At 59.0% G+C, this 57,671-nt stretch carries 47 protein-coding genes and 1 tRNA gene (1 of these 48 running past the window's edge); 26 read left to right on the top strand and 22 right to left on the bottom strand.

The window, feature by feature from the left end; all coding sequences use genetic code 11:
• The first annotated feature begins 20 nt into the window (after positions 1 to 20).
• Positions 21 to 392, top strand: coding sequence for a hypothetical protein (locus tag KZ772_RS04940; RefSeq protein WP_290538733.1), 372 nt, complete (start codon positions 21 to 23; stop codon positions 390 to 392).
• A gap of 65 nt (positions 393 to 457) precedes the next feature.
• Here KZ772_RS04940 and KZ772_RS04935 read toward each other — a convergent pair whose 3' ends face one another.
• The 4 genes from KZ772_RS04935 to metG all read right to left on the bottom strand — a co-directional run bounded on the left by KZ772_RS04935 (position 458) and on the right by metG (position 5,996).
• Positions 458 to 1,216: a glucose 1-dehydrogenase gene (locus tag KZ772_RS04935; protein ID WP_290538732.1), complete on the bottom strand. Its 759-nt coding sequence runs from the start codon at positions 1,214 to 1,216 to the stop codon at positions 458 to 460.
• 188 nt (positions 1,217 to 1,404) lie between these two features.
• Complete coding sequence (locus KZ772_RS04930) at positions 1,405 to 2,748, bottom strand: oxygenase MpaB family protein (RefSeq protein WP_290538731.1); 1,344 nt, start codon at positions 2,746 to 2,748, stop codon at positions 1,405 to 1,407.
• Between the two features lie 267 nt (positions 2,749 to 3,015).
• Positions 3,016 to 3,801, bottom strand: a complete 786-nt coding sequence (locus tag KZ772_RS04925; RefSeq protein ID WP_290538730.1) for a class II aldolase/adducin family protein — start codon at positions 3,799 to 3,801, stop codon at positions 3,016 to 3,018.
• 161 nt (positions 3,802 to 3,962) lie between these two features.
• Positions 3,963 to 5,996, bottom strand: coding sequence for a methionine--tRNA ligase (gene metG, locus KZ772_RS04920; RefSeq protein WP_290538729.1), 2,034 nt, complete (start codon positions 5,994 to 5,996; stop codon positions 3,963 to 3,965).
• A 245-nt stretch (positions 5,997 to 6,241) separates the two neighbouring features.
• On the opposite strand from metG, the gene KZ772_RS04915 reads away from it, so the two are divergent.
• Positions 6,242 to 8,083: an ATP-binding protein gene (locus KZ772_RS04915; RefSeq protein WP_290538728.1), complete on the top strand. Its 1,842-nt coding sequence runs from the start codon at positions 6,242 to 6,244 to the stop codon at positions 8,081 to 8,083.
• Positions 7,977 to 8,330 carry a response regulator gene (locus tag KZ772_RS04910; protein ID WP_290538727.1) on the top strand — a complete coding sequence of 118 codons (354 nt, stop codon included), beginning with the start codon at positions 7,977 to 7,979 and terminating at the stop codon, positions 8,328 to 8,330. The genes KZ772_RS04915 and KZ772_RS04910 overlap by 107 nt, the downstream gene beginning before the upstream one ends.
• Here KZ772_RS04910 and KZ772_RS04905 read toward each other — a convergent pair.
• Positions 8,297 to 11,095 (bottom strand): hybrid sensor histidine kinase/response regulator, encoded by a 2,799-nt coding sequence (locus KZ772_RS04905; protein ID WP_290538726.1) that lies wholly within the window; start codon positions 11,093 to 11,095, stop codon positions 8,297 to 8,299. The genes KZ772_RS04910 and KZ772_RS04905 overlap by 34 nt on opposite strands.
• 129 nt (positions 11,096 to 11,224) lie before the next feature.
• Between KZ772_RS04905 and KZ772_RS04900 the strand changes: the two genes are divergently transcribed.
• The 8 genes from KZ772_RS04900 (at position 11,225) to KZ772_RS04865 (ending at position 23,413) form a co-directional block, all read left to right on the top strand.
• Positions 11,225 to 12,637, top strand: coding sequence for an alkaline phosphatase D family protein (locus KZ772_RS04900; RefSeq protein ID WP_290538725.1), 1,413 nt, complete (start codon positions 11,225 to 11,227; stop codon positions 12,635 to 12,637).
• 285 nt (positions 12,638 to 12,922) lie between these two features.
• Complete coding sequence (locus KZ772_RS04895) at positions 12,923 to 13,237, top strand: DUF2288 domain-containing protein (RefSeq protein ID WP_290538724.1); 315 nt, start codon at positions 12,923 to 12,925, stop codon at positions 13,235 to 13,237.
• 258 nt (positions 13,238 to 13,495) lie between these two features.
• Positions 13,496 to 18,298 carry an NAD-glutamate dehydrogenase gene (locus KZ772_RS04890; protein WP_290538723.1) on the top strand — a complete coding sequence of 1,601 codons (4,803 nt, stop codon included), beginning with the start codon at positions 13,496 to 13,498 and terminating at the stop codon, positions 18,296 to 18,298.
• A 205-nt stretch (positions 18,299 to 18,503) separates the two neighbouring features.
• Positions 18,504 to 19,559, top strand: a complete 1,056-nt coding sequence (locus KZ772_RS04885; protein WP_290538722.1) for a PA0069 family radical SAM protein — start codon at positions 18,504 to 18,506, stop codon at positions 19,557 to 19,559.
• A 167-nt stretch (positions 19,560 to 19,726) separates the two neighbouring features.
• Positions 19,727 to 20,488 (top strand): SDR family oxidoreductase, encoded by a 762-nt coding sequence (locus KZ772_RS04880; RefSeq protein WP_290538721.1) that lies wholly within the window; start codon positions 19,727 to 19,729, stop codon positions 20,486 to 20,488.
• Between the two features lie 244 nt (positions 20,489 to 20,732).
• Complete coding sequence (locus KZ772_RS04875; protein ID WP_290538720.1) at positions 20,733 to 21,350, top strand: TetR/AcrR family transcriptional regulator; 618 nt, start codon at positions 20,733 to 20,735, stop codon at positions 21,348 to 21,350.
• Positions 21,347 to 21,988 (top strand): alpha/beta fold hydrolase, encoded by a 642-nt coding sequence (locus KZ772_RS04870; protein ID WP_290538719.1) that lies wholly within the window; start codon positions 21,347 to 21,349, stop codon positions 21,986 to 21,988. The genes KZ772_RS04875 and KZ772_RS04870 overlap by 4 nt, the downstream gene beginning before the upstream one ends.
• A 315-nt stretch (positions 21,989 to 22,303) precedes the next feature.
• On the top strand, positions 22,304 to 23,413 hold the full coding sequence (locus KZ772_RS04865) for a hypothetical protein (RefSeq protein WP_290538718.1): 1,110 nt from the start codon (positions 22,304 to 22,306) through the stop codon (positions 23,411 to 23,413).
• On the opposite strand, the gene KZ772_RS04860 is transcribed toward KZ772_RS04865, so the two are convergent.
• Complete coding sequence (locus tag KZ772_RS04860) at positions 23,397 to 24,719, bottom strand: rhomboid family intramembrane serine protease (RefSeq protein ID WP_290538717.1); 1,323 nt, start codon at positions 24,717 to 24,719, stop codon at positions 23,397 to 23,399. The genes KZ772_RS04865 and KZ772_RS04860 overlap by 17 nt on opposite strands.
• Positions 24,720 to 24,888: 169 nt before the next feature.
• Positions 24,889 to 25,362, bottom strand: coding sequence for a hotdog fold domain-containing protein (locus KZ772_RS04855; RefSeq protein WP_290538716.1), 474 nt, complete (start codon positions 25,360 to 25,362; stop codon positions 24,889 to 24,891).
• A gap of 130 nt (positions 25,363 to 25,492) precedes the next feature.
• Between KZ772_RS04855 and KZ772_RS04850 the strand changes: the two genes are divergently transcribed.
• Together KZ772_RS04850 and KZ772_RS04845 are read left to right on the top strand one after the other, a co-directional pair.
• Entirely contained in the window at positions 25,493 to 28,432 is a 2,940-nt protein-coding gene (locus tag KZ772_RS04850; RefSeq protein WP_290538715.1) for a DUF748 domain-containing protein, read from the top strand.
• Positions 28,433 to 28,434: 2 nt separating this feature from the next.
• A complete protein-coding gene (locus KZ772_RS04845) occupies positions 28,435 to 29,181 on the top strand; it encodes a class I SAM-dependent methyltransferase (protein WP_290538714.1) in 747 nt (248 codons plus the stop codon).
• 94 nt (positions 29,182 to 29,275) lie between these two features.
• Here KZ772_RS04845 and KZ772_RS04840 read toward each other — a convergent pair whose 3' ends face one another.
• Entirely contained in the window at positions 29,276 to 31,216 is a 1,941-nt protein-coding gene (locus tag KZ772_RS04840; protein ID WP_290538713.1) for a transglycosylase SLT domain-containing protein, read from the bottom strand.
• A gap of 182 nt (positions 31,217 to 31,398) precedes the next feature.
• Between KZ772_RS04840 and KZ772_RS04835 the strand changes: the two genes are divergently transcribed.
• Positions 31,399 to 32,373 (top strand): methyltransferase, encoded by a 975-nt coding sequence (locus tag KZ772_RS04835; protein ID WP_290538712.1) that lies wholly within the window; start codon positions 31,399 to 31,401, stop codon positions 32,371 to 32,373.
• Between the two features lie 68 nt (positions 32,374 to 32,441).
• On the opposite strand, the gene KZ772_RS04830 is transcribed toward KZ772_RS04835, so the two are convergent.
• On the bottom strand, positions 32,442 to 33,422 hold the full coding sequence (locus tag KZ772_RS04830; RefSeq protein WP_290538711.1) for an NAD-dependent epimerase/dehydratase family protein: 981 nt from the start codon (positions 33,420 to 33,422) through the stop codon (positions 32,442 to 32,444).
• 177 nt (positions 33,423 to 33,599) lie between these two features.
• Between KZ772_RS04830 and KZ772_RS04825 the strand changes: the two genes are divergently transcribed.
• Positions 33,600 to 33,673, top strand: a tRNA-Gly gene (locus KZ772_RS04825).
• A gap of 233 nt (positions 33,674 to 33,906) precedes the next feature.
• On the opposite strand, the gene KZ772_RS04820 is transcribed toward KZ772_RS04825, so the two are convergent.
• Positions 33,907 to 34,188 (bottom strand): hypothetical protein, encoded by a 282-nt coding sequence (locus KZ772_RS04820; protein ID WP_290538710.1) that lies wholly within the window; start codon positions 34,186 to 34,188, stop codon positions 33,907 to 33,909.
• A gap of 202 nt (positions 34,189 to 34,390) precedes the next feature.
• Between KZ772_RS04820 and umuD the strand changes: the two genes are divergently transcribed.
• Both umuD and umuC read left to right on the top strand, forming a co-directional pair.
• Positions 34,391 to 34,795: a translesion error-prone DNA polymerase V autoproteolytic subunit gene (umuD, locus tag KZ772_RS04815; protein ID WP_365870842.1), complete on the top strand. Its 405-nt coding sequence runs from the start codon at positions 34,391 to 34,393 to the stop codon at positions 34,793 to 34,795.
• A 5-nt stretch (positions 34,796 to 34,800) separates the two neighbouring features.
• Positions 34,801 to 36,072 (top strand): translesion error-prone DNA polymerase V subunit UmuC, encoded by a 1,272-nt coding sequence (umuC, locus tag KZ772_RS04810; protein WP_290538709.1) that lies wholly within the window; start codon positions 34,801 to 34,803, stop codon positions 36,070 to 36,072.
• A 30-nt stretch (positions 36,073 to 36,102) separates the two neighbouring features.
• Here the strand turns inward: umuC and KZ772_RS04805 are convergent, their stop codons facing one another.
• The 4 genes from KZ772_RS04805 to KZ772_RS04790 all read right to left on the bottom strand — a co-directional run bounded on the left by KZ772_RS04805 (position 36,103) and on the right by KZ772_RS04790 (position 40,048).
• The gene (locus KZ772_RS04805) at positions 36,103 to 37,563 is read right to left on the bottom strand and encodes a DUF3336 domain-containing protein (protein WP_290538708.1); all 1,461 of its coding nucleotides are present in this window, start codon (positions 37,561 to 37,563) and stop codon (positions 36,103 to 36,105) included.
• A gap of 249 nt (positions 37,564 to 37,812) precedes the next feature.
• A complete protein-coding gene (locus KZ772_RS04800) occupies positions 37,813 to 38,121 on the bottom strand; it encodes a hypothetical protein (protein ID WP_290538707.1) in 309 nt (102 codons plus the stop codon).
• A gap of 197 nt (positions 38,122 to 38,318) precedes the next feature.
• Positions 38,319 to 39,347, bottom strand: a complete 1,029-nt coding sequence (locus KZ772_RS04795) for an AraC family transcriptional regulator (protein WP_290538706.1) — start codon at positions 39,345 to 39,347, stop codon at positions 38,319 to 38,321.
• On the bottom strand, positions 39,347 to 40,048 hold the full coding sequence (locus KZ772_RS04790; protein ID WP_290538705.1) for an SIMPL domain-containing protein: 702 nt from the start codon (positions 40,046 to 40,048) through the stop codon (positions 39,347 to 39,349). The genes KZ772_RS04795 and KZ772_RS04790 overlap by 1 nt, the downstream gene beginning before the upstream one ends.
• Before the next feature lie 190 nt (positions 40,049 to 40,238).
• On the opposite strand from KZ772_RS04790, the gene apbC reads away from it, so the two are divergent.
• Both apbC and dcd read left to right on the top strand, forming a co-directional pair.
• The gene (apbC, locus tag KZ772_RS04785; RefSeq protein WP_290538704.1) at positions 40,239 to 41,324 is read left to right on the top strand and encodes an iron-sulfur cluster carrier protein ApbC; all 1,086 of its coding nucleotides are present in this window, start codon (positions 40,239 to 40,241) and stop codon (positions 41,322 to 41,324) included.
• Positions 41,325 to 41,419: 95 nt separating this feature from the next.
• A complete protein-coding gene (dcd, locus tag KZ772_RS04780) occupies positions 41,420 to 41,989 on the top strand; it encodes a dCTP deaminase (RefSeq protein WP_290538703.1) in 570 nt (189 codons plus the stop codon).
• Between the two features lie 190 nt (positions 41,990 to 42,179).
• Here the strand turns inward: dcd and KZ772_RS04775 are convergent, their stop codons facing one another.
• Genes KZ772_RS04775 through purM form a run of 4 tightly spaced genes read right to left on the bottom strand, consistent with a single transcriptional unit; the run spans position 42,180 to position 45,259 of the window.
• Positions 42,180 to 42,893: a DUF3108 domain-containing protein gene (locus tag KZ772_RS04775; protein WP_290538702.1), complete on the bottom strand. Its 714-nt coding sequence runs from the start codon at positions 42,891 to 42,893 to the stop codon at positions 42,180 to 42,182.
• 2 nt (positions 42,894 to 42,895) lie between these two features.
• The gene (locus KZ772_RS04770) at positions 42,896 to 43,618 is read right to left on the bottom strand and encodes a DUF3108 domain-containing protein (RefSeq protein WP_290538701.1); all 723 of its coding nucleotides are present in this window, start codon (positions 43,616 to 43,618) and stop codon (positions 42,896 to 42,898) included.
• Positions 43,578 to 44,219 (bottom strand): phosphoribosylglycinamide formyltransferase, encoded by a 642-nt coding sequence (gene purN, locus KZ772_RS04765; RefSeq protein WP_290538700.1) that lies wholly within the window; start codon positions 44,217 to 44,219, stop codon positions 43,578 to 43,580. Before purN ends, KZ772_RS04770 begins: the two co-directional genes overlap by 41 nt.
• Positions 44,216 to 45,259, bottom strand: a complete 1,044-nt coding sequence (gene purM / locus KZ772_RS04760; protein ID WP_290538699.1) for a phosphoribosylformylglycinamidine cyclo-ligase — start codon at positions 45,257 to 45,259, stop codon at positions 44,216 to 44,218. The genes purN and purM overlap by 4 nt, the downstream gene beginning before the upstream one ends.
• A gap of 147 nt (positions 45,260 to 45,406) precedes the next feature.
• On the opposite strand from purM, the gene KZ772_RS04755 reads away from it, so the two are divergent.
• The 3 genes from KZ772_RS04755 to KZ772_RS04745 all read left to right on the top strand — a co-directional run bounded on the left by KZ772_RS04755 (position 45,407) and on the right by KZ772_RS04745 (position 51,681).
• The gene (locus tag KZ772_RS04755; RefSeq protein ID WP_290538698.1) at positions 45,407 to 46,405 is read left to right on the top strand and encodes a DUF2066 domain-containing protein; all 999 of its coding nucleotides are present in this window, start codon (positions 45,407 to 45,409) and stop codon (positions 46,403 to 46,405) included.
• Between the two features lie 3 nt (positions 46,406 to 46,408).
• Positions 46,409 to 47,098 (top strand): DnaA regulatory inactivator Hda, encoded by a 690-nt coding sequence (hda, locus tag KZ772_RS04750; protein WP_290538697.1) that lies wholly within the window; start codon positions 46,409 to 46,411, stop codon positions 47,096 to 47,098.
• Between the two features lie 161 nt (positions 47,099 to 47,259).
• The gene (locus tag KZ772_RS04745) at positions 47,260 to 51,681 is read left to right on the top strand and encodes an Ig-like domain-containing protein (RefSeq protein ID WP_290538696.1); all 4,422 of its coding nucleotides are present in this window, start codon (positions 47,260 to 47,262) and stop codon (positions 51,679 to 51,681) included.
• Here the strand turns inward: KZ772_RS04745 and KZ772_RS04740 are convergent.
• On the bottom strand, positions 51,643 to 51,939 hold the full coding sequence (locus KZ772_RS04740) for a hypothetical protein (protein ID WP_290538695.1): 297 nt from the start codon (positions 51,937 to 51,939) through the stop codon (positions 51,643 to 51,645). The genes KZ772_RS04745 and KZ772_RS04740 overlap by 39 nt on opposite strands.
• A gap of 148 nt (positions 51,940 to 52,087) precedes the next feature.
• Between KZ772_RS04740 and sthA the strand changes: the two genes are divergently transcribed.
• Entirely contained in the window at positions 52,088 to 53,485 is a 1,398-nt protein-coding gene (sthA, locus tag KZ772_RS04735; RefSeq protein ID WP_290538694.1) for a Si-specific NAD(P)(+) transhydrogenase, read from the top strand.
• 162 nt (positions 53,486 to 53,647) lie between these two features.
• On the opposite strand, the gene smrA is transcribed toward sthA, so the two are convergent.
• Positions 53,648 to 54,241 carry a DNA endonuclease SmrA gene (gene smrA, locus KZ772_RS04730; protein ID WP_290538693.1) on the bottom strand — a complete coding sequence of 198 codons (594 nt, stop codon included), beginning with the start codon at positions 54,239 to 54,241 and terminating at the stop codon, positions 53,648 to 53,650.
• A 90-nt stretch (positions 54,242 to 54,331) separates the two neighbouring features.
• Here smrA and KZ772_RS04725 point away from each other — a divergent pair, with 90 nt between their 5' ends.
• On the top strand, positions 54,332 to 54,655 hold the full coding sequence (locus KZ772_RS04725) for a hypothetical protein (RefSeq protein ID WP_290538692.1): 324 nt from the start codon (positions 54,332 to 54,334) through the stop codon (positions 54,653 to 54,655).
• 39 nt (positions 54,656 to 54,694) lie between these two features.
• Here KZ772_RS04725 and KZ772_RS04720 read toward each other — a convergent pair whose 3' ends face one another.
• Together KZ772_RS04720 and KZ772_RS04715 are read right to left on the bottom strand one after the other, a co-directional pair.
• Positions 54,695 to 54,841 carry a hypothetical protein gene (locus KZ772_RS04720; RefSeq protein ID WP_290538691.1) on the bottom strand — a complete coding sequence of 49 codons (147 nt, stop codon included), beginning with the start codon at positions 54,839 to 54,841 and terminating at the stop codon, positions 54,695 to 54,697.
• 161 nt (positions 54,842 to 55,002) lie between these two features.
• Positions 55,003 to 55,761, bottom strand: coding sequence for a glutathione S-transferase N-terminal domain-containing protein (locus tag KZ772_RS04715; protein WP_290538690.1), 759 nt, complete (start codon positions 55,759 to 55,761; stop codon positions 55,003 to 55,005).
• Between the two features lie 287 nt (positions 55,762 to 56,048).
• On the opposite strand from KZ772_RS04715, the gene KZ772_RS04710 reads away from it, so the two are divergent.
• Together KZ772_RS04710 and KZ772_RS04705 are read left to right on the top strand one after the other, a co-directional pair.
• On the top strand, positions 56,049 to 57,260 hold the full coding sequence (locus KZ772_RS04710) for an acetyl-CoA C-acetyltransferase (protein WP_290538689.1): 1,212 nt from the start codon (positions 56,049 to 56,051) through the stop codon (positions 57,258 to 57,260).
• 29 nt (positions 57,261 to 57,289) lie between these two features.
• Positions 57,290 to 57,671, top strand: the 5' portion of a protein-coding gene (locus KZ772_RS04705; protein WP_290538688.1) for a 3-hydroxyacyl-CoA dehydrogenase NAD-binding domain-containing protein. Its footprint extends 1,784 nt past the window's final position; 382 of the gene's 2,166 nt are visible here — the first part of the coding sequence; its start codon is at positions 57,290 to 57,292; its stop codon lies beyond the right edge, outside the window.

Genomic DNA, 57,671 nt, shown 5'->3' with positions numbered 1-57,671 from the left:
TCCCAACCCCGGACCCCGATATGCTCCTATACCTCCTCGTCGCCTCCGACCGCCTGGATGAAAAGCAGGAAAAGAAGCTCAAGCGCAACCTGCCTGACCTGCAAGCGGCGTTGCAGGCCTATGTGGATGAGAACGAAGCGGGCAAGGTCACCCTGATCAATGACTGCGACAGTGACGATTGTGAGGACTGGCGGTTGGGTATCAGCCAGCCGGTGAAGAAAAAAGCCCAGATCAAGGCGCCGGTGGCCCTGTTTAACGACCTTGCCAAGCAATTTGGCATTGATTGCGAAGTGGGCTCTATCGAGAACGGTGAGTATGACCCGGTCAGTTATTTCGGAAGCCGGGAAGGCCAGGGGGACGCGTTTCTGATCGGGGAGTATCTGGGGCTGTAGTGGGTCTGTGAGTTTTGCCAGGTCCGGAACCGCGATCCAGCGGTTCCGGACCTGGCGCTCTCTGGTCAGCGAGCGGTCATCCCGCCATCCACAGCCAGTGCCTGACCGGTGACAAAGCTTGCCAGTGGCGAAGCCAGCCAGATCACGGCGTTGGCTACTTCCTCAGGGGTGCCCATCCGGTTCATGGGGTGCAGGCCGGCAAACTGGCTTTCGGTTTCCGGTTCCTTGCCGGTAATCCGGTCGATCATTTCGGTTTTGATGGCCCCGGGGCAGACCGCATTCACGCGGATGTTGTGTTCTGCATATTCCAGTGAGGCGGTTCGGGTCAGTTGAACCACTCCTCCTTTCGAGGCGCAATACGCGGGGAGCCCTGCGAATCCTACCAGCCCTGCCACGGAGGCAATATTCACAATGGCGCCGTGGCCTTGCCGGGTCATCAGTCCCAGTTGGGTTTTCATGCACAGGAAAAGGCCGCGCAGGTTGGTGGCCAGGGTCGTGTCAAAGTTGTCCAGTGAGCACTCTGCAGTGGGGGCCATGAGGCCTTCAATGCCGGCATTGTTGCAAGCGGCATCCACGCGGCCGAAGTGGGCAACGCCGCGCCGATGCAGTTCATTCACGTCCTGGGGGTCGCTGATGTCGGCGCTGACAAACAGGATTTCCTTGCCGGTGGCCTCGCGAAGCGCATCGGCAGCGGCTTCGCCACGGCGGGCATCTCTGTCGGTGAGGATCAGATTGCAGCCGGAGCGGGCAAACCCTTCGGCAATGGCGTAGCCGATACCGGTTGCCGACCCGGTGACCAGTGCGACGGCAGATTCACTGAACATGAGGCTCTCCTGCATTCACGGGTGTCTTCCCTTTACTGTATGCCGGCGGGGTCGCTGTTCTTTGATCTGGGACAAGATTGCGGCACAAGCGCAGTGGTTATCCGGTGGGCAGCGAGGCATCTTTCAGCTTGGCGCTGGCACCCGCTTTACACAGATGCCAGGTGGGGGATTACCGGGTAATGCAGGGGTCAGGCGGTGCTTTCCCGGGTGGTCGGTGCGTACTGGCTGGCGTCGGTGGTGTACTCCGCGTGGCCATAGTCCACCAGCAACTCGTTGATGCGCCGGACCAGTATCTTGTCCGCGATCTTGTTGGCTACGGGGATGTCTTGCAGGGTCCGGTAGGCGATCAGGCGGGGCATGATGAACAGCGTACCGATGCTGGACAGCGCGTAGTCGAGCAGGTGCGGTTCCACGCCCATTTCTTTTGCTTTTGATTTGTCGTTTTTGCCGAGAAAGGCCTGGTTGAAGAACACCTTGGAGACGCTGCGTTCTACCAGGTTATGGACCTTGCTGGTCAGCTTGTTGTCTTTCGGGCGGTAGACGGACATGGTGGCGCGGGTGAGTTCGCCACAGGTGTCGTCGTCGTAGCCCTCGCGCAGGGTGCCGGAGTAGGTGAGCATGGTGTCGATAATGTCCGGCGCTTCGGCGGGCAGCAGTTCTTCGGGCAGCCCCAGCAGGAAACACTGGTAGCGGGACAGTTCGACGATGGCCCGCTCATTGCGGGTGAAGTGCTTGCGGCCCTTGCGCATGGCTTTGAAGGCGGCCAGGTAGGCGGGCATGGTGCCGGCGGGCATCTGGTCCACCTGGGGGATGGGGATGCCGTAGATGGCCGGGTCCCATTTTTTCACCCGCTTGAGGATATTGAAGCGGACCATGGAGTGCATCAGACGCACCATGGCGGCGGCCTTGAAGCCGGGGCCGAAGCGTTCCAGGGCGCCGGGCAGGGTGGCGGTGGTGAAGAAGCTGGCGGTTTCGTTGATGCGCCGGTTTACCGAGTCGTTGGCCAGGGTGCCAGTGATGGCCATGGGCAGGCCGGAGTACTTGTTCATGAAGGTGGCCACGAAGGCGCCACGGATCACGTAGGGGGCCAGGTTGGCCATCTGGTTGCGGCTCAGGCGGGCGCCTTCGCGCACCAGCTCCATGTCCACCCAGTCCGGGGTGGTTTCCATGGCGGTGATGAAGTCCACCAGTTCCTGGGGGGCATCGGGTACCGCGTCGAGCCCTTCGTCACAGGCTTTCTTCAGCATACCGATGAGATCGCGAAAGCTGTATGCCGGCATCAGGGCGGCGTAGGCATCGGCCACGGTGTCGCCCAGCAGGGTGTAGGCGCGGGCCCGTTCCACCTTTTCATGGTCGGCGAGGATTCTCTTGCGGTACTTCCTGGCGAAGTGGGCCGGCAATGTACTGCGGACATCCATGGAATCCGTGAATCGCTCCGGTGTGGCATCAAAGTCGATATCGCCATAGAGGGAGGGGATCAGGGTTTTCTGGGCACGGACTTTTTCCCAGAGAGCGTCCAGTGACTGTGTCATCGGTAACCTCGGCAGACGGTGTCTTTGGCCTACACATTGCGTATACCTTTCCGGCAAGACAATTAACGGAAGTCGCCTTTCTGTATAGGTTGGCCGGTTTTGGCCCGCTTTGACAGGGGAAGAGAGCGGAAGGAAACAGATTTCCGTGGGGTGTTGGGGGGCTGGGTTAGGCGTTGTAGGAGCTATGCTTGCATGGCGAACCATCCCACCCCTTTCGCCATGCAAGCATAGCTCCTACGAAGGCCGGCTTCCTCGGAGCGTGCGGGTTTAGGTGTCGTATCCCGGGTTCTGGCGATCCAGTTTGCGCAGCAGGCCGGGCCAGGCCAGGTTGCCGCCCATGCCCTTGGTGACCTGGGACGCCTGCTGTTTGATGGTGTTGACGATGCCATCGGGGATCGGGGTGAGCGGGCGATTGCCGGACAGGGCCTGGAGCTGGATTTCACAGGCGCGCTGAAGGATGAACATGCCCAGGAAGGCGTCGGCGATGGAGCTGCCCACGGTGAGCAGGCCATGGTTGCGCAGGATCATGAAGTTGGCGTCGCCCAGGTCGGCCTGCAGGCGGGCTTTTTCGTCTTCGCGCAGGGCCACACCTTCGTAGTCGTGGTAGGCCAGGCTGGCCAGCGGGAACAGGCTTTGCTGGGACAGCGCGAGCAGGCCTTCCTGCTGGGCGGACACGGCCACACCGGCGGTGGTGTGGGTGTGCATCACGCAGTTGGCATCCTCGCGCACGGCGTGGATGGCGCTGTGGATGGTAAAGCCCGCCGGGTTGATGTCGAAGTCGCTGTCGTCGAGTTTGTTGCCGGCCTGGTCCACGCGCACCAGGCTGGAGGCGGTGATCTCGTCGAACATCATGCCGTAGGGGTTGATCAGGAAGTGATGCTCGTCGCCGGGGATGCGGGCAGACAGGTGGGTAAAGATCAGGTCGTCCCAGCCGTGCAGGGCGATCAGCCGGTAGGCGGCGGCCAGATCCACACGCAGCTGCCACTCCTCAGGGCTGACGGTGGTTTTCTTGGACTGGATGGCATCCGGGGTCAGTGTTGCCTGGCGGTTCATGGTAGCGCTCTCCCTGGTTATTTTTCGTTTTCACAGTGTAGAGCGAAAGACATTGCCCCAGGCAAGGGGAAAGCGATTGTACGTCGTGGCTGGCTGGAAAGATGGCAGTAACCGCACAGGGCGGGCCCTCTCACGCAAGCGCGAGGGGGCCCTTGCCGCCGTTAGCGCACTTCCATACCCGGTTGGGCACCGCTGTCGGGGCTGAGGATATGGATGTCGTCACCGCCCGGGCCGGCGGCCAGTACCATGCCTTCGGAGACACCGAACTTCATCTTGCGCGGGGCCAGGTTGGCCACCAGCACCACCAGTTTGCCTTCCAGATCTTCCGGGCTGTATTTGGCCTTGATGCCGGCAAACACATTGCGCTCGCCCAGCTCACCCACGTCCAGGGTCAGCTGCAGCAGCTTGTCGGCGCCTTCCACATGGGCGGCCTTGGCCACGCGGGCCACACGCAGTTTTACCTTGAGGAAGTCATCGATGCTGATGGTGTCGTCTGCCACGTCGTCGGCCTTTTTCGGTTCGCTTTTCTTGCCGGCGGGCTTGGCCGCGGGCACGTCTTCTTTGGAGGCGTTGAGCATGGCCTCGATCTGCGCCATGTCGATGCGGTTCAACAGCGGCTTGAACTTGGCGATTTCGTGGCCCAGCAGCAGGCTGTCACTGTCTTTCCAGGTCAGCGGGGCCACTTGCAGGAAGGCTTCGGCCCGTTCGGCCAGGGCCGGCAGTACCGGCTTCAGGTAGATCACCAGCAGGCGGAACACGTTGATGGCGGTGGTGCAGATGGCCAGCACTTCCTGTTCCTTGCCTTCCTCTTTGGCCAGGGTCCAGGGGGCCTTGTCGGCGATGTAGCCGTTGGCGTGGTCCGCCAGGGCCATGATTTCGCGCATGGCCTTGCCGAATTCGCGCTTCTCGTAGAACTCGGCCAGGCGCGGGGCCGCTTCCTGCACTTCGCGGACCAGCAGCGGGTTGTCCAGCTCGTCACTGAGCGTGCCGCCGAATTTCTTCACGAAGTTGCCGGTGCGGCTGGCGATGTTCACCAGTTTGCCCACCAGGTCGGAGTTCACTCGCTGGGCAAAGTCTTCCAGGTTCAGGTCGAAGTCATCCACCCGGCTGGAGAGCTTGGCAGCGAAGTAGTAGCGCAGGTATTCCGGGCCCAGGTGGTCCAGGTAGGTGCGCGCCTTGATAAAGGTGCCGCGGGACTTGGACATCTTGGCGCCGTTCACAGTGACAAAACCGTGGCTGTAGATGGCGGTGGGTTTGCGCAGCCCAGCGCCGTCGAGCATGGCGGGCCAGAACAGGCCGTGGAAATTGATGATGTCCTTGCCGATGAAGTGGTACAGCTCGGCGGTGGATTCCTTGCCCCAGTAGTCGTCGAAGCTCAGCCCTTCGCGGTCGCAGTAGTTCTGGAAGCTGGCCATGTAGCCGATGGGGGCGTCCAGCCACACGTAGAAGTACTTGCCCGGGTAGCCGGGGATTTCGAAACCGAAGTAGGGGGCTTCGCGGGAGATGTCCCAGGGTTGCAGGTCTTCGATCCATTCCTGCAGCTTGTTGGCTACCTGCTCCTGCAGGGCGCCGGAGCGGGTCCACTCACGCAGCAGGCCCTCGAACTTGGGCAGGTCGAAGAACAGCTGGGTGGTTTCTTTCTCTATCGGTGTGGCACCGCTGACCGAGGAGTAGGGGTTGATCAGCTCCGCCGGGGTGTAGGTGGCGCCGCACACTTCACAGTTGTCGCCGTACTGGTCTTCGGATTTGCACTTGGGGCAGGTGCCTTTGACAAAGCGGTCCGCCAGGAACATGCCTTTCTGCGGATCGTAAAGCTGGGTGATGGTCTTCTCGACGATGTAGCCGGCATCTTTATTGCGCTGGAACACCATTTCCGACAGCGCGCGGTTTTCCGGGCTGTGGGTGCTGTAGTAGTTGTCGAACTGGATCTGGAAGTCGGCGAAGTCTTTCTCGTGGTCCGCCTTCACTTGCGCAATTTGTTGCTCTGGGGTGATGCCGTTTTCTTCTGCCTTGAGCATGATGGCGGTGCCGTGGGCATCATCCGCGCACACATAGGTGCACTGCTCGCCGCGCAGTTTCTGGAAGCGTACCCATATGTCGGTCTGGATGTATTCCAGCAGGTGGCCCAGGTGAATGGGGCCGTTGGCGTAGGGAAGGGCACTGGTCACCAGGATTTTGCGAGGCGTGTCACTCATGGGGTCGACGTCGTCATTCCGGAAAAAGGGTGGCCTATGATACGGGTGCAGCGGGGCTTTTTCATCCTGTGGGTGAATGGCTGTGCGGCATCTCCCACCGCTGATGACAGCAGGGGCCCGCTGCAGGGAATCTTGTGCTAGGGTTTCGGCTCAAAATTATTCTTTCAAGCAAGTGATTCCGGGGGCTCACGCAGTCTATGGGCGGCTTTTTTGTCGTCCGGCCACCTGGTCAGGGGAAGGGAACGATGTCACTGAGAGTGCGCATTCGGTGGTTGCTGGTGATTTCTGCAGCGTGTTGTGTGGCCCTGGCCACCGTGGCGTTGTATTGGGTGAACCTGTCGCTGGTGGATACCCTCACCGAGCGCAACGCCGAGCGGGAGCTGGAAAAGGTGGAAGCCACCTTCCTGGATCAGCTGTCTATCCTGCGGGTGCGGGCACAGGACTGGAGCCATCAGCCGGACAACCCGCCTACCAATCAGGGGGGGTTGGGGTATCTGGATCTGATGATGGAGCTGCGTGGCAGCTCGGTGATATGGAATAACGGCGCTGACGAGGTCTCTTCTCCGGTGTTTGCCTCCCTGGCGGAGCGCTTTGATGAACAGGGCTGCATGCCGATCTGGGGAGTGGCCAAGGTGGAGGGGCGCCCCCTGCTGTTCAGCACTGCGGTTGAGGTGGGCTGCCAGGCCTACCTGTTGGGGGTATGGCTGGACAGTGACTGGATGAGCTACCTGTCAGACCGGGTGGGCCATGCGTTGTATGTGCGTGAGGTGCCTGCCTCACTGAAGCCGCAGCGGGGGCTGACGGTGGATGATAGTGATCAGCTGCTCGGGCGTTTTCCTGTGCCGGATTTTTTTGGCGGCAACCCGCTGGAAGTGGTGGTGGAGCTGCCTCGCGATGGCTACAAATCCCTGAACCTGTCGGTGCTGGTGATCGGGTTGATCATGGCGGTGCTGGCCGGGCTGACCGTATGGGTGATCAACTGCCGCATTCAGCCAATGCTGTTCGGGCGCTTGAATCTGGTGCATAACGCGGTGCGCTCCATCGCCCGGGGCGGGGCGCTGGATCAGCGGGTACCGGTGCTGGGCAATGATGAAATCGGCGCTCTGGCGGAAGACTTCAATGCCATGGTGGACAGCATTAATCACGCGCAGACACAGCTGGCGGATGCACGCCGTCAGGCGGAGGAGGCAAGCCAGACCAAGAGCCAGTTCCTGGCCAATATCAGCCATGAAATCCGCACCCCGATGACGGCGATTCTCGGCTATACCGAGCTGCTGCGTGATGGTTCCCTGAGTCACGCAGACCAGAGCCGTTATCTCTCCATTATCCAGCACAACGGCGATGCGCTGCTGGCGCTGATCAATGATGTGCTGGATCTGTCGCGGATCGAAGCGGGGCAGCTGCATAACGAGCAGCGCCTGTTCTCTGTGACAGAACTGCTGGATGAGGTGGTCGACAGTTTGAAGTTGCGGGCATCGGAAAAGCAGATCGACCTTGAGCTGTCCTATGTGTCCGAGATGCCGGCTACGGTCAGTGGCGATGCCTTCCGCTTGCGGCAGATTCTGGTGAATCTGGTGGGCAATGCGGTCAAGTTCACCGAGGAAGGGCTGGTGCGGGTCCGTGCCGGCTGGTCCGATGCGGAACAACAGCTACAGGTATCTGTGGAAGATACCGGCATCGGCATCAGCGAAAGCGAATTACAGAAAATTTTTCAGCCTTTTTCCCAGGCGGATGCGTCCCATTCCCGCCGTTATACCGGTACCGGGCTTGGCCTGAGTATTGCCCGTCAGCTGGCCCGTTCCCAGGGGGGCGATATCACCGTATTCAGCGAACTCAACAAGGGTAGCCGTTTTGCCCTGAAACTGCCTCTGTCTCTGGCCTGTGAAGTGGATGCCAGTGTGATCATCCGAGCCCCTGCCGGCATTGGCCGGGAGTGCCATGGCACTGAACGGGCGAGCCCTGCTGGTGGAAGACAATACCGTGAACCGGATCTTTGTCCGCAAGGTGCTGGAAAAGGCCGGTATGCAGGTGGTGGAAGCGGAGGATGGCCGGGAGGCCTGCCGGCATTATGGCCAGGACAGCTTTGATCTGGTGGTGCTGGATATGCAGATGCCGGTGATGGATGGCTACGAAACCGCCCGTGCTCTGCGTGACCGTGGCTTTACCGGTCCGGTGCTGGCCTTGACGGCCAATGTGCTGGCGGTGGACCGCCAGCGTTGTCTGGATGCCGGTTGTGATGCTTTCCTCGGCAAGCCCATTCGGGTGAAGCAGCTGATTACCGTGTGTGCGGGCCTGCTGGCTCAGCCGGAAATGCCAGAAGGTGTGGAGACCTGACTGCGACCGAGAGCCTCGCGGACCTGTTGCTGGGAAACCGGTTTGCTCAAGTAGTCATCCACACCGGCGTCACGGGCTTTTTGCACGTAGTCGCCGGTGGCGTGGGCTGACAGGGCTATGATCCAGGCATGGTGGTGGGCGGTAGACGCCTGCTCCAGGGTGCGGATTTCGCGGGTGGCCTGGTAACCGTCCATCACCGGCATTTCGCAGTCCATGAAAATGATGTCCCAGTAGCCGGGTTGTTCGCCAACCAGATTCATGGCCTGCTCGCCGTCGTTGACCAGGGTGGCATGGATACCCAGGGATTTGAGAATGCTGTCGATCACCAGCTGATTGACCGGGTTATCCTCGGCCACGATCACGTTCAGGGCGTTGCCCTTGTCCAGCACGACGGTGGGTTCTTCTGCCGCCTGCTGGGCAAGGTGCTCATCATGGCCTGTGAGCAGGCTGCGCTTGAGAGCCTGACAGGAGAATGGCGTTTCGATCAGCAACAGGTCTTCGGGCAAATTGTCGCTGAGGGGCTTGCCGGTGGGGTGCAGCAACACCAGTACCGGCTTGCTGAAGTGCTGCCGCAGTCGTTGCACATATTGCGGGTTTTCCATCACCGCGTGCTCAGCGATGACAAAGTCCACTGGCCGTGCCGGATTGGCCGGGTCCAGGGCGCTCTCCACATCGCGATATTCCAGGGTCTTTGCGCCCCAGCGAGTGAGGATCTGGGACAGGCTGAGCAGCTGGGCGGGGGTGTTGGAAATCAGCAGGGCGCTACGATTCTTCAGTACCGGTTTGCTTTGTGGCTTTTCCACTTCCACCGGCAGAGACACCCAGAAGGTAGCGCCACGGCCCAGCGAGCTGGATACGCCGATATCGCCATTGAGCAGTTCGATCAGTCGTTTGCAGATCACCAGGCCCAGGCCGGCGCCGGTGTGCTTGCCCTTGCCGGACAGTTCGTGGAATGCCTGGAACAGACTGTTCTGTTGCCCCTCGTCCAGGCCCACACCGGTATCCACCACTTCGAACATCAGCACGCACAGGTTCTTTTCGTTCACCGGTTGTTTCACGGTGACATGTAGCGAGACATTGCCGCGCTCGGTGAATTTGAAGGCATTGCTGAGCAGGTTGGTAATGATCTGCTTGAGACGGATCGGATCGGTCTTGATGCGTTCCGGCACGCGGCTGTCGATATGGATATACAGCGGCAGTTGTTTCTCGCTGGAACGCAGGGCAAACAGACGCACGCAGTCGTCGACAATGCTTTCCAGTTGCACGCTCTGGTAATCCAGCTCCAGCTTGCCGGATTCGATCTTGGAGTAATCGAGAATGTCGTTGATGACGGTGAGCAGAGACTGGGTGGACTGGTAAATGGTGCCCACATACTGGGCTTGCTGCTGGGTCATGGAGGTGCGCCGCAGCAGGTCGGTCATGCCCATGATGCCATTCATGGGCGTGCGGATTTCATGACTCATGGTAGCCAGGAACTCGCTCTTGGCATGGTTGCGGGCGCCGGCCTTGAAGGCTTCCATTTCGGCAATGGCCTTTTCGCGAATGGAATCGGAATGGGCTTCCTTGAGCCGGCTGATGCGCCGGGCCAGCGCCAGTGACAACAAAATCACTTCCAGGAATACCCCAGTCTGGACCAGGTTTTCCGTGAGGCTGGTGCGCGGTAGTACGCCGTATTTGTTCAGCGCCATGGCCGCTACTCCGGTAATGAAGCAGGCCCAGGCAATGGTGAAGATACGCGCATCCGGATCACCCGCCCGGGCTCGCAGCAGACCGACCAGCAGAATGCTGAAATCCATCACCAGTATGGCGCTGACGGAAATCGGAATCAGAAAATCGCGGCTGGTGAAGGGGGCGGCCAGGAAAAGTAATGTTCCCATGATCACCAGACCTTTCAGCCATACTGCCAGCCGTGGTGCTTTTTCCCGCAGCGACAGGAAGTGCAGGGTAAACAGCGGTGGCAACAGCACGATCAAGGGGAGCAAATAGTGAATGATATATTGGCTGACAAGCGGGGAGTGCGGCCACAGGTAGCGGTGAGCGTAGCCGTGAAGTACCGCCAGGAACAGGGTGACCACCGTCGACCAGCACACGTATAGCAGATAGACCTTTTCGCGAATGGAGAAGAACAGCGAAAGGTTATAAAGAATCATCACCAGCATGCCGCCGAAAAAGATTCCCTGGATAATGGTCTGGTTCTGTGCGGAGCGGGCGAACTGTTCGTGGGACAGCAGTTGCATCGGTAACTGGATGCTGTGAGGGGATGTGACCTTGAGATAAAAAGTGCTGTCCTTGCCACTGGGCAGAGAGAGTGGAAACGCGGGGGTGGGATAGTAGCCCGGGCGCACCGCAAAATCCCGGTCCATGCCCGCCTGGAAATGGTTGATCAGATTTCCGCCGGCATCCAGCTGGTAGAGGTCCAGTTCGCCAAGCATGGCGTAATCCACCAGTAGTTCCCAGTCGTTGTGCCGCGGGTTCTGGTTACGCACGGCAAAGCGGAACCAGCAATGCTGATTGGTAAATCCAAGATTGGGCATTTCGCCGTGGCTGGATTGCCAGGGCAAAGCCGGTTGTTTCTGCAGGGCACTAATGGTCGGCGACTGTTCTGCTGAGGAACAGAAGTAGTCGAGCCCTTGATAGGGGTGTAGTTCTTCCTGCTTTTCGCCAATAATCTGCAGCTCGGGGCCGTTGGCCAATACGGCTGACGTCAGCCCGAGTGAAAGAAAGGCAACAAGCAGAATAAAGGCAGTTTTCGCATCCTTGAGCAACGTTTTTATTCCTGACAGAGGGTGCCGTTTATTTAGGGCCCGGACGAGTGACCATGAGGCTGCCTGCACCGCGTACCCGTGATGCTAGCAGCGTGGGCCGGGGGGCTCAATGCAGGGGGGGCATAAGCCATGAGTCAAAGTGTGAACCGTTTTGCGGTAGGGCCGGTGGTTGGCGAGGCCGGGGACCACCATGTGAGAGTGTTCGGTGCGCTGCCGAAAGGGACGCTGGGAGCAGGAGAAAAATGCCTGTGGGGTCGAATTCGCTGGCGCCGCAAGGGAGACGTGGATTGGTCGCCGGCGAGGGTGTTTCGGCTTAATGGCAACTTCGATGGCTCCGGTGTGGTGATCCTCAATCAATTGCAGCCCGGTACTCGCTATGAGTATCAGGCGGGCTGGGTGGCCACGGAAGATGAAATATCGCTGGACTGGGGCGCAGCAGATCAGGGGGAGTTTCTTACCAATCAGCCGGATGTTGATGCCACCCGCTTTTTTTTCGGATCCTGTTGCTACCGCTTTGTTGGTCTTGATGGGGAAATCCAGGATGATCGGGCGGACAAGATTTTTGCTGAAATGTCTTCGCGGGCAAACACATCGAAACCGGATTTTGTCCTTTTCGGAGGTGACCAGGTCTACGCCGATTCCATGTATATGGTTGGTGCCGCGACCACACGAGAGGATTTTGATGCCCTTTATCGGGAAAGTTTTTCCCAGCCTCATCTGGCGAAGCTGCTGCGCAATACCAACAGCTACATGATCCTTGATGATCACGAGATCGAGAATAACTGGCCGGCCCGTGCCAATGCGGAACTGTGGACCAGCAAATATCCCGCCGCCATAAAGGCCTATCAGATTTATCAGGCCTCCCATTCTCCGGCGGCGCCCCTGAATCAGGCGGGCACCTATCTGGACCGTGACCCGGACCGGTTCTGGTACACCTTCTCACGGGGGCCGGCGGACTTCTTTGTCATGGATGTGCGCACCGAGCGGGTGCTGAGCCGCTGGCCCTGGCAGCGCCGCATGATAGGTGACATCCAGGAAAAGGCCTTTATCGATTGGCTGGATCGAGATCCGGACCGCATCAAGGTACTGGTGACCTCGGTGCTGCTGTTCCCGGAACAGCGTCGGCCGTTCCGGGGCAGGGATGCCTGGGAGGGTTTTATGCACCAGCGCCAGCGTCTGCTGGAAGCCATGGGGCGCAGTCGTAGCGACAAGCTGGTGGTGCTGAGTGGGGATGTACATGCCTCCTTGTATGCCTGTTTGACGTTGAATGGCGGCAAGCAGGTGCATAGCTGGACCTGCTCCGGTCTGTTCTGGCCCACCGCACTGCGGGCGTTCCGCTGGTATCGACCGATGATCCGGGTGCCCGGCGTGCTCCACGGTGGCTGGAGTAAACCCCTGGGTCGGGTGGAGGTCCCCGGTGAGGTGTTCAGCGACAACGCCTTCTCAGAGGTGAGCTTCAGTGCCGAGGGTGCCAGCTTCCAGCTGTTTGATCGCAGGCAGCGGCTGATCAGCGATACAAGTCGGGAGATTCGCTGGCGTTGACCCGGAGTGGTGGCTGGCTGCTACAGCACCCTCCGCGGCTATCTGGCCCCAACCACTCCTTTATGGCAAATGGCTTACAGAAGATGTAGCAAATCGCGTCTTATGCCGCCTTGGTGGTTTCCCTAAAGTGGATCTCGCAAGGACGCAATCGAACAAGGATGTTCAATTTCGGCCCCGGTACAGCCCGCCCGCCATTCCCCAAGTGGCGGGCGTTCTTTTTTGGGCCCTCTTTGATTGCACCCTCCCGAATACGGATAATGCACGGCCCTGAACACGGAGCCGCCCATGTCTGACCCATCCGCAGATCGCGATATTCTCAAAGCCAAACTCAACCAGGAAACCGCCAAGGCCAGCTGGAAAGAGCTGCAGCCGTTCTTTGCCCGTGGCCAGACCGTCTATGTGGCCCCGGAGCTGGATCTGATCGAGGTGGCGCTGGCCTTTTCTGAAGACCAGGCCGACACCCTGGCCCTGTGGCGTGACAAGGGGCAGGTGGACAAGGTTACCGATGATCAGGCGGGCCAGTGGTTTGAGAGTGATCAGGCTCTGTGGACCGTGGTGGTAATGCCCTGGGTGCTGGTACAACCGGTGCAGGTGCAGTAACACGCCAGAGATCTGAACGCAGGGAGCACTGGGCCTGAGGTGAACTGCACCGATTCGGCGCCAGGATGGCGCCGTTCGCCTCAGGCTCAATACACCCTACACAGCGATAAAGTCTGTTTTGAAACGTGTCACGCCCCTGTCTTGGTTTACGGATCTAATCACGGCACCGGACTGGTATTGATCCGTTCCTCCGGTATAGAGTAATTCAGAGGCCGCTGGCGCCTTGCCGGCGCGCCCGAACGGACGCCGGAGGATTCGATGCAGGATGACGTCGCGCAGCGCCAGGCCTTGTTACAGGCTCAGCTGGAAGCACTGGTCACCGCCCACGTCGGGGTTGAACATCAGGCCCTATTCCGCAGTTTCATGGCGGCTTATTTTGAAATGAGCAGCCAGGCGGCGCTCACCGCCCGTACCCCCGAGCAGCTTTTCCACATCGCCCAGCAACACTGGATGATGGCATTCCAGCGCCACCCGGAAGAAACCCTTATTCATCTGAAACCACCGACCCGGCCAGGCGGACTGGCGGCGTTGCGGACGGTGACCGATGACGTGCCGTTTCTTGTGGATTCGATTGCCATGGCAGTGCGCGATGCCGGCACTGCCATCGACTGGACGATTCACCCGGTCATCCAGGTGCTTCGTGATAGCCATGGTCACATGACACGTGTGGTGGGCGTCGGGGATGGCGAACATCCGGCAGAGTCGCTGGTCTATGTGGAATTCGAGCCGCTGGCCGCCGATGAGGCCTACCAGCATCTGCAGGAAAATCTGGAGCAGGTGCTGGGTGAGCTGCGGGTGGTGGTGCAGGATTTTCCGGCCATGCTGGATAATCTGGAGGCTACTCAGCGGAATCTTTCTGGGGACTTCCCGAGCCGGGACCAGGAAGAGCTGGCCGAAGCCCGAGCCTTCATCGACTGGCTCTCCCAGGATCATTTCACCTTCCTGGGCTATGCCCGCTCCCGTGCGGAGCCCGTGGAAGGCGGCATAAAGCTGACTCTGGATGATGATGCGGGCCTGGGTCTGGCCCAGCCAGGCAGTCGTTACGCCAACGCAGATGAATTCATTGCCCCTCACGACGAGATGGCCAAATACATTGCCCATGGTCGTCTGGTGGTGGTGACCAAGGCCAATGCCCGTTCGCCGATTCATCATCCGCACTATATGGACGTGGTGTCGGTAAAACGGTTGGCCGATGACGGCACTGTGGAAGGGACAGATCGCTACATCGGTCTGTTTTCTCTGGATGCCTATATCAACCGGCCCCGTGACATCCCGCTGATTCGCCGCAAGGTCAACTATGTACTGGAGCGCTCCCGGTTACCTGAGCGTTCCCATTCCGGCAAACATTTGCGCGATATTATTTATCAACTCCCCAGGGATGAGCTGTTTCAGTGTAGTGAGGAAGAGCTTTATCACATCTGCATGGGGATTCGGGCGCTGCGTGATCGCCATCACCTCAGCCTGTTCATGCGCCGCGATCGGTACGGCCGCTTCTATTCCTGCATGGTCTATCTGAGCCGGGAGCGCTATTCCCGGGAATTGCGCGACCATGTTACCGCCGAGTTGAAAAAACTCTGCAATGGCAACTCGGTGGAGCGCACCGTGGACTTCCTCCGAGAAGGGCTTGCGCGAATCCACTGCATTATCCGCATCCCCCAGGGCACCCACCTGGCCATGTCCCAGGCCCAGGTGGAGGAGCGTTTGTTGGCGGTGACCCGTACCTGGGCGGACCAGCTTCGCGACATTCTCAAGGAGGATGGGGAAGAGGGCGCCGCGTTAACATTGCGCTATGGCGATGCGTTTCCGGTGGGTTATCAGGAAAGTACCAGGCCCATGGAAGCGGCGGCGGATATTCAGTACCTGGCGCAACTGCATGAAGGCCAGCCGGTGCTGCCCTCCCTGTCGATCAACAGTCAGGATGGTGCTGCCTGTCCCACCAGTTTGCGCCTTTATAGCCAGAAAAAGCCCATTGCCTTGTCGGAAGTCTTGCCGGCCCTGGAGAATTTTGGCCTGCGCGTTGTGCGGCAGGAGCCCACCCAGGTGATGCCTCGAGATGGGGAGGCCCAGTGGATTCAGGTCTTTGATGTGCAGGTGCATGGTGAGTGCGCCCTGGGGCCGGTCCAGCAGAAGCGCTTTTTTGAAGAGGCGTTTCTGGAATGCTGGCACGGCCACACGGAAAACGATGGGCTCAACCGCCTGGTGTTGCTGGCCGGGCTCAACTCCCGGCAGATCGTCTGCCTGCGGACGCTGACCAAATACCTGGTACAGACCGGCTTGCCTTATTCGCAGAACTACATGGAACAGTTGCTGGCGGACCATGCCAGCATCGCCCGTTCCCTGGTGCAGCTGTTTGAAACCCGCTTTGATCCTGGCGTCAGTGACGAGCGCCGCAAAAGCGAGGGCATCAAGCTGGCCCAGAGCCTGGATCACCAGCTGGACCAGGTGGCCTCGCTGGATGCGGACCGGGTGTTGCGTGCCTTCCTCAGTGTGGTGCGGGCCGGGTTGCGTACCAATTTTTACCAACCGGATGCGGCCGGCCACGACAAGTCCTACGTGAGTCTGAAGCTGGATCCGAGTCAGGTGTCGGAACTGCCGCCACCGCTGCCCATGTATGAAACCTTTGTCTATTCACCCCAGATGGAGGGTATCCATCTGCGTGGTGGTCCCGTGGCGAGGGGCGGGTTGCGCTGGTCTGACCGGCGCGAGGATTTCCGCACCGAGGTGCTGGGCCTGGTGAAGGCGCAGATGGTGAAGAACGCCATTATCGTGCCGGTGGGGGCCAAGGGCGGTTTTGTCCTCAAGCGCGGCAACCCGGCGGACCGGGAGGCCTGGCAGAAACTGGGCATCACCTGCTACAAGGAGTTCATTCGCGGCTTGCTGGATATCACCGATAACCGGGTCGGGGACCAGGTGGTGCCCCCGGCCTCGGTGGTCCGTCATGATGGCGACGACCCCTATCTGGTGGTGGCTGCCGACAAGGGTACTGCGACTTTTTCTGATATCGCCAATGGCCTGGCCGACGAATACGGCTTCTGGCTGGGCGATGCCTTCGCCTCCGGCGGCAGCGCCGGCTATGACCACAAGAAAATGGGCATCACCGCCCGCGGTGCCTGGGAAAGCGTCAAGCGCCACTTCCGGGAAGCAGGCAAGGATATTCAGACCACGCCCTTTACGGTGGTGGGCATCGGCGACATGGGCGGCGACGTGTTCGGCAACGGCATGCTGCTGTCCGAACAGATCAGGCTGGTGGCCGCGTTCAACCACATGCACATCTTTATCGATCCGGACCCGGATCCGGCGACGACGTTTGCCGAACGTCAGCGTCTGTTCACCACCCGCGGCACCACCTGGGAAGATTTCGATCCGGCGCTGATTTCCGAAGGCGGTGGCGTCTGGTCGCGCAGTGCCAAGAGCATCACCCTCAGCCCGCAGGCCTGCGAAGCCCTGGGGATCGAACAACGGACACTGACCCCGGCGGAACTGATCACCGCCATCCTCAAGGCGCCGGTGGAACTGCTCTGGAACGGTGGCATCGGCACCTATGTGAAAGGCAGCAACGAAAGCCAGGCCCAGGTGGGTGACCGGGCCAACGATGCCATTCGCATCAATGGCCGCGACCTGCGTTGTCAGGTGGTGGGCGAGGGCGGCAACCTGGGGCTGACCCAGTTGGGGCGCATCGAATATGCGCTTAACGGCGGCTGCATCAACACCGATGCCATCGACAATTCCGGTGGGGTGCACAGCTCCGACCGAGAAGTGAACATCAAGATTCCGCTCAACCAGCGGCTGCGCGATGGTCGTCTGGACCGGGACACCCGCGATCCGCTGCTGGAACGGATGACCGAGGATGTGGCCAGCGCCGTGCTGCGTGACAACTATGTGCAATGCCTGGCTCTGAGCCTGCTGGAATTCAATGCCGCCAGCCGTCTCGACGAACACGCCAACCACCTGCGCACCCTGGAGCGCCAGGGCATGCTCACCCGGTCGGTGGAATACCTGCCGGATGACGAGGGGCTCAGCGAGCGACGCACCCGCGGCAAGGGGCTGACCCGGCCGGAACTGTCGGTGTTGTTGTCCTACACCAAGAACGCCCTGTTCGATGCCATGCTGGCCACCGATGTGCCGGACGACCCCTTCTTCGATCAGGACGTACTCAACTACTTCCCCAAAGAGCTGGTGGAATCCTTCCGCGAGGATCTGCTCGCCCATGGCCTGCGCCGGGAACTCATCGCCACCGTGCTTTCCAATGCGGTGGTCAATCGCATGGGGTTCTCCTTTGTTCATCGCTATGCGGACGAACATGGCCTGTCCCTGCATCGCATCGTCAAGGCCTATGCCATGGCCCACGCGGTGTTCGATGGGGACCTTTACTGGGCACCGGTGGATGGCCTGGATGGCAAGGTGGACAGCCAGGTACAACTACGCCTCTATGGCCGCGTCATCGGCCTGATGAAACACGTCACCACCTGGTTGATTCATTACAAGTGGGGCCGCCGCCCGGTGGCGGAAGCGGTCCACCGCTACCGCAAGTCCATCGGCGAGCTGGAAGCCATGCTGCCGGATATCCTGCCGGGCAGTTACCGTCAGGAATGGGATCAGGCGGTGGCTGGCATGGGCGCCGACGGCGTGCCGGAAAAAGAGGCGCGACTGCTGGCCAACACCATGGTGCTGGGCAGCGCACCGGACGTGATCGAGCTGGCCTCCCTGGCCCAGGTACCGCTGAAACTGGCGGCGGAAGTCTACTTCCTGGTGGGCGATCGCCTGCAGATCCTGTGGCTGTTGTCCTCCATCATCGACCTGAGCGTACAGGGCCGTTGGCAGGCCCTGGCTCGGGCGAACCTGCGTGAAGACACCTACCGCCTGCATCGCCAGGTGGCCGCCAAGGTACTGGAACAGGATGGCGACAACGCCGCCGACCGCTTTGCCGCCTGGGAAGACAAGGCCAGCCGCAAGGTCGCCTTCGGCATCCACCGGCTGCAAACCCTGCAGGCCGACAGCCCCCACGACTTCATGACCCTGGCGGTGGGGGTAAGGGAGTTGCGCAAGCTGCGGAGTTTGTAGGGGGGCAGGCACCACCTCCCCCGTTGGAGCCTTGCTCGCAAGGCGAAAGGGTTGCCCGTTCTGCCAAGGGCTGGCAGTAAATCGCCGCCATTCGCCTTGCCAGCAAGGCTCCAACGGATTGGCTGGACAAGATTGGGTAAAAAGTATTGAGTCCGGGCTCGTCTCGATATACTGTACAAAAAGACAGTATTCGACAGGAGCCATTATGCCTGCTGTGAACCGGGGTACCCTCAGCCAGATACCGGGTCGCTTTGCCGTCAGCCATAGTGATATGGATGACGCGCCGGTGAACCGGCCCACCCGCTATCACCGTGAACAGGCGAAAAGCCTGATCATGACCAATCGCAGCCCGGATCTGCCTTTTGAGCAGAGCATCAACCCCTACCGGGGCTGTGAGCATGGCTGCATCTACTGCTATGCCCGCCCCAATCATGCCTATGTGGACCTGTCGCCCGGCCAGGATTTCGAGAGTGAAATCTTCTGCAAGGACAATGCGGCGGAGGTGTTGCGTGACAGCTTGCGCAAGCCAGGATACCGCTGCCGCCCCATTGTGCTGGGCACCGTGACCGACCCCTATCAACCCATTGAAAAAGAGCGGCGTATCACCCGCGAACTGCTGCAGGTGCTGGTGGATTGCCAGCATCCCTTCAGCCTTATTACCAAGAGCACCCTGGTGTTACGGGATCTGGACCTGATCGCGCCCATGGCGCGCCGGGGCAGGGCTTCGGTGGCGGTGTCAGTAACCACGCTGGACAACCGCCTCAAGGGGCAGTTAGAGCCAAGAGCCAGTGGTGGCCGTGAGCGGATCAAGGTGATTCGTGAATTGAGTCGGGCCGGGGTGCCAGTGACGGTGCTGGTGGCACCGGTGATTCCCTTTATCAATGATCACGAGCTGGAAGATATTGTCGATCAGGTAGCCCAGGCGGGGGCGCAACAAGCAGGTTATGTGGTGCTGCGCCTGCCCCATGAAGTGGGGCCGCTATGGGAGGAGTGGCTCCATGAGCATTACCCGGAGCGGGCGGAAAAGGTGATGTCGGTAATGCGGGATCTCCATGGCGGAGCCGTCTATGACAGCCGCTGGCACCAGCGTCAGAGCGGGCAGGGAGCCTGGGCGCATCTGTTGCGCCAGAGATTTGCGGCCGCCTGCAAAGGGGCCGGATTGCTTTCCCGTGAAGAGCAAGCTCTGGATACCAGCGGTTTTGTCCCGCCGGGCCCCCATGGTCAGCTCAATCTCTGGGGCCTGGCAGAAGGGATGGCCTGAGTCGTTAGCGCTGTTGGCGCTTTGCTCGCAAAGCGAAGATTCCACTAAGACCAGGGCCCTCAGGCTGTAGTAGAAAGCCGAACCCCAATTAAGTGACCAGTGGTTATTTACAGGGCGGAAAGTTTTCTCTAAATTAGTGACCAGTGGTTACTTAATGGAGAAAAGGCATGCAAGCAGTGGTTATCACTGGCGCCAGCGCCGGTATCGGTAAGGAATTTGCCCGGCAATTGGCGGCAGAAGGGAAGAGCCTGGTACTGGTTGCCCGGCGATTGGATCGGCTGGAAACGCTCGCGGCCGAGCTACGTGAAAGACACGCTATTGACGTGGTATGTATCGCTTCAGATCTGGCTCAGCCCCACGCCCCTGCTGAACTGGCCCAGGCTCTGGAGGAACAACAGATCGCGGTGACTGGCCTGATCAACAACGCGGGTTTTGGTGATCGGGGACAGTTTGCCGACCTGGATCTGCAGCGTCAGCTGGATATGGTGCAGGTGAATGTGACGGCTCTTGTGGATCTGACCTGGCGTCTGGTCCCGGCACTCAAGCAGGCACCGGAGGCCTTTGTGATCAATGTGGCGTCTACGGCGGCGTTCCAGGCTGGCCCGAACATGACCATCTACTACGCCACCAAGGCGTTTGTCCTGTCTTTCTCGGAAGGTCTGCACGAGGAACTTAAAGGAAGTGGCGTGGCTGTGAGTGCCTTGTGTCCCGGCGCCACCGACTCCGAGTTCGCCACCGAAGCCCACATGACCGACACCCTGTTGTTCAAGGCGGGCACCATGACTACCGAAGCGGTGGTGAAAAAATCTCTGGCGGCGCGCCGCCGCGCCATTGTGATCCCGGGGCTGAAAAACCTGTTGCTGGTGTGGATGGGCAAGTTCTCGCCCCGTATGATTACCCGCCGACTGGCAGGCATGCTGCAGGCGTAATTTGTGCTGGCGGATGTCTCGCGCAGGCTCTGTGCACCCTGCGCGTTGCAGCTTTGGAGGGTGGATTAGGCCGAAGGCCGTAATCCACCCTCCTGCGACCCGGAAGTCTGACGTGGTGAATGTGGTGGATGGTGCCTCAGGCTAATCCACCCTACGGTCATGACTGGATAATATTTTGGGCGGGAAATCATGCTTGCATGATGAAAAATCCGGCACTGTTTCCTGATTCGATCAGAGGTTCCTAATGGCCGAATGTCTTTTCCAACGCGCCCGCTCGCCCGAGCAGAAGGCGGAACGGCGAGCCCAGATTCTGGCGGCGGCGGCAACCTTCTTTGAGCAGGAACGCTTTGAAGCCATCAGCCTTGCCTCCATTGCCCGCAAGGCCGGCGTCACCAAGGCGGCGCTGTACCGTTATTTCCCCTCCAAGGAAGCCCTGTTTCTGGGTTTGTATCTGGATGAACTGGAGCAGGTAAGCCTGGGCCCGGTGGATGACAGCCTGCCGTTATGGCAAGCCTTGTCCGAGTTGCTGGTGGCGCGTCCTCTGTTCTGCCGGCTCACGGCCATTCTGCATTCGGTTCTGGAACAGAATCTGGATGAGGCGGCCGCTCTCCAGTTCAAACAGTCCCTGTTGTCGCACTTCGCCGAATTGGCGCAACGTCTGCAACAAACCTACGAACTGTCTGGCGACCAGGCGGCGACTTACCTCATGCAGGTGCAGCAAACCCTTATCGGTTGCTGGGCGGTGAGTCATCCTGCACCGGTGGTTGAAAAAATACTGGAAACACCTGGCCTTTCGCTGTTCCGGGTGGATTTCAAAACGGCTCTGCAGGCCCAGCTCAAGGCACTGGAGGCGGCTCTTTGACTGATCTGCTGTGGAATCGTGCCGAAGAACCTTCGGCGCTGCTGGTGTTGGCCCATGGTGCCGGGGCCCCCATGGATAGCGACTTCATGAACGCCATGGCTGAGGCCCTGGCCGACCAGGGAGTGTCCGTGGTCCGCTTCGAGTTTCCCTATATGGCGCGCCGGCGTCAGGAGCAACGCAAATTCCCGCCCAATCGCGCTCCGCAGTTGCTGGCACATTTCCGGGACGTGTTGACGGCATTGCCCGACGACAACCTGCCAGTATGGATCGGTGGAAAGTCCATGGGTGGGCGCATGGCCTCGTTGCTGGCAGCGGAAGCGGATTGTCCCTCTATTTGCGGCGTGGTGGCGTTGGGCTATCCGTTCCATCCTCCTGGCAAAACCGAGAAAACCCGCACGGACCATCTGCCGAACCTGACGGTGCCCATGCTGATTTGCCAGGGTGAACGTGATCCCTTCGGCAAGCCGCAGGAGGTGGCCAGTTATGGTTTACCGCCAGCCATCCATTTACACTGGCTACCCCATGGAGATCATGATTTTCGGCCACTGAAACGCAGTGGTCTTGAGCAGACAGATCTGATTGGGGACGCTGCTTTCAGGGCAGCATTATTCATTAGGGAAAAGACAACGGCACAATGAGGTGCCGGCAGGGAAGGGAGAGACATGGAAGCCTGTGATTATCATCTGAAGAAGCCCGGGTGCTGGCATTGCAGCGGGTGCAGCAAGCGATTTTGCGGGCAGTGTGTGCCCGGTGGGGAAGAGAACTTTCGGCCAGGGCTGCCTCGCTGTGCGTTATGCAGCGAGCGCCTTGACTGGCAAGGTGATGGCGAACCAGGAACACCATTCTGGCAACGCTCCGCAGAGATTCTCAAGTATCCCCTGAAGCCTCCGGCATTATGGTTGATGCTGGTGCTTGGGCTGGCCAGCATACTGCCTGGAGGTTTGCTCACAGGTTTGTTGCTCCTGTTTCTGGCCCTCACGTTATTTGTCTATTCCCTGGTGGTGATTGCGGAAGTTGCCAGGGATGACTGGATACCACCATCTCCCATGGAGGTGATGTCCGAGGGGGGCTTGCTGGTCAAGCAGATTGTCTTGTTGGCCACACTGTTTGCCGTTCCTTTGTTGTTGGTGGGAACGTCCATCGTTCTGGCCATGGGGCTGCTGGCCCTGGCTGCGCTGGTACTGCCGGCGGCGGTGATGATCCTGGCGGTAAGCCGCTCGCTGCGTATGGCATTGAACCCGTTACGCTGGCTGCAACTGGTGGTCACTGTCGGGGTCTCCTACCTGTTGTTGTGGTTTGCGGTGATGGCGGTGACAGCTGCTCCGTCGATACTGCAAACCCAGAGTGATTTTCAGTTGTTGGTATTTCTGGGAACTGCGTTCTCTGCTTATACGACGATTGTCGCCTCTGCCATGATGGGGGCCATGCTCAATGAAAAGGCCCGTCAATTGGGGCTGGCCGAGGATGAACCCCGGGGCCGTTCCCTGGCCGCTGATGATTATGATGTGGCGGAAGCGTTGGGCTCTGCCCATATCTATGCCCAGGAAGGGCGCTATGCCGATGCCTTGGGCGTGGTAAACCGTGGCCTCAAGGCGGCGCCCTTGAACCAGGAACTGAACTGGCGGCGACTGCGTCTGTTGCGCTTGCTGGAAAAAGACAAACCCTGGCGTGAACATCTCGCCCGATTTCTGCGCCAGCAATTTGCCAATGGTAATGAGGGTTCCGCTGTGCAGATCTGGCTGGAAGCCCAGCAGCAACAACCGGGGTTCCGCTTCGAGGAAGAAGGCAGCCTGTCTCTGTCGTTGGCGCAGGCGTTGTATGAAAGGGGACGATTGCAGGAAGCCCGGCATTTGCTGGTAAACCTGCATCAACGAGCACCGGGGTTTCCGTCATTGGGGACAGCTTATGTGCTGTTGGCCCGACTTTATATGGAGCAGCACGGGGACCTGATGCGGGCTGGCAAGTTGCTGGCGTTCGTGGAAAAACATTTCCCCGATCAGTTCCAGAGCGAGGAATCCTTCGAAGCCCGGCAAGTGTTTCAGCGTCTTAAAGCCGCTGGCTGAGCCGCTCCAGGCGAGGGTGTTGCCACTGTTTCTTCTCCAGATCCTGCACAATCTCGCGTACCAGCTTGCTTCGCTTCTGGCGCCAGGCCAGTTCGGCCAGCAGCAGTTGGTAGGCGGGGGGCAGGGCGCGGATATCACCGCCCAGAAATTCGTATTCCTGCCATAGCAACCCGAGCAGTGCATCGTTGCTCTGGTGGGCGCTTAACGTTTTTACCGCTTCCTTCATGGCCGCATCCAGTTGTTTTTGCCGCTGGCCCATGAGCAGGAAAAACAGCCACAACGGGCGGCTCCCGGGATGATTATTCAGCCACTGTCGGCAGCGGGACTGGGCATCATTAAAGCGTAATTGTTCCGCCAGTTGCTGGCAGATTGCAGGCACCTGGGTGTCGTCGCGGTTGGTATCCTGCGAGGTGTCTTTCTGCTGGCTCGGCTGACCTGTCAGCGGAAGCAGGAAAGCCAGGGCCAGCCCGGTTATCAGGCCGCCGGCATGGGCCATATAGGCCACGTTGCTGTCCATGGTCGCCGCCTGGATCAGCTCCCAGCCCAGCCATACAGGAAACAGCACCAGCGCCGGTGCCCGGAAGCTGCCGAAGAAAAAGCCAAGCGAGTAGAAAAACTCCAGCTTGCGCAGTCGGAACGTGCCGGCAAACAGCCCCATCAGACCGGAAATGGCGCCGGATGCTCCTACCAGGGGGATGCCACTGTCTGGATCGGATGCGATAAACAGCAGGCCGGCGCCTATGCCGCAAAGCAGATAAGCAGGCAGGAAACGGCGGGCGCCCCAATGGCGTTCCATGGCAATGCCGAACATGATCAGGAACAGCATGTTGCCCAGTAGATGGAACCAGTCACCATGCATGAACTGGGAAGTGAGCAGGGTGGTCAGCCCGGGGTCATTGGGAATCAGGCCCCAGCGAATGGTTGACTGTTGATTGAGCCAGGTTTCCAGCTCATTGCGCAGTTGTCGCCACTGGTGACTGGGAGGGTGTTGTTGCCAGTGCTGGTGAACATGCTGAGTAAAGGCCTGATCGTACCAGCCGTAGGCCATCATGAAATTCGCGCCCTGGTCGTTCATGGCCACGGCGTCGGAATAGGTCCTGCTGTCCTGGTGTGATAGCCACTGCAAGAGGATATCTGCTTCATACCCTGCCAGCAGATCGGCCTGTTCGGGTGTCAGCGGGTCGCCCCGTTGCAGGTCACGGTGGGTCGTCCAAGCATAGACGATAATATTGACCAGGATCAGCAGAATACAGATCCAGGGCGTGGTGCGGCGCGCTTCCTTGTCACCGACGGGTACGATAAGCATGTGGTTCCCCCTTTTCCCGGTGACAGTGTAGCGTCATCTTTGCCAGTGGGGGAGGGCTGTCAGAGCTCCGTGGGTCCAGAACCAAAGAAGCCGCGCCCAAACGGCTGGACGCGGCTTCATAGTGTGAGGCGAACACGGGACTGGCTCGCGAACTGTTAACTATTCACTGTTAACTGTTTTTACCAGGCTTCTCACTGATCCACAGATTAATGGTGCCTTCCACGACCACTGTGCCGTCGTCGCGCATGGCCTTGACGGTAACGGGCAGGTTGCCGGGTTTCCAGTCTTCCGGATTGGCTTCGGCGGTGGCAGTAATATCGCTGGTGGCCTTGGCCGTGTAGTTCACATCCATGCCTTTGGGAATCCAGCGAAGGTGCTTGGGTACAGAGGATTCCGCCATGGCGCCCATGGCACATTCCAGTGCATTGCAGATGGCGATCACGTGCACTGTCTGGATGTGGTTTTCCACGCTTTTACGTTTCTTGAACTTTACCTCACAAAAATTGGGGCGAAGTTCGGTGATGGTCGGGGTAATAGTGGCAAAATAGGGGGCTTTGCGGCTGAACACCATGGAAAACAGCTTGCGACCGGCGGGCAGCTTCAGGGCTTTTTCGTACATGTTCAGAAGGTAGTTGTCGCTCATGGCAGGACTCCTGTGCAAGATGCGCCCATTTTCCACAGCCGCCCAGGCGGCGCAATGGGTTTGGGGCGCCAGTGGGGCGCGCAACTGCTACCATGGCGTCAAAATCGTGGTGTCTTGAAAGGAGACAAAAGTGAAGGTGTTACAGGCCTGGAAAAGCAGTAGTTGGAAAATGAAAACCCTGATTATTCTGGCCAGCCTTTATCTGCTTTATGTGTTGCTGGGCTTTTTTCTGGCGCCGGGGCTGGTGAGGGATAACGCTCGCCAGGCACTGGCTGACCTGACCGGCCGGCAAGTCATCATTGATGAGGTAAAGATCAATCCCCTGGTGCTTAGCGCCACGGTAAACGGGTTTTCCATCCAGGATGACCAGACCGAGGAACTGCTCGGTTTCAACCAGCTGTATGTGAATTTCCAGTTGTCTTCCCTGTTCCGCTGGAGCTGGCATTTTGATGAAGTCATGCTCGATGCCTTGACGGTGCGTGCCCAGCGGAACCCGGGTAATGCTTTCAGCTTTGATGATGTATTGGCCCATATTCAGGAGCAGCTTGCCAAGGCCCCGGAAGAAGAGGCCCCCGAACCGGAGCAGGAAGAGCCTGGGTTGCCGGCCATTTCCATTGCCAGCCTTAGCCTCACTAACGGCGATTTGCGGTTTACCGAGGCCACCGGCGATGAGCCGGAAAAATTGGTACTGCCACTGGCTTTCACGGTGAGCAACTTCTCCACCAAGGGTAAGGACGAAAACAGCAATGACTACGCGATTCGTCTGGAAGGGCCGGACGGTGGTGTACTGGATTGGCAGGGCAATTTCGAGTTCACCCCCTTTATCGCCCAGGGCCATTTGAGTGTGGAAAAGGTAGACCTGGTGCCGCTGGCACGGCTGCTCAAAAATGAAGTGCGCTTTACTGTGCCGTCAGGTGAACTGGATGTGGAAACTGCCTATCACTTTGATGCCCAGCCGCAACCGAAGGTGGTGCTCAGCAATGGCCAGGTGGTATTACGACAGCTTCAGCTGCTCAAGCCTGGTGAAGACTCTCCCAGCGTGTCACTGCCGCAAGTCCGTGTTGAAGGAGTGGCGCTGGATTCCCTGGCCCAGGAAGTGACAATCCCCAGGGTGACGGTCACGGATCCTAGTGTGGGACTGGTATTGAATGAAGAAGGGATCGATCTGGCAACCCTGTTTCTGCCGGCGGACAGGGAAGCCGCTGAAGAACGGGTGGAGGAAGTAAAGGAAAAGGCCGAGCAGGCGGCCCAGAAGGTTCAGGAAGGCAAGGCTGACTGGATTGTGCGCCTGGATACTCTGCAAGTGGACGGCAGTGGACTGCGCTTTACCGACCGTACCCTGCAACCTGCTCAGACCTTGACCCTTTCGGACGGTCAACTGACCCTGAAAAACCTGATTATTGGCGAGCCTGCTACCTTCACCTGGGAAGGCAGCAGCAAGATCCAGCAGAGCGGTACCCTGACTCATTCCGGTGAGGGCAATCTTACCCCTTTCAGTATTGAGGCCCAGGCTGGGCTGAAAGGATTGCCGCTGGCTCCCTTCTCGCCCTGGTTGGAGCGTGAGGCCCCGCTGGCACTGGCCAGCGGCGTGCTGTCGCTGGATAGCAGAGCCAGTGTGAAAGGCGAGAATGCGGATGTGACGGCAAGCGCCAACGCCTCTCTGGAAAATTTCAGTCTGCTGGAGAACGGTGAACCCCTGCTGAAGATCAATCAAGGCAGCGTTACGGACCTGTCACTGACCACTGCTGAGCAAACTGTGCGTATCGGCGAAGTGGGGCTGACGGGTATGGATCTGGCCAACCGGGTGGATGCCCAGGGCCGGGATGTGGCGACACGCATTCAGGCGGGTATGTCTTCCGGGGAAACAGGGGGTAGCCGCAGCGTCAGTGAGCAGGGGCAGAGTGAACCCTGGCAGGTGACAGTGGATCGGGTGCGCCTGGTGGGCAGCCAGATCCGCCATGAAGATCTGTCGCTCAGCCCGAATTTCCGGATAGGGCTTTACCAGCTTTCCGGGAATCTGCGAAACCTCGATACCCGACCGGGTCGGCGGGCCACCATCGATCTCAATGCTCAGGTAGATCGCTATGCGCCGCTGAGTGTCAAAGGCTCGCTGACAGCGGAGCCGCTCTTCACGGACCTGAAAGTGTCCCTGAAAAACTATGAGATGACCGGGCTGACTCCCTACACAGGCCAATATCTTGGTTACAAGGTGGAAAAAGGCCAGCTTGGCGTGACCACGGGGGTATCCATTGAGAAAAACCAGCTCAGTAGTGACACGGATATTCTTGCCAATGAATTTTATCTGGGCGAAAAGGTTCCCAGCGAGCAGGCGGTGAAGGCGCCAGTCAAACTGGGGCTCTCAGTGCTGCGCAACCGGTCCGGTGAAATTACCCTGCCGGTTAATATGGCCGGTAATCTGGATGATCCGAGTTTCAGTGTTGGGGGCATGGTGCTCAAGGTGTTGAGCAATATTGTGGTGAAGGCGGCCACGGCACCGTTTTCCGTACTGTCAGCGCTGGCTGGCGGTAAAAATCTGGAGAACATCGCGTTTTCGCCGGGGGAAGCAGAGATTCAACCGGACACCGCCTCAGCTCTGGATGCGCTTGCCAAGGTACTTAATGAGCGTCCGCAGCTGCGGGTGGGCCTGATCGGTACCACCAACGCCGAGGATCGCACCGCCCTGGCCGCGCAGGCCATCGGCCGTGAGGTGGCAGATGAGGATTGGCTGGGTATCGATAACGCCTTGCAGGAGAAGAAGTGGCGCCGCAAATTGATTCGACGTTATGAGTCCAGCACTGACCGGGACGTTGAAAGCCTGGTAAGCAATCCGCTTCCCGAGGACGATGAACAGCGTGAAACGTTGCTGGCCAGGGCGGCCTGGGAGTCCATGCTGTCAACCGGCGCCAAGGGCCTGGACCGGGCACAGCTTACCGAGCTGGCACGTCTGCGTGGTGAAAATGCCAAAGCGGCGCTGGTGCAGACGCTGGGTATTGAACAGAATCGGGTGTTCCTGAACGAAACCAACGTCGATGGCAACGTGGCTGGCCTGACCCTGACCCTGGAAAAGTAAGTGTGGCATTAATCTGGAAAACCGAGCTGCAGGGGGTGCATTACGAAGTGCGCCGTGCTGGCCGAACCCTGCGGCTCTATGCCAATGGCGTGCAACACTCCGAGTTTCACCCCAAGCGTTTGCTCACCGGCAGTGTCTGGGATCTGCTCTGGCTGCCGGCCCTGCTGCATGAGCCCTCCCGGTTCCGCCGGGTGCTGGTGTTGGGTCTGGGGGGCGGTTCGCTGATCCCGCCGATCCGCCAATTACTGAACCCGGATACCCTGGTTGCGGTAGAGCTGGACCCTGCACATTTGCAAGTGGCGCGGGAGGTGTTCGGTATGGAGGCCTTCGGTGTAGAGACCCATGAGGGCGATGCCCAGGCATGGCTGCGGGCGTATCGGGGGGAGCCGTTTGACCTGATCATCGAAGATTTGTTTGCCCCCAGCAATGAGCAGGTCAGTCGGGCGGTGGCGGCGGACAAGCCGTGGCTGCAATGCCTGGCGGACAATCTGACGGCCAGCGGTACCCTGGTGATGAACTTTGGTGACTGGAAGGAATACCGGGAAAGCCCGGCGGCCGCGGATGAGGCCATGGTCGGTTACAGCAGCCGTTTCCGGTTGTCATGCAGTGACTGCCACAATGCGATCATCGCCTTTACCCGGGAACCGGCCCGCAGTATCCATCTGCGCAGAAGGGTGGACGCCACCGCTCCCCTCACCACCCGCGACGCCAGGGCCCGGCTGGACTATCACATCCGGCAGTTGGATTAAGATAGCTACTAGCTAGAAGCTACTAGCTACTAGCTTCTAGCTTCTAGCTGCTAGTCAAACCCAACGGGTTCTATTACTAGAAGCTCGTATCCTTTCAATCCAGCATCGATACCGAATACAGATCCTGGCTTTCCTTTTCGGTGAGCAGTTGTGAGGTGCGTGCCTGGTTGTCGTGCAGCCCCACAAACAGGGCCCGGTAGGTAAGCACGGCCTGCACATAATCGCGGGTTTCCCGGAAGGGAATGGATTCGATCCAGACATCCGCGGGTACCGCCTCGTCCTCTTGCCCCAGCCAGTTATTCACCCGATGCGGCCCTGCGTTATAGGCGGCCAGGGCCAGTACCCGGTTACCCTTGAACTCGTCCAGCAGCTCCGCCAGGTAGCGACTGCCCAACTGGATGTTCAACTCGGCATTCTGCAAGGTTTTTCGGCTGGGGCGGCCCAGGTTGGCGTCTTTGGCAACCTTGCGGGCGGTACCAGGCATTAGTTGCATCAGCCCCATGGCGCCCACCGGGGAGCGAGCCTGGGGATTGAAGGCGCTTTCCCGCCGGGCCACGGCCATGGCCAGCCAGGGATCCAGATCATGCTTTTCTGCTTGCTGCTCAAACTCGGTCTGGTAGGCAGGCGGGAAACGCCAGGCCAGCACATCCCAGGCCTTGGCCTGGATGGATGCCTGTACGGCCAGATCGTACCAATGCTGCTCCAGCGCATGCTGGGCAAGCTGGCGGACGTTGGCATCATCGTTGTGCCACATCAGCCACAGCCATTCCTGGCGGGCCGCATAATCCTCGTCCAGCTCGCGCAACAGGCGAACACGGTTAATAGCTGGTGGCGGTGTGAAATCCGCAGCAGTTTGAACCTTTGCATTGGCGAAGTGGTAGGGTTCGCCCAGCCGATCGGCGGCCATAAAGGCAAAAAAGTTTCTCTGCCTGGCCGCTTGCTTGTAGAGGGTGCGGGCCAGGTCAGGCTGGTCAAGCTCCTCCAGTGCCCGGGCACGCCAGTAGAGCCAGCGGGAATCCTGCTGTTCGCTCTCTGGCAAGCGGGTAATCCACTGTTCTGCGCTGCTCCAGTCCTGTTCGATAATGGTGCGCCGCGCTCGCTGGTCCAGCAGCTCCGTATCCGGATTGGCGGTCAGCCAGTTGTCCAGCCATTGGCGGTTTTCCTCGATACCGCGAATGGTGGAATACCAGGCAATGCGACGTCCGGCTTCTTCTCGCATGTCGTCATCGCGAAGACCGTGACGGCGACTGTGATCATCGAACCATTGGCGGGCGTCTACCGTGTCCTTGTAGGCCCAGCGATGGATAGCGGCGGCCAGCAGTTGCTGACGCTGTTCCGGTTTGATGTTGGTGGGCAGGTTGTCCACCTTGTCGGGATGACGGTAGAGGGTTTTCAGCCAGTCACTGGCGGTTTCGTAATCCGTGCCCTCAAGTTTCCCGGCCAGGTAGCGAACCAGGCCATAGCTGTTGGCTTTGAAGGCCAGAAGTTGCCTTTCCCAGATTGCAGCATCATCAATGACGCCTCGGGCCTGGGCCTGATCAAACAGCGGATCGCACTGATTGGGGCGTGACTGGCCGCTGGCCCAGATGTCGGCAGCGGCTTGCAGGGCACTGTCGTCACCTTTGGCCAATTTGGCTTGGTAGTAGTAGCACTGGCGCACAGTGGCAGAGGGTTCATCGCTGATGATGGCCAGCAGGGCATCCCATTTTTTCGCCTTGCCATAGGCCACGGTGGCCAGCTGGCGAATATCGTTAGGCAGCGGGGAATCCGGGTAGCGCTGGGCGTAGCCGTTGATCCTGTCAGGGGCCAGGTCCGGCAATGCCGCCCGCAGCCGATGAAAATCCAGATAGGCTTGCAGGGGGTGATCGTCGCCAAGCTGCTTTTCCAGCCGGTTCAGGGTATTCCAGTCATCATTGCGTGCTGCGTCCAGTGCCTGGCGGAAGACGCCGCTATCCGTAGCGGCGACCACCAACGAAGAAAACAGACAACAGCTAAACAGTACTACAGCGCGAATGCAGGGTGCAGCGCTAACCATTTGAGCCTCCACATCGTCGGGTCAATCTCATGATTCTACCGGTGCGGTTGGTTCTTTGGCGTGGTGAATGTGTAAAACTTGAAGCCTAATGCCAAAGGGTGAGAGCGCGTTACAACTGACATGCAAAGGTATGCTGCTCTATACTGCGCCGCACTTTACTCCGCCGGTTCGAGCTCGCTGCTATGGAAAATACGACACAGTTATTACTGCGCCAGGCAGGCGCCCTGTCGGGCCGTCAGGTATTGGTGGTGGATGCCAATGACCCGGCGTTGAAAAGCCTGGATGCGGATGCCCAAGTGCATTTGCATGCGGATGATTTCACCGTAGGGGCCCAGCAGTGGGCGGCGGCACCGACGGTACCCCCGGAGGTGGATCTGCTGGTTCTGCCCTTGCCCAAATCCATTGAGCGTTTACGCTTTCTGCTTAACTGGCTGGCCGGCGAAATCAGCCAGCCGGTGGAGTTGTGGTTGATCGGACCGGCCAAGGGGGGCATTCGTGGCGCGTTGAAACATCTTCAGGCGCATGTGGATGATGCTGTGCTGGTGGATAGTGCCCGCCATTGCAAACTGTACAGTGGCCGGTTACAGCCGGGGGAAACCCAGACCCTGGCAGCCTGGGGGGAGGTGATTCCGGTGGGCGATCTGGAGATTGTCAGCTATCCGGGCGTGTTCAGTCACGGCCGCCTGGATGAGGGCACCCGGTTGTTGCTGGATCTGATGGCACAGCATCGCCTGCCCAGACGGGGAAGCATGATCGACATGGGCTGCGGTGCCGGTGTGATCAGTGCCAGCCTGGCCAGCCAGGGGTGGAAGGTGCAGGCGGTGGACGTGAGTGCCAGTGCGGTCGCTGCGACAACTGCCAGTCTGGCCCGCAACGGGTTGCAGGGCCGCGTGACAGGCGGCGATCTGTTTTCCCCACTTGCCGGCCGGGTGGACATGATCGTGACCAACCCGCCGTTCCACGACCGCCGTCAGCGCACCACGGATATTACCCGCAGGCTGATCGCCGAGGCACCGGGTCACCTGAACAAGGAAGGGGAAATGTGGCTGGTGGCAAACCGTGAGCTGCCCTATGCCCAGTGGCTGGATGATGCCTTTTCCCATGTCCAGGTGGCCGGGGAGACCACGCGCTTTCGGGTATATCGGGCGGTGGTGTGAAGCTGCTATCAGTTTTTCCGTAGGAGCCATGCTTACATGGCGCCCCCCGCGTTATCTACGCTTTGTTCCTACAGCAGTTTTTCCTGCATCATCCAGTGAATACAGTTTGCGACCATGCTGGCCAGCGGAACCTGGTCGTTGAATCCCAGTTCCTCCACGGCCTTGCGGCCATCTGCATGTACCCGGCTGGTGACCAGTGCCACTTTTTCCGGTGTCAGACGGGGTTCGTTGCCGGTAAACAGGCTGCCAATGGGATATAGCTGGCCGGCCAGTTTCAATACTGCCGGAGGTACGGTGCGTGTTGGCGCTTTTTTACCGAGTTGCCCGGCAATGGTCTGCACCAGTTCCAGGAAGCTGGCTTCCACCCCGGCAAGGATATAGCGCTCACCGCACTGGCCGTGTTCCAGGGCTGACAGGTGGGCTTTGGCCACCTCTTCAACGGCACAGAAATTCCCCCCGCCCGGTGGGACGCCCGGAAGCTTGCCGTCCTGAATCAGCTTGATCATCTGTGACCAATTGTGTGTGTCGCCGGCGCCAATAATACCGCAGGGATTCAGGATGACAGCGTCCAGCCCCTGGCGGATACCGTCTTCCACCTCTTGTTCGGCCAGATACTTGCTGCGGTTATAACCGATCCAGTCGTTGGCCGCGTTGGAGGGGGTCTGTTCATTGATGGGGTTGTCCTGAATGCCCCAGGCGGAAATCGAGGAGGTATGTACAAACCGGCCCGCCACGTTTTTCAGCGACGCGCTGACCATGGCCCGGGTGCCCAGTACGTTATCCCGGTACTGTTGTGCGTTGCCGCGCCGCCACAGGCTGGTATTGCCGGCTACGTGGAAGACGGCATCCGGTGCTGCCGGCATCACCAGGGTCAGCTCGGTGGCATTGTCCAGCGGAGCCTGTACTACCTGAACGCCTTTCGCTTGCAGCGCAGCGGCATCACTGCGTGGCCGGATGACTGCAGTGACGTCCCAGCCTTTTGCCAGCAACTGGTCGACGATGTGTCCCCCGAGAAATCCCCGGGCCCCACTCACAAATGCCATTGGCATGGCCATGCTCCTGTTGTCATTCTGATCTTTAGGAAGCCTCCGAGTACGCAGGGCGTTACTCGGAGGCTGCTTCAGAGTGTAACCTCAAACCGGTCGTGCTGGTGTCAAAACAGCATATCTGGACAACATCAGCACTGGCCAAGGCGCATCCTTTTGACTATATTGCCGGTTGTCCAAGCGGGTGTAGTTCAATGGTAGAACGGCAGCTTCCCAAGCTGCATACGAGAGTTCGATTCTCTTCACCCGCTCCATATTGAGGAGCCTCTGAACAACTCCTTGCATGCTCAGCCTGAAAGGCCCGGAGGGCGAGACCTGAAGGGCACATCTGCTGCGCTTTCTCGCTAGGAAAGGGAACCACCCTGTCCGTCGCGAGAAAACACAACAGATGTGCCCTTCAGGCCTCGCTGAGCACACAAGGAGTTACTCAGAGGCTCCTGAAAAGCCACCCAGCGGGTGGCTTTTGTTTATGGGGGATCGGTGTTTGTCAGATCGGATAAGCCAGAAATTTCCCTCCCAGACGGAACAGCACCTGTACCTGTATGCCTTCCTCCATTTCCTGGGCGGCGTCCCTGGCCAGCATGATATAGGGGTAGCGGCGGGCCCAGGCGCATGGCTTCACATAGTGGGGCAAGGATGGGTCAGGGGCGTTGGCGACAAAGCTGTCGCTTTCCCGCTGATAGAGCACATAACCCTGAAACACGGCGTTGGCCGGCAGTCCCATTTCTTCGAGAAAGTCGGACATCCAGCCCGGGTTCCCTTCAAGCATATGACTGCATCCTGATGACGGATTCTTTATACCTACCCTAAGACAGTCATGGCGGGGTTTGGATATGCCTTTCTTTGCGTTTTGTTGCTTTCCTGTTTGTTCTGTCAGAGCCGGTATCGGTGGCCGTGAGTGTGTCTTTTGACTGTACATAAGGACAGTATTTGATACCATGGGAGCGTCGCTATCTTCGCTGTGGTATCCCATGACTGCGCTGCCTTTTTTCGTCGAACGTGTTGCTGCCGGTTTCCCTTCTCCGGCCCAGGGCTATATGGAAGCGCCGCTGGATCTGAACCAGCTGTGCATTCGCCAGCCGGAGGCCTCTTTTCTGCTGCGGGTGGAGGGAGATTCCATGCTGGAAGCGGGGATTTTTCCGGATGATATTCTGGTGGTGGATCGCGCTCTGGAGGCGTCTCACGGTGATGTGGTGGTGGCGTCGCTGAATGGGGAATTCACTGTGAAGGAATTGCGGTTGCGGCCACAGCCCATGCTGATACCCCGCAATCCCTGCTATGCGGCGATACCCCTGGCTGATCAGGAGTGGGAGTTGTTTGGCGTAGTGACATTCTCGCTCCATCCGCACCGCCCAGTGGACCGATCCGGGCGCTAAATGTCATGTTTGCCCTGGTCGACTGCAACAGTTTCTATGCTTCCTGTGAGCGGATTTTCCGCCCGGACCTGCAGGGGCGCCCGGTGGTGGTGCTATCCAACAATGATGGCTGCATTGTGGCCGGATCCGCCGAGGCCAAGGCACTGGGGGTGAGAACCGGGATGCCGCTGTTCGAGGCCCGCGATCTGATCCGCAAGCACCAGGTCGTGGTGTTTTCCTCCAACTATGTGCTCTACGGCGATATCTCCCGGCGGGTCATGGCCACGTTGGCCACCCTGGTACCGGCGGTGGAGGTGTATTCCATCGACGAGGCGTTTCTGGATCTATCCCTGATGCGACCCGAGGAGCTTCAGCCATTGGGTCAGGCCTTACGCGAGCGGGTTGGCAGATGGGTGGGTGTTCCCGTCTGTGTGGGGGTGGCGCCGACCAAGACCCTGGCCAAGTTGGCGAACCATGCGGCCAAGACGTATCCGCAAACGGGGGGCGTGTTGGTCCTGACGGATCCGCAGAGGCGTCAGCGGCTATTGGCGCGTACGCCGGTGTCGGCGGTGTGGGGGATCGGTCGACGTCTGGGCCGGCGTCTCAATGATATGGAGATTGAGACTGCTCTGGACCTGGCGCGTACCGATTACCGTCTGATCCGCAAGCGCTTTTCCGTGGTGCAGGAACGGGTGGTGCGGGAACTGAATGGAGAAAGCTGCCTGCCCCTGGAAACCCGCTTGGAGCCCCGTCAGCAGATCATTCATTCCCGCTCTTTCGGGGAGCCGGTGGCCTCGCTGGTGGCCGTGCGTCAGGCGGTCAGTGATTTTACCGCCCGGGCCGCGGAAAGCATGCGTGCTGAAGGACTCAGTGCCGGTGCGATCAGTGTGTATCTACGCACGGCTCCGGTGGGCAAACCCCAGCAGTTATTTCCCCATTCCGCCCGGGCGCCTCTGTCGCCGGCCACGACAGACACGAGGGTGATGGTTCGCCATGCCATGGAAATGGTGTCTGCCCTGTGGCAGGCCGGTTACCGCTATGGCAAGGCCGGGGTCATGCTGACGGATCTGGGCCCGGCGGGGCGTGAGCAGGTCACCCTGTTTCGCGAAGACGACAACGCGGAGAAAGGGAAGGCGTTGATGGCGGTGATGGATACCATCAACCGGAGCGGCAAGGGCAAAGTCTGGTTGGCTGGGAGAGGGGTCAATCCGGCGGCGCGCTGTGTCTGGGCCATGCGTCGGGCGCATTTGTCACCGGCCTATACCACTCGCTGGAGCGATCTGCCCCGGGCCCGGTAACCCGGGCGGCGGGGCAGAGGATGAGGCCTGTCAGACGGCGGTCATCGGAACCTGATCGAGCATGCGTTCCTCGATACGGTCCAGACGGGCACGGCAGTCTCGGAAGGTGCGGCTGATGGCGGTAGTGTTGGCCACCATGTCGAGTTTGGGCCAGGTTGCCTTTTCCCCCTTGCGGATGTAGTTACGTACATCCTGCAGGGTGGGGTTGCTCAAGACTCGCAGGGCATTCATGGGCTGGCGCGGCGGGATCATGTTGATATCGCCGATATATTTCTGGGTGACCATGCTCTTGGCCTTGTCGAACATCAGGCCAACGTCATTGGACTCCACCCGGCGCTGTATCAATTGCAGGGCATAGCGCAGGTTCATGGACACGTTTTTCAGGCCCCAGTCTGCCAGGGTGCTCAGGGAGCTGTCGGTGTTCTCGTTACGGGACAGGAAGGGCACCACGTGGGGATTGGTCTGGCTGACAATGGAATGGTTGACGCCATACAGTCGGGACAGACGACGGATGGGCAGATCGTCGACAATGGAGCCATCCACGAACTTGCGGCCGGGGATGTAGGGCACCCGCTCGCCATCAATATTCTTGGCCCACAGGGAGACCGGCGGATAAATGCCGGGAATCGCGCAGGACGCCAGGGACGCCTTGCGGATCAGCACATTGGGGGAGGTGCGCCAGTTGAGCAGACGGGCATGCTGATTACGGTCGTAGGGGCTGACGGTAATGTTGATTTCGCGGCCGGTGTGCCGGTAGGCCTCCTCGAAGGTCATGTCGAGAATGTTCTCTTCCAGGCAGGCTTCCAGGTGGTCGCCGTCCAGTACTGGCGTGCCGCGCACGATGCCTTTCCAGCCCAGCACCTTGAAGGCTTCCAGATAAATGTTTTCCGGTTCCAGCTTGAGCTTCAGTTCTTCATCGTTGTGGGTGCCAACAACGGACGCAATGATGCTGCCGGCACTGGAGCCGGAAATCACCGAAGGAAGTAGCCCCTGTTCCCACAGGCAGCGGGCCACGCCGATATGAAACAGACCCAGAGCGGCGCCACCGGACAGCATCAGGCAGCTCTGGCCGAAGGCCTGGCCGGTGGTTTCGAAGAAATCCAGTTTCTCCTTGAGGCCGAACTCCTTGAAGTTGGTATCGCACAGGTAGTTCAGGGCGATGGTGACCTCTTCGAGATAATTCTCGATCAGGCGTTTGGTGCCTACCCGGGTCTGCTGATAGAGGCGTGGGTTGGAGATGTTGCCCAGGTTGCCATGCAGGCCTTCGTGCAGATGGAACACCAACTTGTTCACGTCATGGCGTTCACGGGCCTGGCGGATCTGCCACAGGCGATTACGGATCAACTCGTAGTCGTAATGGGGGGAGCGATCGATTTCTTTCCATTCGTCCGCACCGGAAAGACGGTCGTGTTCGCGGCTGGCTTCGTACCATTCTTCGTAGGTTTCAGCGTGCTCGATGGCCCGATCCAGTTGCTTGAGAGTGCCTTTCATGCAGGTCTCCGCCATTGGCAACCTTTGAACATCCCTTGCGCTGCAGGCCGGGTCCTTCGAGCCAGCCTGCAAGAGGGGAGTGTTCAGTGGCTCCCTTGTTGTCATTAGTTGATGTCAGTATAGCCATGACCGGTGGCGGGTTTTAAGGCTTTGTAGGACAAAAAGAACGCGGCCGAAAAGAAAAGGCCGCGTTTATATGGGCAGAATTGCCTAATCAGGAGATCAGCGCAAGCTGATGGGGTGGGGCGATCAGCCGGGCAGGGCCCGGGCCACATCTTCCAGTACCCGGATCATGTGCATGGCCCGGAACGGATGGGACAGGGTGAAAGGCGCATCGGGCCGATCCTGGGAGCTGGGGTAAACCACGATGCAGGGTTTGCCGCTTTTGCTGTTGGCGGCGCGTTTTGCATCCTGGGCGGCGACAAGCAGCACGTCGGCCTGGCCGGAATCGGCGTTTTCCCAGATAACGCTGCAACGACCATTGATGATGCCCATCATCGAGACAAAGGCGCTGGCGGAGTCATGGCTGAGGCCACTGACGGAAATTTTGCGGTTCATGGTGCGTCCCTGTAACGGTTCCCGAAACCGGCGGGGCCGGTGGTTTGGGGGAACTTCGTGATCCCTTGGGGACTGTTGTAGTCAACCGGTAGCGGTGTGGGCAAAGCGATCACGACCAGTGGCGGCGGGGTAGATGCTGAACGGGATTATGACGAAATGCGCATAAGAGAAAGCCGACAAAGCGTGTAAGTGATTTCCTACAAATCCGGCTTTTGCTGGTTGCGGAACTGGCCAGGTGTCATGCCGGTATGTCGCTTGAAACTGCGTTGGAAAGAGCGGATGTCCGAGTAGCCCAGGGCTTCGGCGATTTCCGCCTGGGGGGCCGGGCTCTGGCAAAGCAGTTGTCGGGCCTGATGCAGTCGCACCTCGTCCAGCAGCTTCTGCCAGTTGTGGCCCTCATCGGCCAGGCGGCGGTGGAGGGTGCGGACATTCATGCCCAACCGCTCAGCAATGGTTTCCTTGCGCGGCAGGGAATGACCGATGGCATCCTGGATGCACTGCTTGACCCGCTGGCCCAGACTGGTTTCCACCCCCAACTGGTTAAGCTGTTGAATGGCGTGGGCTTCCAGGGTAGACAGCAATAGCGGGTCCGGTTGGCGAATGGGCTGCTCCAAGAGGTCTGGCGGGCCGATCAGGGCAGAGCAGGGTTGTGCAAACCGAACTTCGCAGAGAAACACCCGCTGGTATTCCTCCACCAGTGCCGGTTTGGGTCTGGGGTGCTCGAGCCAGACCTGGGCCGGGGCCAGTTGGTCATTGCCGGTAAGCCAGCGGGCATAGCGGACCCAGGAGCCCAGTACATTGTCGATCAGGTGTTGGCGGGCGGGTTGCTGGGTGTAGCGGCAGTCCCAGCGAATCGAGGCCTGGTCTTCGGTAACGCGAGTGTCCGTGGTGCCCATGTCGCCGACCAGCTTTTCATAAAGGCTGACCTTGGAGAGGGCTTCCTGGAGCGTGCCGGCACTCATGGCGATGTAGCCCATGACGTTGTAGGAACCGGGCTGAACGAATTCGGAGGTGTGCAGGCCGAACAGGGGATCCCCGGCCTGGTCGATCAAGGTGTGCAGCAGCGTCTGGAAGCTGGCCCCGGGGATGCGGGCGTCCGGTTGGCGGACTCGTTCCGCATCCAGGGCGGCGCTATCCAGTGCCGCAGCAATATCCAGCCCGCGGGCTTCGCCGTGGGCAAGATACTGCTGCAGCGCGGCACTGCAGATCTGACCGAGGTTATCCATTAATCCAGTTCGAAGGTGATCTGGACCCGGGCGGTGATGTCGGTTTCACCGGGTCGGTAGCTGTCGGCATGACCGCTTTTCTCGCTCCGTGCCATCATCATTACCGGCTGCGGGGGCTGGAAATCCTGTGCCTGGATCTGGATGGCCTTGCCCAGCTCCCGGTCTGCGGCCTTGGCGATGATGCTGGCTCGCTGGCGGGCATCAGCCACGGCTTTTTCCAGGGCCTGGTTAGCCAGTTCGTCCGCGTTGCTGACTTCAGTGCCGGCCGGTCGAATATCACGCACCCCCTGCTTGGCCAGGCCGTCGAGCAGTTGGGTATAGGTGTCCAGGCCATTGGCGCGAAAGGTGACTTGACGGCTGACCTGGTGGCCGATCAGTTTGCGCTCAGGCTGATATTGCCATTGCGGCTGGACATTCAGATCGCTGGCGCGCACCTGTTTTTCCTCGATATCCAGATCGTCTGCCAGGTCGAGCATGTCGGCGACAGCGTTGTCGACCCGGGATTTCATGGCGGCAATATCGTCCCCCTGTTCACGGGCGGTGGCCACTACCCGGAAAATATCCGGCTGGGCAGCGATATCGCCGCTGCCGGAGACGGTGATGCTGTCGGGGCTGGAGTTAATTGTCTGGTGTGTGTCACTACAGGCGGCCAGGCTTAATGCACCCAGGGCAATCAGGGATGCGGCAGTGATGCGTTTCATGGACTCTCCTTGTACTGTCGTGCAATCGACAGTGCTCTATTTTGCGCATTTACAGCGGGATAACCACCCCATGGTTCGCGTTTGTGTGCGAACTTCCTTTGAGAGGCTGGTAACGCATAAGTTGTGCATGGGTGGCTTGGTTGTTATCGGCTTAGCCCCTATCATCGCAGCTCGCGAAACGGAGGCCATCATGAGTTCAGCCGAGCAACGCATTCGACAGCAACTGGGTGATTTTATTCCCGACGATCTGGGCGCCAGCCTGATGTCCGTGGATGCCATTGAATCACTGACCGTGGACGACAGCACCGTCCATGCCCGAATCGTTTTGGGGTTTCCGATTGACGGTATCCGTGATGAGTTGGCAGCACAGATTCGGGAGCATCTGAGTGAGGTGCTGGAGGGCCGCGAGCTGGTCCTTGATCTGGAGGCGAAGATTATCCCTCACCGCGCCCAGAATAGTTTGCCGGCAATGGACCAGGTGGCCAATGTGATTGCGATAGCCTCCGGCAAAGGCGGGGTCGGCAAGTCCACCACAGCGGTGAATCTGGCCTTGGCGTTACAGGCGGAAGGCGCCCGTGTGGGCTTGCTGGATGCGGACGTGTTCGGCCCCAGCCAGCCGCTGATGCTGGGCCTGCCGGACGGTACCCGGCCGCAGGTGTTGGAAGGCAAGTACTTTGTGCCGGTGGAGGCCCATGGCCTGCAGACCATGTCCATGGGGTATCTGACCACCAAGCAGACCCCGGTGGTCTGGCGTGGCCCGAAAGCCAGTGGTGCACTGGTACAGATGATGGAGCAAACCCGCTGGCACAAGCTGGACTACCTGCTGGTAGATCTGCCGCCGGGCACGGGGGATATCCAGCTGACCCTGGCCCAGAAAATTCCGGTGGCCGGTGCGGTAGTGATCACCACGCCCCAGGACATTGCCCTGCTGGATGCCATCAAGGGTGTGGAAATGTTTCGCAAGGTGGATATTCGCGTGCTGGGCATCGTGGAGAACATGGCGGTACATATCTGCAGCCAGTGCGGTCATAAAGAGCATGTGTTCGGTCAGGGCGGCGGGGAAAGGATGGCCAGTGAGTACCACACCGACGTGCTGGCGGCGCTGCCGTTGTCCCTGCGCATCCGCGAGCAGGCGGACAGCGGTCAACCGGTGGTAGCGGCTTGTCCGGATAGCGAGGAGGCGGGCCTGTACCGCCAGGCAGCCCGTCGGATGGCGGCCAGACTGTCATTGACCGAAGCCGGCAAGCGGGCGTTTCCCAAGGTGACACAGCATTGAAGGACGCGGTCGATCAGGGCTGCTGCGTGCGGCGTTTCATGCTGCTACCATTGGCCGCTTGAACGCCAACCACTCCGGAACATTGAGGCGCAACAATGACGATTAAATCGGATCGCTGGATTACCCGCATGGCCGCCGAGAAAGGCATGATAGAGCCCTTTCAGAGCGGACAGATCCGTGCGGATGAAAATGGCGAAAAAATGATTTCCTACGGCGTGTCCAGCTACGGGTACGACGTGCGCTGTGCGGATGAATTCAAGGTGTTCACCAATATTCACTCCGCCACGGTAGACCCCAAGGCCTTCGATGAGCGCAGCTTCGTCGATATCAAGGGCGACTACTGCATCATCCCGCCCAACTCTTTTGCACTGGCACGCACCGTGGAGTATTTCCGCATCCCTCGTAATGTGCTGACCATCTGCCTGGGCAAGTCCACCTACGCGCGCTGCGGTATTATCGTCAATGTGACGCCGCTGGAACCGGAGTGGGAAGGCCACGTGACCCTGGAGTTTTCCAACACCACCACGCTGCCGGCAAAAATCTATGCCCACGAAGGGGTGGCGCAGATGCTGTTCTTCGAGTCCGACGAGATGTGTGAAACGTCTTATATGGATCGGGGCGGGAAATACCAGGGCCAGCGCGGCGTGACCCTGCCACGGGCCTGAAGCCATTTTTTGCCCTGCTGTAGGAGCGTCGCTGGCGGCGCGATCAAAGGCGTTAAAAGAACCATTCCACCACAGAGGGCACAGAGTCCACTGAGGAAAATAATGGGGTTTTCTCTGTGTACTCTGTGCTCTCTGTGGTGAGAGAGCTTTTGATCCAGACCTGTTATGCCTCGTCAGCACCAAGTTTTTGCTAGGACAACGGCGGCACATCCGGGCCGTCGTAATCGATCATGATCAGTTCTGCCTTCAGCAGGGTGCTTTCAATGTGTCTGGCCTTGACCACCATGTAGTCCAGGCTGGGGGCGACCCAAAACAGGGTGCGGCGTTTTTCCTTACTGTCCCCTTCGCGCTTTTTTTCTACCAGCAGGGTGTCGATTTCGCCCATTGGCGTATCAATGACTTCCCGGTCGATGATCTCGAAATGATGGGTGCGCAGCTTGTCGCCGTAGGCGCTGGTGACTTTGTAGGCCTTGTCGCCAGTGGCAAACACACAGCGGCCGCGCAACAGAATGGTCAATTCATCCAGGGTATTTTCCGGAATGTTCAGACTTTCCTGATCATCTTCTGACTCGTTGTGGACCATAGGCGGGTTCCACTGGAAATCCATATGGTGGTAACGGTGCTGGCCGAAGCCCTTGAACTCATGCACATACTGGGTGGTGCGCGGCTGGCAGTCACGCCAGTGGAAATAACTCTCTTCCGTGTTGGTAAGCAGGAAGGACTTGGCCTTGAGCAGCATGCGGTAATAGTCTTTGCCTTCGGCGGGCTCGAGCACCAGGTCTGCCTTGACTGGCGTAGGCAGTTTATTCACATAAATGCGGAATTCAGCGGCAAATGGGGCCAACGGTTCGGCGGTGGCAAGAGTGCTGGCTGTCAGTAGCAGGGCAAGAAAGATCCGTCGCACTGTTATAATCCTTCCATAGATTGCAGTGTCATCACGTGGTCGCCATCGCTGTTTTCCTGCAAGAGTTGAACGAGCAGGTAGTCATGCTGGGGGGCAAACCACATATAGGTCTGTCGTTTGCTGTTGGCGCCTCGCTGGCGTTGTACTTTTACTGTTTCAATCTGCTTGCCGTCAATCTTCAGCTGTTCCTGGCCGACCACCCGGTAGCGGTGCGCTTCCAGAGAGCGTTCGTCAGCAACCTGCAGCTTGATATCCCGTTTGCCTGTTTGCAGAGCGCACTGCAAGGCCAGCGAGACAGACAGTTCATCCGTGGCTTCATCGGTAATGGGGTAGCTGCGCATGGGTTTGTCGGTTCGTTCACTGGCGGCAACTCCCGCCTCCCGGTCCAGATGCAGTTTGGCTTCTTTCACCCGGCCCAGCCCGCGGCGGTAGTAGCCGTAGTAAGTGGTTTCGGGGATGCATTGCTGCCAGTCAAACAGGGTGGTTTCGCGGATTTCACCCAGCCAGTTCTTGGCCTGTACTTCCATTTTCCACAGACCATCCCGGACAGGTTTCAGGGTACGGGTGGCGGTGAATGTAAACGGGATGCCTTCGCTCTTGAGGTGGTAATCCAGCGTGAAGGGTGCCACTGGCGGCTCGGCATGGCTGGCCGGAGCCGCCAGGGCCAGTATCAGCAGCAGACTGCTAGACCAGTTGAAAACCCTGTTCAGGGAGTGATTTGCCATCCAGCTTGACTCCGTCGTGATCCAGTTCCAGGCGCTGTTCAGCGCGCCATTGCAACACCAGAGGATAGAGCAGGTGTTCACGTTGTTGTACACGTTTGGACAGGGAATCGACGGTATCGTTCGCAAGGACGTCCAGCGGGGCCTGGGCGATCAGTGGACCGCCATCCAGTTCCTCGGTAACGAAATGGATGGAGCAGCCATGCTGACGGTCGCCGGCGTCCAGGGCCCGGGCATGGGTGTGAAGTCCGCGGTATTTGGGTAGCAGGGAAGGGTGGATGTTGATCAGTCGGCCGGCGTAGTGGCGGACAAACAGCGGTGAGAGGATACGCATGAAACCAGCCAGCACCACAGTGTCTGGCTTATAGCCATCCAGCATCTCGATCATGGCCTGGTCGAAGGCCTCCCGGCTATCGTACTGGCGATGATCGAGGACTTCGGTGGCAATACCGGCATGCTGGGCACGGCCCAGGCCGCCGGCATCGGCACGGTTGGACAGTACCACAGCGATTTCTGCATCCAGGCGACCGTTATCAATGGCCGCCATGATGGCCTGCAGGTTGGTGCCGGATCCGCTGATCAGAACAGCAAGACGGTGCGTCACTCTGCCAGGCCTTCCAGTACCACTTCCGGTTCACCCTCACCGGCCTGGATTTCACCCATCAGGAAGGCCTCTTCGCCTTCGGCTTCCATCAGTGCCAGGGTGGCATCCACCTGGTCTGCCGGGACAGCGATGACCATGCCAACACCACAGTTAAAGGTGCGGTACATCTCGAAGGCAGGTACCTGGCCTTCCTGTTGCAGCCACTGGAAGACAGGGGGGAATTCCCAGCTACGGGTGTCGATCACCGCGCGGGTGTTTTCCGGCATCACCCGGGGCAGGTTTTCCGGCAGGCCGCCGCCGGTGATGTGGGCCAGGGCGTGCACCGGCACCTGCTCCAGCAGTTTCAGCAGGGGTTTCACATAGATGCGAGTAGGCGCCAGCAGGTGCTCCATCAGCGGCTGACCATCCAGGTCGATGTTGATGTCGGACTGGGCCATGATGCGGCGGATCAGTGAGTAACCGTTGGAGTGGGGGCCGGAGGAGGCAAGGCCGATGAGTTTGTCGCCTGCCTGAACCTTGCTGCCGTCCAGAACGCCATCCTTTTCCACCACGCCTACGCAGAAACCGGCCAAATCATAGTCTTCACCTTCGTACATGCCCGGCATTTCTGCAGTTTCGCCGCCAATCAGGGCGCAACCGGCCATTTCACAGCCTTCGCCGATACCGGTCACTACGCTGGTGGCGGTGTCCACGTCCAGCTTGCCGGTGGCGTAATAGTCCAGGAAGAACAGAGGCTCGGCGCCGCCGACGATCAGATCGTTGACGCACATGGCCACCAGATCGATGCCCACCTTGTCATGGCGGCCAGTATCAATGGCCAGGCGCAGCTTGGTGCCAACCCCGTCGGTGCCGGCCACCAGCACCGGGTTCTTGTAGCGGCTGGGCAGTTCGCAAAGGGCGCCGAAACCGCCCAGACCGCCCAGCACCTCGGGACGACGGGTGCGTTTGGCCACAGGGGCAATACGTTTTACCAGCTCGTTGCCAGCGTCGATATCGACACCGGCGTCACGGTAGGTCAGCGGCCGTTTCTGATCGGTCATGGGGGGCTCCGGGTTGGTGAAGGCGCGTATTTTAAGGGCGGGGGACCCATCTTTCCACCGCTGTATTCACCTGAAAATCAGGTTCGCGTGGTGGGGGCGAATAAGTGATAATAGCGCGCTTGAATTTTCAGGTTGGAATGGGCGGTCATGCGTTTTCTTGGAATCGTGGCATTGTTGTTGGGATTGTCCCTGGGGGCCCGGGCAGACTCTCTGGATGTGGTTGCGCTGCCGGTAGATGGCCGGGGTGAAACTGAGCGCCAGGAGGCTTTGCAGCAGGGCCTCAAGAATATGCTGGTCAGGCTGAGTGGAAAGCAGCAGGTGCTTGACCAACCGGTAACCGAGCAGGCGCTGGCTCAGCTGGACCGCTGGGTGACTCGTTACGATTATAACGGCGATACCCTGTTAGCCCGTTATGACACCCGCGGCCTGATGGATTTCATGGCGGCGAAAGGTGCTCCGGTATGGGGGTTTCCCCGTCCCCAGGTGTTGATCTGGCTGGTAGAGCAGGGCGCTGGACGCGGCGAAATGGTGGCAGGTGAGCATGCTCTGCGTGAGCAACTGGTCAGCGAAGCCCAGCGCCGAGGGCTGTCTCTGGTAGTGCCGCAATGGGATAGCCAGGACCGCAATGCGATCACCGTGGCGGATATTCGTGGCCGTTTCGATAGTCAGTTGCTGTCTGCTTCGGATCGCTACCCCCATGAACTGGTGGTTGCCTCCGTCTTGTACCAAGGCTCACCGACCAAAGTTAGCTGGCGTGTGTTACAGGGCAAGAAGATCCTGGATCAGGGGCGTGAGGAAACTGCCTCCGCCGAACAGGCGGTGAAGACGTTGGTGGACGCGGTCACGGACCAGCTTGCTCAGCGTTATGCGGTGGCCAGCAGCGCTTCCCAGCAGCTCACGTTGCTGGAGGTCGAGCAAGTACAGACCCTGGCAGACTGGCATCAATTGCAGGGCTTCCTGACAGGACTGAGCGGCATGCGGGCAGTGTCGCTGGTGCAGACCTCGGATCAGGTTGTGACCTTCGGCCTGGATTTCGGGGCCAGTGATTCCCAGCTGCGCAGTCTGCTGGAATTATCCCGACAATTGCGCCCCTGCCCGGATGACGCTGTCGCCGGGCCGCAGTGGCGTTACTGCTGGCGATCCTGATCCATGAGCGCACAGCTGCCCCTGGCACTGCAACTGCGTGAGGGAAATGATCTCTCCAATTTCCTTTCCGGCCCCAACGGGGCCGCGCTGGCCGGTGTCCGCGAAGTGGTGTTGGGCGAAGACCGGCAGGCCTTTATCTGGGGGGGCGCGCAACAGGGCAAGAGCCACCTGCTGGAAGGAGCTGTTCGTCTGGCCCAGCAGCAGGGTCTGGATGCCTGCCTGTTGCCTGCCAGTGAGCTGCTGCCGTTGGTGCCGGCGGTGCTGGAGTCCATGGAGCAATTCGATCTGTTGGCGCTGGATGACTGTCAGCGTTTTGCCGGTGATGCGGCCTGGGAAGAAGCCCTGTTTCACCTTTACAACCGCTTGATGGCACGGGGCGGACGCCTTCTGGTGACCGCCGATGCGTCCCCGGCCGCCGCAGGCCTGCTACTGCCGGATCTGGCTACCCGGCTGGCCGCCGGACCGGTATACAGGCTGTCACCTTTGGCGGATGACGATCTGCAAAAGGTGTTACAAGAGCGGGCCAGGGCCCGTGGACTGCGCATTGAGCAGGATGTGGCTCATTATATTGTCCTTCGCAGTGAGCGCAGCCCAGGGGCGCTTATGGTCCTTCTGGACAGCCTGGACCGCATGGCTCTCGCGCAGCAACGCTCGGTCACTATTCCCTTTGTCAAGGATGCGCTGGGGTGGTAAAAAGGGGCGCTTAACGAAGAAGCAACAGTTTGCTACGTAAGTAACCGGTATATTGATCATTAATTACATCAGGTTACGTTTCTGGTAGTCAGAGTATTACCGGGTTTTGGATCCAGATTAGAACAATAACGCCAGGCACAAAAAGCCTGCAGGAGCACAACATGCGCCATATCGCGCTTTGGCAGACCCTTGCTGGCTGCGCCCTTATTTTCGCAGCCGCCTCTTCCCAGGCAACGGTTTACAAGATTGAGACCACGGATGATGTGGCTGTCACCGTCAACCCTCGACCTGAAAACGCTTCCCCTGAAGAAAACCACTACGCGGTGACTTCTGCTACCAGCGGTGCTCAGTGCCGTCTGCGTGAAGCCATTTATGCCATCAGTTACCAGACGACAGTCGGGGCCTGTGAAGCCGGCACCGGTAATGACGTTATTCGCCTGCTCGAAGGGAAAACCTACCTGTTGACGGAAGGGGAGCTTCCTCTCGGTGGCAGGAAAATCAGGTTTGTTGAGAAGACGATCGTAAATGGAGAGGGTGAAGAGGAGGTCGTGCTGGATGATGGTGACAATCCAGTAATGATTCCTGTTGCGGATCCTGAGGATGACACCGCTATCGCTCCGAATATCAAAATGAATGTGTTCCTGGCGGCCTTTGAAGAACCTGAAGACAAGGAAAAACCTGTCATTTCGGCAGGCAGCAGCAGCCGACTGTTTTCGTTGCAAAGAGGGTCGCTGACACTGGGCAACCTGATACTGCAGGAAGGCTCGGCCCATAATGAGGGCGATGTGGCAGATCGCAACGGTGGCCTCATTCTGGCCAGAGGGGATGTGGGCCTCAGCGAAAATGTCACCCTTCGCCAGGGTGAAGCGGTTAACGGCGGAGCGGTTTACCTACAGGAGGGAAGCAGTTTTTCTTTCCCGGAGAGTACGCTGTTTGAAGATAATAGGGCTGACGGTAATGGTGCCGTGCTTGCGACTTCCCCCGAGTTTGATGGAAGTATATCCGGGCATCGTTTTTCTATAACGGGTAACGAGTCACAGCCTGATGGTGGTCTGTTTTATCTGGATGGTGCAGAAGACAAACAGATTGGTTTTTCCCTGACCAATGGCACCATCTTCAATAATTCCGGTGGGGTGATTCAACTGGTAGCGCCGAAGCATCAGTTGGTGTTGCAGAATATGACTATTGCTTTCAACGACGGTCTTGCATTGCATCTTGATGAGGCGGTGGTGGATGCACCAACAGATCCGGAGGCGGCTTCCCCGGAAATTTTCAGTACGGCCTTTATCCTCAATACCGTGCTGGTGGGTAACAGCGGCGGTGCTTGTTCTGGTACCGCGCTGGATGGCGCTGAAGATGCTGACGCAACGTTGCTGTACACCATTACCGATGATGCTGCTTGCCCCCTACCGCGTGAACAGACCGAAGGGACACCGGTTACCCTGACCCCGAACGGTGCCACGGCTGAAGTTTTGCTCGGCTGGAATGAAACAACAGCGAGCCGCGAAGCCTGTGACGGAACCGGTGTTGATGCCTGCAAGCCTATCCCTGCCGAGGAATTGGGCGGGGATTTCTCCGGTTTCCTTCCCAACCCGGAACCTGAAGGGCTGGACCCGGCAATGCCAGCAGCCACCCCCAGCCTGTTCGACCGGGGCAACCCGGAAACTGTGGACCAATGTGCGGATGAGGACATGCGTGGGCAGTCCCGTGGTGGTGCCGGTGGGCGGTGTGATGTGGGCGCGGTGGAATTCCTGCGTGCATTGGCGCAACCGGACGAGATTGATCTGATCAGCGGTCAGACTGTCCTCGGAGATGTGCTGGCAAACGACAAGAATGATACTCAGGTGGATTGTGGTCGTCTTGAGCCGATTATCGTCGATGAAGGTACCTGTGCAGCAAATGATGATGTCTGTCTGGAACAGGAAGTGGTTGAACGTTGCATGACCATTATTGTCGCCCCCGAACGGGGCCTGGCGTCTGTAGAAGTTGATGATCAGGGCTACCCACGTGTCCGTTATACACCGGCTACCCGTTTTCATGGCGTGGATCAGCTGCGTTATGTGGTTGCCAAAGAAGCATTTGCCGGTGGCACGGATATCGGTCTGGATCAGAGTGAAATTGCCAACATGGTGGCTGAGCCAGCCAGCGGTCTTACGGAACCCAAGAGCATTCTGGGCGGAAGCAGTGGTGGCTCCACTTCGGTATTGGCGCTATTGATCTTGGCGGGCGGTGGATTACTACGTCGTTGGCGTTTGGGAATTGCGGCACTTGCCATGATGGCATCGGGTACGGTGTTGTCAGCCGATATCGAAGTGACTTCACTGCTCGATCATAATCCCTCCATCACCAACGATGGGCTCTGTACCCTGCGTGAAGCACTGGCTAACGCCGCCACCTTCAGCAGCCCGGACTGCGAGTTCGGTACCAAGGGCGAAGACCGAATTCTGTTACCTGCCGGTGATATCCAGCTAGTGGACACGCTGGTTATTCAGGGTGGCGCTGTGGAGCTGGTGGGTAAGGGCGTCCGTAATGCAGATGATGCGGAACCAGACGAGGAGGATACCGTTACGCGTATCCTGGGTGACGGGCAGAATCGGCTGTTCGAGGTGCGAGCACCCGTAAGTAACGGCCACCCCAGTGTGGCTTTTCGCTACCTCATATTGGAGGGTGGCAATGCCGCCGTACCGGGGGGGACACCTATTGGGGATCAAGGATTTGGTGGCGCGGTAATCACCGGTGGATCTGTAGTTTTTGATCGAGTAATTCTGCGTAATAACCATGCTGATCGCTCTGGTGGGGTCATCTATGTCCGGGCCAACGCCGGCAACGAAAAGCAGGTGTCATTCAACCGCGCCTATGTGGTGGGAAATGAGGCGGTTGAGTCCGGTGGGGTAATGTCAACCACCGCCCAGAATGGTGAAAATGTTCGCTTTGCCGCGGTGGATACGACATTCGAAAACAACAGTGCGAATGTTGAAGGCGGAGTTTTTGATTTCAATATTCCCACCGGGAATTTTGTCGCTTTTTCCAATAGTACTTTCGTGGATAACACTGCCCCGAAAGGTTCGGCGCTGGATCTAAGTGGTGTGGGCATTGATGTCCGCCTCATGAATCTAAGCCTCGTTAACAATGCTCCTGGAAATGGCATCGAATTGGGTGATTCTGACGCTGAGATCACGCTGGCTAACAGCATTGTTGCTGCCAGTGGGGCGAGTTGCTCAACCGGTACAGCAGTTTTGCTGGATAGCATTTATAACCTGTTCTCGGATGCTGCTTGCGTAGCGAGTGGTACCGATGAGAACAATGACGACATGGCTGGCGGCACCGCAGGCATGTCGGCTGAGACAAAAGGCGAGGCTGGAAGCTCGACGGATTACACGCCGCCTTATCTCCCGGCCCAGGATCTGACAGACCCATTGATTGTTGATGCGGGCAATGATGATGAGGAACTGCAATCGGGTACTGCTGCCCCCTTGCGCTGCCGCGCTACGGACCTGCGTGGTATAGCACGGACATCCGGTGGCCGCTGTGACCGGGGTGCTTTTGAATACCAGCAGATTACAGCTATTGATGATGAAGGTAATAACGAGCGGGCCCCAGACAGGCGGGTATTGGTAGATATCTTCGACAATGATTTGCCCAGCGACGGGGCCGAGATTCAGTTACTCAATGAAAATGGCGAGCTGATTGACAGTCGCTTTGTTTTCACCCCTGCTCAGCTCGATATAGTCGGCGAAGAGGAAGAGATCAACCCGGCCACGGGCTCCTACATCTATGACTCGGCAAGCCGTAGCTATGTGCTGGAAGGTAGTGGTACTCAGGCAGATGGTACCAGCATTGAGTTTGTCTGGGAGTTTTACAGCGAATCCGTTGATGGCTATGACGTAAAATGTGGCGAGCCACTTCCTCAGCGTTTCATTGATCGCAACCCGGATAATTATGATGACGGTGATGTGGCGGAAAACTGTGTGGTACTGTTCACACCCTCAAACAAGGGCTTTATTCCAGATGCTGATGATTCAACCAAGGATGCGGTTTGTGAAGCCCTGAATGATGATGAGAAAGAGACGCCGCGGTTGTTCTTTCTTTACCACTTTGAAGATAGTGCGGATCCTGCCCAGCAGTCCTTGGATGCTTCTGTGACTATGACGATCACCAACAAGGCGCCGAAAATAACCGGTCAGACCCGTGCCAGTCGCCCTGGTGAAGCGGTGACCTTCAAGATTGTTGCAGAAGATCCGGATGGCGATGAAAGTTCAATTAATTGGCCTACGCTCACGATCAAGAATGAGCCAAGTTTCGCTAAAAGAAACAGTGAGACAGGCGCTGTCCAGGGGGAGGGTATCATCATCGATTCTGATGCCAGAACCGTGACTTACATACCGGATAGTAATTTTAGCCCATTCAAAGACCGTTTCACCCTGGAAGTGGAAGATAAGTGCGGCAGCACTTCCTTGGCAGCGATGTTCACCATTACCTACCCGGGAGAACAGGAAGACAACAGCGCGGGCAGCTGGGGCTTTGGCCTGTTCTCCGGTCTGTCATTACTGCTCTGGCGCCGTCGGCGCCTTGCGGCGGCGTAGCAGGCTGCGCCGCAGCAGTTCCCAGATCAGCCCACCGGCCAGCATGCTGGTCAGCAGAAGCAGCAATTTGGGGATGTCCAGCAGTGTCCAGAACAGGATGTCGATGCTGGTGGGCTCCAGGTTCTGAAGCACGATAATTACCACCAGTAGCACCGCCAGAATCTGCAAGGCCCCGATCGGGTGGTTCACCAGCCAGCGCCCTGTTGTCTTGCCGCCACGGGCCAACTTGGAGGACTTGTGTTCGCTGTGCTCTTCCATGCCAGACTCCTGTTTTCTGATTGAATCGTTTCTTCCATCGTCCCCATCATGCCAGCTTCGGCCAATATGGCCAGACCTGTGCTTTGGTCTTACTCGTGCCACCCTGGGGACATGCCTATAATAGTGCTATCGCGGAAAGGAGAAGTGAATGGATATCAGTGCGGGTTGGGACCTGGTGGTGATTGGTAGTGGGCCGGCGGGTGAAGCGGCGGCCATGCAGGCGACCAAGAAAGGCCTGCGAGTTGCCATTGTCGAAGACCAGAAATCCCTGGGAGGCAACTGTACTCACTGGGGAACCATTCCTTCCAAGGCGCTTCGCCACCTGGTTCGCCAGGTGATCCGCACCCAACGCAATCCGCTGTTGCGCGGCATCATCAATCCCCGTGAAGTGCGTTGGCAGGATCTGATCGCCCGGACCCGTGAGGTGATCGATTCCCAGGTCCAGGTGCGCACTGACTTCTATATCCGTAACCGGGTGACGGTATTCGGCGGCCGGGGAGAGCTGCTGGGCAACAATGAAGTGAAGGTGGAGGACCGGGAAGGGCGGCTGCATCTGCTGAAAACCCGTAACGTGGTGATTGCCACTGGCTCACGACCCTATCATCCGGAGGATGTGAATTTCGAGCATCCCCGTGTCTACGACTCCGACACCATTCTCACCATGGACCATACCCCGCGCCATATCATTATCTATGGCGCCGGGGTGATCGGGTCGGAATATGCCTGCATCTTTACCGGCCTGGGTATCCGGGTTGATCTGGTGAATTCCCGACAGCATCTGCTGGATTTTCTGGATACGGAAATTTCCGATGCCCTCAGCTATCACCTGCGTGAGCAGGGCTGCACCATTCGCCAGGATGAAGAATATAAACGGGTTGTCGCCGATGACGATGGCGTCACCCTGGAATTACAGTCCGGCAAGAAACTGCGTGCGGATGCCTTGCTCTGGTGTAATGGCCGTTCCGGTAACACCCAGGACATGGGGCTGGACGCCGTCGGGCTGGAACCCAACAACCGTGGGCAGTTACAGGTCAACGAGCGCTACCAGACCAGTGTGGAAGGTATTTATGCCGTCGGCGATGTGGTGGGTTGGCCCTCCCTGGCCAGTGCTTCTTATGACCAGGGGCGCTTCTGTGCGGCGGCCATTGCCGGTGATGAAGTCCGGCAGGTGACCGACGTGCCTACCGGCATTTATACCATCCCGGGGATTAGCAGCGTGGGGCGCAACGAGCAGGAGCTCACCGAAGCCAAGGTGCCCTATGAGGTCGGACAGGCCTTCTTCCGCAATCTGGCCCGGGCACAGATCACTGGTGAGCGGGTGGGGATGCTGAAAATCCTGTTTCACCGGGAGACCCTGGCGGTGCTGGGCATCCATTGCTTCGGTTATCAGGCCATGGAAATCGTCCACGTGGGCCAGGCCATCATGCGCCAACCCGGCGAGCTGAACACCCTGGAGTACTTCATCGATACTACCTTCAACTATCCGACCATGGCGGAAGCGTATCGGGTGGCGGCGATCAACGGGATTAACCGGATCAGGCGGTGAGGGCAGTTAATAGTTAACAGTGAATAGTGAACAGTTTCGCGGAGCAGTTTATCTGTTCTGTGGACGCACGAGGCCGCGCCCGGAGTATGGGCGCGGCCTCGTGCATTTCAGACAGGGATGCGCTGGCACGCGCGCTATTAACTGTTCACTGTTAACTATTCACTATCTCTGCTGTTTCCCCGCCTCCATAAAGAATTCCCTATTGCGCTGCCGTGACTGACTGCTTTTCCGTATCAGCACATAGGTGGCGCCGCTGCCGCCCTGGTTCTGGGGGGCGGAATGGTAGGCGAGAACCAGATGGCTTTCTTCCAGCCAGTGCATCACATAGCTCTTCAGGAAGCCCGGACGTTCGCTATGGACGCCCTTGCCGTGGCTGATCAGGACGGAGCGCAGGCCCTGTTCGTGGGCTTTCATCAGAAACGCCTGTACCCGGTCACGGGCATCCATTAATCGCACCCGATGCAGATCCAGTACGTCCTGGGCATCGTATTTTCCCAGGCGTAATTTGCGGTATACGCCTTCCTGAACACCGTTTTTCTTGATCCCGACAATATCCGTCGGGCCAATCTGGGGGACCTGTTCCGGGACGGTGAGGGGGTTGCGGTCCTGGCGCTCGTCCATGACCGCGGCGCGGCGCAGCTGTTCACGAAGGCTGTCTGGTCGCTTGGTCCGGGGCAAGTTTGCGCGGTTATCCGGTTTGATCGGTGTCACATCCGCCATTTCCTGGCGGAACAGATCATCGTCATTGGTGGCCATGGAACTGCTCCACAAAACCCGTTAGTTCATGCTTGCATGGTACACAAAGCGGGCAGAAACTGGCAGTGAGACCCTTCCCGAGAGGTAATTATGGAGCGACGACGTTTCCGCAGGCCTCGACTGAGATTGAATGTGCGGGCTTCCATCGACCACAAGCCGGTGGGGCATGTTCTCAATCTGACCGACCAGGGTGTATGCCTTACCGGCCGTGGTGCACCTCCTCAGGGGAGTCAGCCACTACTGCTGCAATTGCCTCTACCTTTATTGGGGCACAGTGAATTGACCGTGATGGCGGAGCCTCGCTGGCATGATTACTTACCCAATGGGCATTGGCGAGGAGGGTTCAAACTCCAGTCAGATGAGATGACCGCTGCCGCGCTGACCACGCTTGCCAGTCGTTATGGCGATAATTAGCCAAAAGAGGGGGAGGGGCTTCATCCGTGAAGCCCGTTTTCAGACCTTGAGGCGAATGCCTCCCGGGAACAAACGCGTTTCAGTAAGGTCGTGAATCGCGACGCTCGCGCGGCTCACTTTTTTCCTCTGAATCGTGCCGATGTCGCTTGGCATCGCGTTTGCGACGTTCACGCTCGGCGCGCTCATGTTCTTCGTTCCAATCGTCCGGTTCATAGTCATCAAAATGTCGACGACCCATGGTGCTACTCTCTTTACAAAATTAAAGGGGTATCCAGTGCTTTATATAGCACTAATCCGGGAAAGGGAGAAGGGCCCGACGCACCATTTGTTGATGCGCCGGGCTGCCATTAGCGACCGTAAGTCTGGTCGAGGTAATCCAGAATGTCCGCGGACTCGAACAGTTCGGCACCGGTATTGGGGTCAACCAGGTAGGGAATGGCGATGCGGCCGGCCCGGTCCATCAAGGCGACCCGGTTGCGTTGGCGGGGCGCGTAGTTATCGAGAAGGCGGCGACGTACCGGCGGCAGCACCCAATCCTGCCACTGGTCCCGGCCGCATTGGCGAAGCAGGTAGGGCAGTTGCAGCTCGGTGAGGCGCTCGCGAACCAGACGGGCGAAGGGGCTGGCTTCGAAAGAGTAGAGTTCCAGTGCCTGTTCCGGCACCTGGCTGTCCAGGGCACGCAGCCCACGGGAGGCACGGGGCAGGGACGCGGACACGGCCGCCGCCGTGCGCAGGCTGCGGACCAGCCAGCGGCGGGGCGCCGGACGACCGCCATATTCACGGTACAGGTAATCGATGATATCGGCGGATTCGTAAAGCGCGGCCCCGGTATTCGGGTCCATCAGATAGGGGAACTGCTGACGTCCACCCAGGCGCTCCACCAGCGGGCGGAAACGCTCGCCGCCCTTGGGGCAGGGGAAAATCAGCACATCCAGGTCCAGATCGGTCAGTGCCTCGCGAACCAGACGGCAAAACGGGCAGCCTTCCATGTCATACAGCTCAAGGGGTTCCTGGGGCGTCCTGCGGTGGCCTTTGCTGGCAATGCCTCGACCCTGCTGCAGGGCGGAGGCGGCCAGGGAGCGCAGCACCTCGGTGTTATGGGACATAGCGAATTCTCCTGAAACGAATGTCCGGACCTTATCATCTCTCCAGCCCCTCGCATTGGCCGTCAAGACACCTTGCATATCAAGCGGTTAACCACTGCCCGTTCCGCTCACCCCGGCTGTTAACTCCTGTCATTGAGTGACGGGCGCGGGTAGGGCAATCTCTCGGGTCTACATTTGGCCGGTACCTGTCACTTTGTTAGGCATGATTGAACCCATGCATTGACAGGTGCCGCCCTTCACAACCCGTCAGCAGTGCTGACATCTGCCTGAGGCAAGAGGAAGGTTCCATGACCGAAGCCTATATTTACGATGCCATCCGTACTCCCCGTGGTCGGGGTAAAAAAGATGGCTCACTGCATACGGTGAAGCCGCTGGATCTGGTGGTCGGCCTGATCGATGAAGTGAAAGCCCGTTTCCCCAATATGGACACCAACCGTATTGATGATCTGTTGTTGGGTGTGGTTACCCCGGTGGGAGACCAGGGTGCCTGTATCGCCAAGACGGCAGCGCTGGCTGCGGGCCTGCCGGATACTGTGGCGGGTTATCAATTGAACCGTTTCTGTGCCTCTGGCCTGGAAGCGGTGAACACCGGTGCCCAGAAAGTGGCCTCTGGCTGGGATGACCTGATTCTGGCCGGTGGTGTGGAAGCCATGAGCCGCATTCCCATGGGTTCCGACGGTGGTGCCTGGGCCATGGATCCAATCACCAACTACAAGACCGGTTTCGTGCCCCAGGGCATCGGTGCTGACCTGATCGCTACCATCGAAGGTTTTTCCCGCCGTGACGTGGATGAATTCGCTGCCGAATCCCAGGCGCGGGCTGCCACTGCCTGGGAAAAAGGTTACTTCGGCAATTCCGTGGTACCGGTGAAGGATCTCAACGGGCTGACCGTCCTGGATCGTGACGAGCACGTTCGCGCTGGTACCACTGCCGATGGCCTGGCGGGTCTGAATCCGTCATTCGCCATGATGGGCGAAATGGGCGGTTTCGATGCCGTGGCCCTGCAGAAATACCACTGGCTGGAAAAGATCGATCACGTCCACCACGCCGGCAACTCCTCCGGCATCGTGGATGGCGCGTCACTGGTGGTACTGGGTAACGAGCAGGTCGGCAAGGACTACGGCATGAAGGCCCGTGGTCGTATTGTCTGCACCGCCATCAGCGGTGCCGATCCGACCATCATGCTGACCGGCCCGGGTCCGGCTGCCAAGAAAGCGCTGGCCAAGGCTGGCCTGAAAACCAGCGATATCGATCTGTGGGAAATCAACGAAGCGTTCGCCGCCGTGGCCATGCGTTTCATGAAGGACATGGATATCACCCCGGATGTGACCAACGTGAATGGCGGAGCTATCGCCATGGGCCATCCGCTGGGTGCCACCGGTGCCATGATCCTGGGAACCGCGCTGGATGAACTCGAACGTCGCGACAAGAAGTACGCGCTGTGCACCCTGTGTGTGGGCGGTGGCATGGGTATCGCCACCATCATTGAGCGTCTGTAAACCGCGTCGAACGAATTCGGAGAAATAAAATGAGTGAACAAACTGCTATCCGTTGGGAACAGGACGCGGACAACATCGTTACCCTGATTCTGGATGATCCCAACCAGTCCGCGAACACCATGAACGAGCTGTACGGTAAGTCCATGGCAGACACCGTGGAGCGTCTGGAAAAAGAGAAAGACAACATTGCCGGCGTCATTATCACCTCAGCCAAGAAGACCTTCTTTGCCGGTGGTGATCTGCGTGACCTGCTCAAGGCGAAAAAGGAAGACGGCCAAGTTTTTCTGGATAACGTGACCGAGATCAAGCGTCAACTGCGGGTGCTGGAAACCCTGGGCAAACCGGTTGTGGCGGCCCTGAACGGTACGGCCCTGGGCGGTGGTCTGGAAATCGCCCTGGCCTGTCATCACC

This window comes from Alcanivorax sp., from assembly GCF_019431375.1.
Lineage (GTDB): Bacteria > Pseudomonadota > Gammaproteobacteria > Pseudomonadales > Alcanivoracaceae > Alcanivorax > Alcanivorax jadensis_A.
This window is presented reverse-complemented; position numbering and strand designations above follow the sequence as displayed.

Excerpts from the sequence above, each read along its gene's own strand:
- KZ772_RS04940 (WP_290538733.1), top strand. The coding sequence starts at position 21 with ATGCTCCTATACCTCCTCGTCGCCTCCGACCGCCTGGATGAAAAGCAG.
- KZ772_RS04935 (WP_290538732.1), bottom strand. The coding sequence starts at position 1,216 with ATGTTCAGTGAATCTGCCGTCGCACTGGTCACCGGGTCGGCAACCGGT.
- KZ772_RS04930 (WP_290538731.1), bottom strand. The coding sequence starts at position 2,748 with ATGACACAGTCACTGGACGCTCTCTGGGAAAAAGTCCGTGCCCAGAAA.
- KZ772_RS04925 (WP_290538730.1), bottom strand. The coding sequence starts at position 3,801 with ATGAACCGCCAGGCAACACTGACCCCGGATGCCATCCAGTCCAAGAAA.
- metG (WP_290538729.1), bottom strand. The coding sequence starts at position 5,996 with ATGAGTGACACGCCTCGCAAAATCCTGGTGACCAGTGCCCTTCCCTAC.
- KZ772_RS04915 (WP_290538728.1), top strand. The coding sequence starts at position 6,242 with ATGTCACTGAGAGTGCGCATTCGGTGGTTGCTGGTGATTTCTGCAGCG.
- KZ772_RS04900 (WP_290538725.1), top strand. The coding sequence starts at position 11,225 with ATGAGTCAAAGTGTGAACCGTTTTGCGGTAGGGCCGGTGGTTGGCGAG.
- KZ772_RS04895 (WP_290538724.1), top strand. The coding sequence starts at position 12,923 with ATGTCTGACCCATCCGCAGATCGCGATATTCTCAAAGCCAAACTCAAC.
- KZ772_RS04890 (WP_290538723.1), top strand. The coding sequence starts at position 13,496 with ATGCAGGATGACGTCGCGCAGCGCCAGGCCTTGTTACAGGCTCAGCTG.
- KZ772_RS04885 (WP_290538722.1), top strand. The coding sequence starts at position 18,504 with ATGCCTGCTGTGAACCGGGGTACCCTCAGCCAGATACCGGGTCGCTTT.
- KZ772_RS04880 (WP_290538721.1), top strand. The coding sequence starts at position 19,727 with ATGCAAGCAGTGGTTATCACTGGCGCCAGCGCCGGTATCGGTAAGGAA.
- KZ772_RS04875 (WP_290538720.1), top strand. The coding sequence starts at position 20,733 with ATGGCCGAATGTCTTTTCCAACGCGCCCGCTCGCCCGAGCAGAAGGCG.
- KZ772_RS04860 (WP_290538717.1), bottom strand. The coding sequence starts at position 24,719 with ATGCTTATCGTACCCGTCGGTGACAAGGAAGCGCGCCGCACCACGCCC.
- KZ772_RS04855 (WP_290538716.1), bottom strand. The coding sequence starts at position 25,362 with ATGAGCGACAACTACCTTCTGAACATGTACGAAAAAGCCCTGAAGCTG.
- KZ772_RS04840 (WP_290538713.1), bottom strand. The coding sequence starts at position 31,216 with ATGGTTAGCGCTGCACCCTGCATTCGCGCTGTAGTACTGTTTAGCTGT.
- KZ772_RS04835 (WP_290538712.1), top strand. The coding sequence starts at position 31,399 with ATGGAAAATACGACACAGTTATTACTGCGCCAGGCAGGCGCCCTGTCG.
- KZ772_RS04830 (WP_290538711.1), bottom strand. The coding sequence starts at position 33,422 with ATGCCAATGGCATTTGTGAGTGGGGCCCGGGGATTTCTCGGGGGACAC.
- KZ772_RS04820 (WP_290538710.1), bottom strand. The coding sequence starts at position 34,188 with ATGCTTGAAGGGAACCCGGGCTGGATGTCCGACTTTCTCGAAGAAATG.
- umuD (WP_365870842.1), top strand. The coding sequence starts at position 34,391 with ATGACTGCGCTGCCTTTTTTCGTCGAACGTGTTGCTGCCGGTTTCCCT.
- umuC (WP_290538709.1), top strand. The coding sequence starts at position 34,801 with ATGTTTGCCCTGGTCGACTGCAACAGTTTCTATGCTTCCTGTGAGCGG.
- KZ772_RS04805 (WP_290538708.1), bottom strand. The coding sequence starts at position 37,563 with ATGAAAGGCACTCTCAAGCAACTGGATCGGGCCATCGAGCACGCTGAA.
- KZ772_RS04800 (WP_290538707.1), bottom strand. The coding sequence starts at position 38,121 with ATGAACCGCAAAATTTCCGTCAGTGGCCTCAGCCATGACTCCGCCAGC.
- KZ772_RS04795 (WP_290538706.1), bottom strand. The coding sequence starts at position 39,347 with ATGGATAACCTCGGTCAGATCTGCAGTGCCGCGCTGCAGCAGTATCTT.
- KZ772_RS04790 (WP_290538705.1), bottom strand. The coding sequence starts at position 40,048 with ATGAAACGCATCACTGCCGCATCCCTGATTGCCCTGGGTGCATTAAGC.
- apbC (WP_290538704.1), top strand. The coding sequence starts at position 40,239 with ATGAGTTCAGCCGAGCAACGCATTCGACAGCAACTGGGTGATTTTATT.
- dcd (WP_290538703.1), top strand. The coding sequence starts at position 41,420 with ATGACGATTAAATCGGATCGCTGGATTACCCGCATGGCCGCCGAGAAA.
- KZ772_RS04770 (WP_290538701.1), bottom strand. The coding sequence starts at position 43,618 with ATGGCAAATCACTCCCTGAACAGGGTTTTCAACTGGTCTAGCAGTCTG.
- purM (WP_290538699.1), bottom strand. The coding sequence starts at position 45,259 with ATGACCGATCAGAAACGGCCGCTGACCTACCGTGACGCCGGTGTCGAT.
- KZ772_RS04755 (WP_290538698.1), top strand. The coding sequence starts at position 45,407 with ATGCGTTTTCTTGGAATCGTGGCATTGTTGTTGGGATTGTCCCTGGGG.
- hda (WP_290538697.1), top strand. The coding sequence starts at position 46,409 with ATGAGCGCACAGCTGCCCCTGGCACTGCAACTGCGTGAGGGAAATGAT.
- KZ772_RS04745 (WP_290538696.1), top strand. The coding sequence starts at position 47,260 with ATGCGCCATATCGCGCTTTGGCAGACCCTTGCTGGCTGCGCCCTTATT.
- KZ772_RS04740 (WP_290538695.1), bottom strand. The coding sequence starts at position 51,939 with ATGGAAGAGCACAGCGAACACAAGTCCTCCAAGTTGGCCCGTGGCGGC.
- sthA (WP_290538694.1), top strand. The coding sequence starts at position 52,088 with ATGGATATCAGTGCGGGTTGGGACCTGGTGGTGATTGGTAGTGGGCCG.
- smrA (WP_290538693.1), bottom strand. The coding sequence starts at position 54,241 with ATGGCCACCAATGACGATGATCTGTTCCGCCAGGAAATGGCGGATGTG.
- KZ772_RS04725 (WP_290538692.1), top strand. The coding sequence starts at position 54,332 with ATGGAGCGACGACGTTTCCGCAGGCCTCGACTGAGATTGAATGTGCGG.
- KZ772_RS04720 (WP_290538691.1), bottom strand. The coding sequence starts at position 54,841 with ATGAGCGCGCCGAGCGTGAACGTCGCAAACGCGATGCCAAGCGACATC.
- KZ772_RS04715 (WP_290538690.1), bottom strand. The coding sequence starts at position 55,761 with ATGTCCCATAACACCGAGGTGCTGCGCTCCCTGGCCGCCTCCGCCCTG.
- KZ772_RS04710 (WP_290538689.1), top strand. The coding sequence starts at position 56,049 with ATGACCGAAGCCTATATTTACGATGCCATCCGTACTCCCCGTGGTCGG.